Origin of the sequence: Enterovibrio qingdaonensis (genome assembly GCF_028683135.1) — a bacterium.
Classification (GTDB): Bacteria; Pseudomonadota; Gammaproteobacteria; order Enterobacterales; family Vibrionaceae; genus Enterovibrio; species Enterovibrio qingdaonensis.
This window is the reverse complement of record NZ_JAJUBB010000024.1, coordinates 1-57,671: the sequence shown is the minus strand read 5'-3', so window position 1 is coordinate 57,671 and position 57,671 is coordinate 1. Positions and strand designations below refer to the sequence as shown.

The following is a 57,671-nucleotide window of genomic DNA, read 5'->3' as shown; positions in this document are numbered from 1 at the left end:
TAACCCTGCAATGGAAGAAAGCCCGATGAGTGTTGGATCAGCAAAAGTGACAAACAGTTCGCGAAGGCTCTCTGGACGCCAGACTGCTCGGGCACCGATAAAACGTTCCTGAACGACAGCGACATCGACAAGCGCGATGTCAGGAGTGTCATTCACTCTCACTTCCAGCAATTTATTTGCTTCGAATGCCTGTGAAGGAGGAATTTTTCCAGAAACGGCAAGGCCTGTGGCGATGCCCGTAATGGTGGGTTCTGTCAGTGGTGGAAAGGCATTGTTGGTACCACTGGACACTCCTGAAATTGGAATGTTGCCGCAGGCTTTGACGACCAACCGGTGGGTGCCATCGCCGCCAAGCACAACAATTGCGGCAACACCTAACGCCTTCATGGCGCGGCTGGCTTCGAGTGTATCTTGCGCGGTGGAGGTTACAGACATGTCGAGCCAACTGACGCTGGGCATGTTAAAGCTATCCAGCGAAGCCTGATGTAATCCGCGTGCGATGTGCGTTCGAAGGCCTGCACGTTCTGGCATCATTACCACATGTTCAACACCCCCCTGCGCAAGCCCCGCAAGAATACGAAGCACCATGTTGGCCCGATCCGTGAGTTGAAGGTTGGCACCTTTGGCAATCACCCTGCGAATATCTCGGGCTGAAATGGGATTGGCAATGATCCCTACCGTCAATCCAGTCACTGTCACTCCTCATTCTTTGCTGGTGGGAGGAACAGAACAAGATGCGTGCCAAGCAGTGATTTGTTTAGATATATATAAATTTCAAGGTGTTATTGTTTTTGTTATTGCGGGGGAGTGTGGCACTGATGCTTCGGCGTGCAACAGGTGTGGCGTTATCCGGTGGACGGTGTCACAGGGAAATAAACTCTGTGTTGTGAGTGAGAAATCGGGGCAGGAAAGTGAGCTTTATTGTTGGACAGAGTTGTATGATCGTTTTGTTGTTGGTTAATAATTAATCAAATGACAGGAGCGGTAGCATATGGCAGTCACTATGCGAGTCAGTGAGCACATAAAGGAAGTGCAAAGCGTTATTGAAGGGAGTCAAACATCCCGTGATGATGTTATTGCCACGTCTTGGGCACGGTGTATCGACGATTATCACCTTGATCCTGTGGTGATGCAGGAAGCATATATTGTTCCCCATACCCAGCTCAAGGAGCACCGGGAGCGGCTCGATAAGCTTATTCGCACGGCAAAATACGGACTGGATGCCCTGTATCATCAGGTGGCGGATCACGGCTATGTGTTGATGCTGACCGATGCAGAGGGGGTAACGGTCGATTATCAGGGTGATGCCTCGCTAACTTGGGAGCTTAAAAAGGCTGGGCTTTACCTTGGGGCAGAATGGTCGGAAGCGCGTGCTGGCACCTGCGGCGTTGGTTCTTGCATTTACACCGGGGAAGCGTTGACTGTACACCAGAGCGATCATTTTGATGCCACCCACTCACCGCTTTCTTGCACCGCAGCCCCCATTTACGATGTCGATGGCACGCTGGCTGCTGTGCTCGATATCTCTGCTTTACAAAGCCCGCACCCCAAAGCCAGTCAGGCTTTGACACTGCAACTTGTCACCTCCTGCACGCGTCGTATCGAAATGGCGGCACTGATGAATAGCTTTCGAAAGGAATGGATTGTCAGGCTGAGCCAATCTCCGGCGTTTTTAGACGTCGATCCCGAGTGCGCTTTGGCGGTAGACGGCGAAGGGCGCATTATAGGTATGACACATAGTGCCCAGCGGTTGTTATCTGGAATTGGCAATAGCGACTGGCGCAATCCAGACCGCGTGCTTGGTGCGCGTTTCTCCGAATTCTTTAATATTGATATCAACGAGCTTCCAGCACTTAGTCGTGCCTTGCCTACCGAAGAGCGATTGCTCGCGACCATTCATGGAGATTTGTGGTTTGCCCATGCAATAGCCCCTCAACCTTCTTCGGTACAGCGGCGCAAGAAGGTGGTCAGCGGCAGTCTTTCTGCGATTTATGGTGATGATGCCAAAATGGCGAGTCTGGCCACTAAAGCAACCACGCTTTCCATCTCGGACTTGCCTTTGTTATTGAATGGGGAAACTGGCACCGGCAAGGAGTATCTGGCCAAGGCAATCCATGAGAGCTCTTCTCGAAAATCAGGGCCTTTTATTGCGATTAACTGCGCAGCCATTCCAGAAAGCCTGATAGAAAGTGAATTGTTTGGTTACGCTGACGGCGCGTTTACTGGGGCACGTAGCAAAGGCAAAAAAGGGCTGATTGAACAGGCCAACAACGGCACCCTGTTCTTGGATGAAATTGGGGATATGCCGCTGTCGCTGCAGGCGAGATTACTCAGGGTGCTGGCGGAAAGAGAGCTGCTTCCAGTGGGTGCAACCAAGGCAATCCCTGTTTCCTTCCGGGTGCTTGCTGCTACTCACAAATCACTGCCTGAGCTGGTAAAAAACGGCAGCTTCCGCGAAGACCTCTTTTATCGCATCAATGGTGCAACCCTCACGATTCCTGCGCTGCGTGAGCGCTCGGATATCTTGTGGCTGGCCGGGCAGATTTTGTCTGGGCTGACAGATAAACCTGTTTATGTTTCCAAGTTAGCAGGAGAGCTGCTCGAAAATTATCCGTGGCCAGGCAATATCAGGGAACTGGAGAATACGCTCCGTTTCGCGTTGGCATTTTGTATTGAGGGTGAAATCCAGCCTGAGCATTTGCCCGAAGAGATAAAAACAGGGTTTGGACGACCCCTGTGTGTTTCCTCGGCGACGCAGGAGTTGTTGGCAACCTTGGAAGCGTGTAACTGGAATATTTCAGAAACTGCCCGCGCTTTGGGGGTGGATCGTTCAACCATTCACCGCAGGATGAAAAAAGAGAGAATTGAACGTCATTACCAACCGCAAGGGAAACGCTAATCCAGCATTATTGGCCAGTAATGATGTTATATCGAGGTGACGTCCCGACAGGTTCCTGATATTGGCGGTCGAGGCTGGCATCGGGGTCTGAGAACCTTGAGCTTAGTGTCAGACCATACTCGCTCAAGATCTTGGTGAGTACGCCATTTTCTTCCAACGCCTTGAGTACCTCTCGAACATCTGATTCGTCCAGTGAGTCAGCGCGGCGGATACCTATTGTCATGGGATAGGAAATGGCCTGCTTAGCATCAGGGAATGGCGAAGCGCGTAACCGCTTCTTATTGTTGACGAATTGATGGATAAACCATGCAAAAGAGAGGTTTGAGACGATAGCCATATCCACGTCACCAGCCATCACTGCGCTTAGCATATCCTGCTCATTGCCAAATCCAACCCTGAGTTGACTGTTTGTTAGATGCTCCAGCATTTTCCTATGGGCCGCTGATCCTGAAGCGACAGCGACTTGCAGATTGTCTGGCAGGAAGCCGATTTCAAAAGAGTTCTGCACCGCCTGCACCCAAACAAGATTGTGCTCAAGCAAAGCCGGGGCATAGCGGGCATGGGTTTCTGGGCTTTTCGCCCGCGCAACGCCGAGTATCAATTGGCAGTCGGACTTTCGTATCTGATACCTTGCCCAGACCCATTCAACGGTCAGGGATACATGCCATGCTTCTGCCACCGCTTCGGCAATCTCAATGAATGCGCCTTTGGGACTGTCTTCACCTGAAAGGGGGAGAGCATCACGGGAAGCGCAGACGGTAAGGTGCCCTCTTTGTTGTACCGACTCCTGAAGGGAAAAAGGGCGGGCAGTGGGCGATATCGTCCATAGCCCGATCATTATCAGCCAAACAAGGCACTTTCTAGATTCAGGACTCACAGGCAGGTCTCAAGCGTGCCAAGTGACAGAATATAAGCCACCAATTCCAGTCTTTCCGATTCTGAAAAGGTATCGCCCCAAGGGGGCATAAATTGACTGCCCCTGCGTAGCCCATTTGAAATGGTGTCAAACAGGTACCCCCCCTCAAAGTCGCGGCATTGTAGCTTTTTAGATTTCCCGCCAATCCCCTTTGCACCGTGGCAGTAAGCGCAATTTTGGTAGAAGCGGATTTCTCCCTCCTTTATTTCGGCAGGAGAGGTAGGGATGTTTAGTGGTGCTTCCTGTGTGATTGGTACGGCGACAGCAATCGCTTCATTGGATAGAAGCAGCATCAAGACCAGAACGATCACTGCAAAGCATTGGCCTAGAGCGTTGGAAATGCATGGCCTAATCATCACAAATTCTCCTTATTTTTCTATGCTGAATGCGATGAGGGCCGCTCCGCCGGGTAGGCCGGAAACCTCAGGAAATGCACTTGCCATAAACCCTGGAGCATGGGAGCCAAAGCCACTGGGAACCAGCAAATATTGCTTGCTGTCTTTTCCATAGCTGATAAGCCCTGAGCGGATACCAGAGCCGGTATTAAACGACCAAAGTTCTTTGCCGGTATCCGCGTCATAAGCGAACACCTTGCCAAACACATCTCCGTTAAATACCAACCCGCCTGCGGTGGCTAAAACACTGCCTAAACCAGGAATGGGATAATCAACACTCCAACGGACTTCACCCGTGATGGGGTCGCGGGCATCCAGTCGGGCACTGGCTTTTTGATTTGGTGGAGCAACGGCTTCCAGCAGGGATACACCTAGGTAAAGACCTGAGATACCGATTTTTTCGGGATTTTGCTCTGCAGCGATGATCTTGTTACAGACTTCCATTGCATTGGTATACCAGAGCCCTGTTTTCGGACTATAGGCACCGTGGTTCCAACTGCGCGCACCGAGAAGGTAAGGGCAGAGGACTTTTTCCTCACCCAGTTTAGGCTCGTTGCGACCTATCAGCTCTCCGGTTTTTGGATTGACTGATTTCACCCAGTTGTAAGTTTGTGAAAGGGGCCAAATATTAATTGGCTTGCCAGTCTTTTTATCCAGAACGTATACGAATCCGCCTTTGTTCAGATGGAAAATGACATCACGGTTTTCGTGTTCAATCGTGACAATTTCATACGCCGAGTCATAGTCCCAGACATCATGGGGGACCTCCTGAAAGTACCATTTCAACTTTCCAGTCTTGGCTTCAATCGCCAGTAAGGAGGCCGTGTATTTGTTGTCGCCTTTTCGCACTTCACCAAAAAAATCCGGGGCAGCATTGGAGGTTCCGATGTGGATCAGGTCGGTTTTTTTGTCATATACACCCGGCATCCACGCTCCGCCACCTCCGACGTTACCCGTGTCGCCTGGCCAGCTTTCAGGATCATCACTGATGGTGTCAAATTCCCAAAGTGGTTGGCCGTTCAGGGCATTGACCGCATAAATTTTTCCCCGCTGAGGCTGGTCGCCGCCTGTTGTGCCGCCATACAGCACCTCACCCGCCAGTTGTGGTGGTGATGAAAACAGGCAACCGTAGCAGGATTTCAGGTCCGTAATTTTACGCTTCCAGACTGGCTTACCCGTTTTCTGGTTGAGGGCGATAAAGCGTCCATCCAGAGTGCCGAGATAAACCATGCCATGGCCTACCGTCACGCCGCGGCTTGCTGCTTGATAAAACACTCTGGTCACAATAGGGTCGAGCTCAGGTTGGTAGTGCCACAGTGTTTCGCCTGTTTCGCCATCCACGGCATAGACATTGTTGTTGGCTGCCACGTAATAAATCACACCATCAAGGACGATAGGGGTGGCCTGTAAGCCATGTTGAATGTCCCCGGGTTGGTGAATCCATGCCACTTTGAGTTTGTCCACATTGGCTTTATTTATGTCTGACAAAGGGCTGTATCGCCAGCCATTATCCAGTCGATGGTATTTGGGCCAGTCGCTGTCTGATGCTGTAGCGTGAGCTGGTGGAATGAAATAAATGGCAAGTAGGAAAAGTAGCGGGATAGCAAGCCAATATGAGTAAGTAGCATTCTTTGTCATCACGTCGCATCCTTTGCAATGGGTATGCTCGCCTATCGCAAGTTGAGTGCCAATGTTGGTTTTGTTTGAAATCAGACACTTAATTGGTTCGTTGGTAAGGATGCTGAAGCAGGATGCAACAGGTGTCGCGCTTCAGGTGTCGCAACAGGGGATGGAAAACAGGCAAAAAAAACCCGCCGTAGGGAGGCGGGGGTAAGATGCGATTATGGGTAGTGTCTAAATAGACATATTGTTATTTGTTTCATTTTTTAACATGTGATTAATCTATCAGCAATTTAAGGATGCATTACATACCCATATTTATGATCATCTCCACAAAGGACTGCTTTTGTTGCGTTCTGAGGGTGTTACAATAACGCCGAATAAATTTCAGGATGTAGACAATGACAGAACTAAAGAATGATCGCTATTTGCGTGCTTTGCTCAAAGAGCCTGTTGATTACACACCAGTATGGATGATGCGTCAGGCTGGCCGTTACTTACCAGAATATAAGGCGACCCGTGCGCAAGCTGGCGACTTTATGTCATTGTGCAAAAATGCCGAGCTCGCGTGTGAAGTGACCCTTCAACCGCTACGCCGCTATGATCTTGATGCCGCGATTCTCTTCTCTGATATTTTGACTATCCCGGATGCAATGGGTCTAGGTCTGTATTTTGAAACCGGAGAAGGGCCTAAATTCGAGCGTCCAATTACGTGTAAAGCGGATGTTGAGAAAATCGGTCTGCCGGATCCAGAAGGCGAACTGCAGTACGTAATGAACGCCGTTCGCACGATCCGTAAAGGTTTGGATGGTCAGGTTCCATTGATTGGCTTCTCAGGCAGTCCATGGACGCTTGCGACTTACATGGTTGAAGGCGGCAGTTCAAAGGCGTTCACCAAGATCAAAAAGATGATGTACGCAGAGCCACAAACCCTGCACCTGTTGTTGGATAAGCTTGCGGACAGTGTGATCGAATACTTGAACGCGCAAATCAAAGCGGGTGCTCAGTCTGTGATGGTGTTTGATACTTGGGGCGGTGTATTGACGCCACGTGATTACAACGACTTCTCTCTGCAATACATGCACAAGATTGTTGATGGCCTGATCCGTGAAAACGAAGGTCGTCGCGTACCTGTAACCCTGTTCACCAAAAACGGTGGTATGTGGCTAGAGAAAATCGCTGCCACTGGCTGTGATGGCGTCGGTCTGGATTGGACTATCGATATGGCGGAAGCGAAACGCCGTATTGGCGATAAAGTGGCACTGCAAGGCAACATGGACCCGTCTATGTTGTATGCATCGCCTGAGCGTATCCGTGAAGAAGTGGCAACCATTCTGGAAGGGTTCGGCCATGGCACTGGCCATGTATTCAATCTGGGTCATGGTATCCACTTGGACGTGCCACCAGAAAATGCAGGCGTGTTTGTAGAAGCGGTACACGAGCTGTCAAAGCCGTACCATAAGTAATCCAGCACAAGATTTCGAGGCCGACAAGTTGTCGGCCTTTTTTATTTCTGCGGTTTGTACAGGGTTAGGCGGGAAAATTCCTCGAAAAGCTGCACATTGCACTAAATCTATCTAAATACAGTGTGTTACGGTTTTTTCTTTGCTATATATAAACATGTGTTCAGGAAAAAGCTGTGTGACACAACAAAAGCTGAACGTTTTAGGAATGTGTGTGATTTTTGTGATTTCAAACCAAAATTGGGCTGATTAGGTTCACTGTGGAAAATGCAGAGAAAGCTGTACGTAAACATTAGTTGTTTATATTTCAGTTTCTTAAGTGTTGATGGTTTGGGTGTGAGAAATTGCGTTCAGGAAAAAGCTGAATGTCAGGAAAAAAGCTGATCAATACGGCATCGTAAAAAAGGAAGGGTTTTAGCTTCAAACCACGGATTCTTTCTCAGCCACAGGTTATTACGCGGTGATGGGTGAGGGAGCGCGATAAAACTGGGTGCCCATTGTGTGTTCGCTTTGACGGTGTCTGTGAGCGTTTTTGGCCTCCCTTCGAGGTAGTATCGCTGCGCATAATCGCCAATTAGCAACGTCAGTTGCACATCGGCTAGATGCGCGGAAATCAACTGATGCCATTTCGGTGCGCATTCAGGTCTTGGCGGAAGATCGCCAGACTTACCGCGACCCGGGTAGCAAAAGCCCATCGGCATTATGGCCACTTGCTCGGGATCGTAGAATCTTTCTTTGTCCATTTGTAGCCATTCGCGCAGGCGATCGCCACTTGGGTCATTCCACGGGATCCCCGTTTCATGCACGCGCGTACCGGGTGCCTGTCCGATGATCAGCAATTTTGCGGTACTGCTGGCTTGGACAACAGGTCGTGGCCCAAGCGGTAACTGCGCCTCGCAGTGATTACAGCGTCTAATGTCATCCAGCAGTGCGGTCAGTGTAATGTCGGCCATTAATACCCCAGCGAAAAGTCCATCACATAGTTTAGTGGCTCGCCGTTGCACCAGCGACGGTAGTTGTCAGCGAAAATCTCAAACACTTGCTCGGGAAAGCTTTCTGCTGAGATATGCGGCGTAACCGTAATTGACGGGTGTTGCCAGAACGGGTGTGAAGACGCTAATGGCTCGTGGCAAAAAACATCCAGTACTGCGTGCTGAATATACCCAGCATCAAGTGCGTCCAATAGTCCTTGCTCTTCCACTGCAGGGCCGCGTCCAACGTTAAACAAAATCGCGCCTTGGCATACAGATAGGGTTTCCAAGTTTATGATGCCTTTTGTTTCTGTCGTTGACGGCAAGATAGAAACAATCACATCCGCGTCAGACAGTGCCGTGGTGATGTGATGGGTGGGCAACACCTTGTCGAACGCCGTAACGGATTTTCCTGAGCGGCTGACGCCAATTGTCTTCATGCCAAAGTGGCGAGCTGTGGAAGCGACATGCGCGCCGATAGACCCTGTTCCCAATATCACCATCGTTTTTCCCGTCAGGCCCCGATAAGAGATAGGTGACCAGCGCGCGCCTTCCTGCATATCACGATAGTGAGGCAAGTGGCGGCTCAGTGTTAGAAGTTGTCCAAAGACATACTCAGACATTAAAGGACCAAAAATACCGCGCACATTCGTCAGTGTGTAGTCTGTTCGTGGCTTGCTTAGCAATGCATCAGCCCCTGCGAATGTTGATTGTAGCCACTGCAGTTGCGTCGCTTTTTCAATTCGTGGTGCAAGCTTGGGTGGGTCAGCTAGTATTATTGTCGCGTCTTGGACGGAATCAGTGAGCACCAGATCTGGCAACGCGGCCGCTTCTAGCAGTGCTCTGTATCGCGCTTCGTTGATAGAGCAAAGATAGAGTTGGTTCATATCTGTTCCTTTTGCTGACGCAGTATATAAAGTACACTTGCGCGGAAATCCTTTCCGGCATTATACGTCGGTAATCAGTGTAGACGGCAGACCATGTTAAAAAATCCGATCCAGCTGCGACTCGAAAAACTAGAGCAATGGCAGCACATCACCTTTATGGCGGCACTGGTGGAGCGTATGTATCCAAACTATGCCGCGTTCTGTCAGCAAACTGACTTCGCCGAGCCTCAAGCATATCGCCAATTGCTTGATTGCGTGTGGGAGATTCTGACAGTTAAAAGTGCCAAAATCGACTTCGAAAATCAGCTAGAAAAACTAGAAGATATCATCCCGACAACTGAGGAGTTCGATATCTATCTGGTTTACCCTGCGATTGATGCCTGTGTGGCGATGTCGACCCTTATCCACACCTTGTTGGACCGTGACCTAGTGATGGAATCTGTGCTGAAGATCAGCCAGCAGTCAGTGGCGAGCGTGGCGCAACTTGAAGAAGCGCAAACAGGTGTGGAAGTCACTGACGAGAATCAGAAAGAGATTGAGTCAGTGTGTGCGGAGTGGGATGTTCAGTGGGCGATTTTCCGTGCACTGAAAGAAGCAACTGAACGCGATGTCGAGATGATCCGTGGTATTCGCAATGAGCTTCGCGAAGACGGCGTAAGCAATCTGGGTTTATCAATCTAACGGTTGTTATCGCATGAAAAAAACGGGCCATTGGCCCGTTTTTTTGTTTTGTTATTTTGCGTTTTTCTCGGCAAGATCTTTGGTATCTGTCACCGGTTCTTGTGGTGTATTCCCGTTGTCGTCAGCGACCTTGTCCTCTCCGGCGATCTCTGCAGTGGTGTCAGGCTCTGCTTTTTGCGGACTTTCATCGTCGTCATCATCATTACTTTGAATCACGCCGTGAGTTTCTTTCCAGTCTTCCCAGCGTTCATGAGCCAAAGCTTGCATATTGGACGTCTTGTCAGCTTCGTCGACGATCTCTTTGCCCATTAAGTGCTCGAAGATGTCTTCGATGGTAATGATCCCTTGGACATCGCCGTATTCATCTACAATCAGTGCCAATTGAGAACGCTGCGCCATCAGGCGGTCAAACGCCTTTGGCACGTGTGTTGAGTCATGTACCACAGGGATTGGGCGCATGATGCTGCTCAGTGGTTGCTGGCCCTTGCCGTGTTGATTGGCTGAGAATAGCTCCAGACGGTGCACAAAGCCTAAGATGTTGTCACGTTGCTCAGCGTAAACCAGTGGGCGTGAAAACGGTGTATCGTGGTGCTCTTTCAAGAAGCCTTCAATGCTCATCGACGCATCCACACGGAACAATACCGGACGTGGCGTCATCAACTTCGTCACAGGGACATCACGCAAGCTCAGCAAGTTGGTCAGCATGGTCGATTCGTCGTCTGCTAGCTCGCCATTTTCTTTTGCCAGCAGGGCCATTGCAGAGATTTCATCGCGTAGCTTAGGTTGTTCTTTACCACGCGATAGGCGACGGGTGAGCTGCTCTGACGCCCAAACGATTGGGGTGAGTGCCCATACCATCCAACGCAGGATAGAAGCCGCACCTGGTGCCATTTGACGCCAGTAAGTTGCACCAATAGTTTTTGGTACGATTTCAGACAGTAGCAAAATGGCCAGCGTTAATACCGCGGAAAACACACCTAACCATGCATCACCAAACACTTTGGTGGCTTGTGCGCCAGAAGCTGCAGCACCCACAGTGTGTGCAATGGTATTCAGGGTTAAAATGGAAGCCAGCGGACGGTCAATATCATCTTTTAATTCTTGAAGACGGGCTGCCGCCGGGTGACCCTCCTGTCGCATCTGAGCTAAATAGCTTGGGGTAATACTCAGCAGAATGGCTTCAAGCACCGAGCAGATAAATGAGACACCGATAGACAGTGCCACAAACATGATTAGCAGGATCATCGTTTTCCAGCGTTTAAGTAATTAACAGTAATAATAGTAGCGGCAAGAATCGGGTCTCAGCGCAGTAAATACAAGTGTTGCAGCGGAAATATACCCAATATTTTGTGAGGATGCGCTCAGTTTATGGTTAAAGACTCTGCATACAGTCACTTGTAGTGCCACAAACCTTTGCCAGTCGGGCTTCTTTTGAATTAGAGTTGCCTTGTCTCAAGAAAACCTAAAGAAGGGAAGACCTAATGAACAAGACCAACTTGATCGACCTGATTGCAGAGAAAGCAGACCTGTCTAAAGCACAAGCGAAAGCAGCACTGGAAGCAACTCTGGCTGGTATCGAAGGTGCGCTGAAAGACGGTGATCAGGTTCAACTGATCGGTTTCGGTACGTTTAAAGTTAACCAACGTGCTGCGCGCACTGGCCGTAACCCACAAACTGGTCAGGAAATTCAAATTGCAGCTGCAAACGTTCCAGCGTTTGTTGCGGGCAAAGCGCTTAAAGACGCAGTGAAGTAAGTTATACTCCGCCAAAGCATCCTTATGTTTTGGCGGATTTTTATGCGCGTAATCGCAGCACCTCTCTTTTCACTTCTCGTACTCGCACTGGCGGGCTGTAGCTCGACAGAAGCAATCGTTCCTGTAAAAACCACGCAAACTGCCGCCGTACAAGGTGATGCAACCAGCATTTATTGGCTCGACGAAAAACAGACCTTTCCAGAAACCCTCTCCGAAATCGTGTTGATGGGTGACCATGGGCAATATCAATCAGAATATCGTTGGCGCAAAGGTGTAGTGCGCGAAATTCACCGTAAAGGTACAGTGCTTGATGGTGGAAAGCTTAAAGAGCAATCGATACTGATACGTTATGACTCTGAAGGTCAGGCTGTATACCAACAGTACCGTTTGGATGGCGATCTGCTACCAATCAGAAGTACTGAGTTGGTGAAGTACTACCGACAAGCCGAACAATCGTTGGCAAACGCGAAGACCCTTGGAAAGGAAAGTCAGGATTTTTTCCAAGGGTATTGGAAAGCGGGCACTTTTGAAGAATGTGGCTCCTCATCAGAGAAAACCCTGACGTTTGATACAGTGCTTCCTGATTACCTTTTGCAGCGTCTTAATCCGCAGCGTAACTTTCTTGCCGCTGTTGGTGAAGTGGGTAGAAGGTCTAACACAGTGAATGAAGTGATCATGCTGGGAGCAGGCGATACGCCTTGTCTTGTCAGGCCTGTCTTTAAAAGCTAAGGCTTAAAAGCGAAGACGCAAACATGAAAAAGCCCCTTATCTCTTCGAGGTAAGGGGCTTTTCTTTAGAAACCGTTGTTCTTATTGGTTGTTTTCGCGCTCAATCGCACGGTAGCCAATGTCATCACGGTGGAACATACCTTTCCAGCTAATTTTCGCTGCAAGCTCGTAGGCGCGTTTCTGGGCGTCAGAAACGCTATCGCCCATGGCTGTTGCACACAGGACTCGACCGCCAGCGGTGACAACACGGCCGTCTTTCTCTGCCGTACCTGCATGGAAGACTTTTGCAGCGTCCATTGCTGCGTTTTCCAGCCCAGAGATAACATCGCCTTTGTCGTATGATGCAGGGTAACCGCCTGCAGCCAGAACGACACCGATAGAGGCGCGCGGATCCCATTGAGACTCAACCGTATCCAGCTTGCCAGCGACCGCCGCTTCACACAGATCCACCAAGTCAGATTGAAGACGCAACATGATAGGTTGTGTCTCTGGATCACCAAATCGGCAGTTGTATTCGATAACTTTAGGCGTGCCGTCAGCCATCACCATCAAACCTGCGTACAGGAAGCCTGTGTATGGATGGCCTTCTGCCTCCATACCGCGCACGGTTGGGAAGATGACTTCGTTCATTACACGGTCGTGGATTTCAGGTGTAACAACCGGTGCCGGGCTATATGCGCCCATGCCACCCGTGTTTGGCCCTGTATCACCATTGCCTACGCGCTTGTGGTCTTGGCTGGTGGCCATCGGTAATACGTTTTTGCCATCGACCATCACGATGAAGCTGGCTTCTTCGCCATCGAGAAACTCTTCAACCACCACGCGGTGGCCGGCTTCACCAAAGGCATTGCCTGCCAGCATGTCTTGGATGGCATTCTCTGCTTCTTCCAGCGTCATGGCGACAATCACGCCTTTACCTGCCGCAAGACCGTCGGCTTTCACCACGATTGGTGCGCCTTTCTCACGCACATACGCCAAGGCTGGCTCAATCTCGGTGAAGTTTTGGTATTCAGCGGTTGGGATTTGATGGCGAGCCAAGAAGTCTTTGGTGAATGCTTTAGAGCCTTCCAGCTGCGCAGCCGCTTCTGTCGGACCAAAAATCGGTAGGTCCGCTTCTCGGAATGCGTCAACCACACCAATGACTAGCGGTGCTTCTGGGCCGACAATGGTCAGACCGATGTCTTTATCTTTTGCGAACGCAACCAATGCTGGAATGTCTTCCACGTCAATTGCTACGTTCTCGAGTTTTGGCTCAAGTGCGGTACCTGCGTTGCCTGGCGCGACATAGACTGTGTTCACTTTTGCAGATTGTGCCACTTTCCACGCGAGTGCGTGTTCACGACCGCCACCACCAATAACCAATACGTCCATATTCAATCCTTAAATCAAAGCAGCCTTATGCGGGAAATGGCATCAGGCTGAAAAAGCACTTAGTGGCGGAAGTGGCGCATACCGGTAAATACCATGGACATGCCGTGTTCATCTGCGGCAGCAATCACTTCGTCATCACGCATTGAACCGCCTGGCTGGATAACGCAGGTGATGCCAGCTTCTGCCGCGGCATCAATGCCATCACGGAATGGGAAGAACGCATCAGACGCCATCACGCTGCCTGCGACTTCTAGGTTTTCATCAGCGGCTTTGATACCCGCGATTTTCGCTGAATAGACGCGGCTCATTTGGCCTGCACCCACACCGATAGTCATGTTGCCTTTTGCATATACAATCGCGTTGGATTTCACGTATTTCGCCACTTTCCAGCAGAACAGTGCATCGCGCAGCTCGTCTTCAGATGGCTGACGCTTAGACACCACTTTCAGGTCGTCTATCGACACCATGCCTTGGTCGCGGTCTTGAACCAGCAGGCCGCCGTTAACGCGTTTCACGTCAAAGCCTGTGGTTTGGGTGCTCCACTCGCCGCAAACCAGCAAGCGAACGTTTTTCTTCGCGCTAACCACTTCAACCGCAGCATCAGACACGCTTGGCGCAATGATGACTTCTACGAACTGACGGTCAACGATAGCCTGCGCGGTTTCTGCATCCAGTTCACGGTTAAAGGCGATGATGCCGCCAAACGCTGACGTAGGGTCAGTCTTGTAAGCGCGGTCGTAAGCTTCAAGAAGGTTGTCACCCAGCGCAACACCACAAGGATTTGCGTGTTTAACGATGACACATGCTGGCTCGATGAACTCTTTCACACATTCAAGTGCCGCATCGGTGTCAGCGATGTTGTTGTAAGACAGTGCCTTACCTTGAAGCTGTGTGGCGGTTGATACAGATGCTTCTTCTGGCTTGGCTTCGGTGTAGAAAGCCGCAGCTTGATGGCTGTTTTCGCCGTAGCGCATGTCTTGCTTTTTGATGAACTGCTGATTGAAAGTGCGAGGGAATTTCGACTCGTCGTCACCTTCTTTATTATCACCGTAGGATGGCACCATGGTACCGAAGTAGTTGGCAATCATGCCGTCGTAAGCGGCAGTGTGCTCGAATGCAGAAATTGCTAAATCGAAGCGGGTTTTCAGCGTCAGTGAACCCTTGTTTGTGTCCAGCTCTGTCAATACGCGATCGTAATCTGAAGCATTTACCACAATAGCCACATCTTTGTGATTTTTCGCCGCTGAGCGAACCATGGTTGGGCCACCGATATCGATGTTTTCCACTGCATCTTCCAGCGTACAGCCTTCTTTCGCGACAGTTTCAGCGAAGGGATACAGGTTAACGACAACCATATCGATTGGGGAAATGTTGTGCTTATCCATCACTGCATCGTCCGTATCGCGACGACCAAGGATGCCACCGTGAACTTTCGGGTGCAGGGTCTTAACGCGTCCGTCCATCATTTCTGGGAAGCCCGTGTAGTCAGATACTTCCGTGACGTTCAGACCTTGCTCTGCGAGCAGGCGAGCCGTACCGCCAGTCGAAAGGATATCAACGCCTTTCTCTGCCAGTGCTTTCGCAAACTCAACAATACCGGTTTTATCAGATACGCTAATCAATGCGCGACGAATAGGACGAGCGTTTTCCATTGCTACCATCTCTTCAACTGTGGGGATAAGATATTTGGCAAAACCGCTGGCTGTCAGGGGAGCCGCTTTGCCAAATACCCGTTACGGCAGAGCCTTGATTGATTCGGCGCATATTCTAACCTAAATTACTGACGCAATCGATTGCTTTTATGGTTTTGTCACAATTCTGACCATGGTGTAGCCAACAAAGGTGAAGAAATGAAGATGTTGCAAATAGGGCAGCTTGCCAAGCTGGCTGGTGTGTCGGGGGATACGTTGCGTTTCTATGAGAAGGTAGGACTGATTACGCCGTCGTCCAGAAGTGAGAGTGGCTATCGTCTTTACCAAGAAGATGCGATTTCTCGCGTGCATTTTATTTTAAAAGCAAAGCGCATCGGACTGACGCTGGAAGACATTCAGGAGATGTTGGAAATTCGTCTTGAAGCTAGCCTGCATAGCTGCGCAGAAGTTAAAGGTATCACCCAGAAAAAACTCGATGAAATCGACCAGAAAATTACAGAGTTGACCGAGATCCGTAATGCATTAAAAAAGCTCAATGATGCCTGCTGTGGGCACGTTGAAGACAATGCGAGTCATTGTTCAATTCTCGAAGCTTTGGCATCTGAAGATTAAAATCAGAGGGAAGGTGTCAGCGTTCGTCTTGCACCTCCCTTGTGCTCCTTTTGGTCAACCCGTGGAATCTTACCTATTCTAGAAAGAAAGACATTGTCTCAATCTCGTGGAGGTAGATGTGATTCGAAGTGCTCAATGTACGTGGTCAAAAGATTCTGACTGGCACTCTCTCGAAACGCTGGGAGTGATGGACTCCCCCCAGACCCTCGTGCTTTTGTTTGGGGTCACTGACTCACCAGAATATACCGATGCCGTCCACCGCTTATTGGCATTTTTCCCCAATAGCCATGTGGCTGGCTGCTCGAGCTCTGGCGAAATCAATAACAGCGTCATCAGCGTGAGTGAAGCGCAGATTGTGGCGACAATTTATCAATTCGATCACACCCAAATACGTATTGAACACATTGATATAGAACCAGAGCGTTCCTTTGAAGCCGGAAAGGTGCTTGGAAAATCCTTGTATCAAGACAGCCTGACTTGGGTGTTTGTCTTGAGTGATGGCTTGATGGTCAATGGCAGTGAGTTAGCCAGTGGCTTCAACAGCATACTTCCCGCCTCGATCCCCGTGACGGGGGGCTTAGCCGGAGACCATGGCCGATTTGAGAAGACGTTGGTGTGGTACCAAAATCATGCCAAGTCAGGACGCATTGTTGCCATTGGCTTTTACGGACACAGGCTGCACGTTGGGTTTGGGTCTGGCGGTGGTTGGCGAGAGTTCGGTCCTGATAGAACGGTCACGCACTCTGAATCCAACGTGGTGTACGAAATCGATTATGAGCCAGCGCTTTCTCTCTATCGGACTTATTTGGGTGAACAAGCGAACGAACTGCCGGGGAGCGGTCTGCGCTATCCGCTGAACTTGTACGTGGAAGAAGCGGGCACGTCGGTGATTCGGACATTGCTTGCTATTGATGAAGAAGAGGAAAGCGTAACGTTTGCGGGTGACGTACCTGAAGGCGCGAAAGTCCAGCTAATGAGTGCTGATATTCCGTCATTGGTAAAAGGCGCGGAGGATGCGGCGAAGAACTGTGAGGGTAAGTCATCGCCGGATGCTGCCATCTTGATTAGCTGTGTGGGACGGCGACTTTTGTTTAATCAAATGGCGGATGATGAGGTCGACGCGGTGCGAGAGGTGCTCGGGAAAGACGCCTTATTATGTGGCTTCTACAGTTATGGCGAGTTGGCACCTTATGGTCAGGCGTTCAATTGTGGCTTGCATAACCAGACCATGACGATCACCACTTTGAAAGAGGATTGAGCCCGATGCATCGATTGCTGAAACGGCAATTGGAAAAAATCTACGCCAATGATCGCCCTGACGATGATAAATGGCGTGCGTTGGTGGCATTGATTGATGAGGCCTATGAGGGCTTTGAAATCAACGATCTGCAACTACAGCGAGCTCTGGACATCAGCTCTAACGAGCTGAATCAAAGAAATGGAGCCCTGTCAGGCCTTCTGGATGCTTTCCCGGATTCTACAGCGACGTTTAATCGGAAATTGCGACTGCTGGAGTTCAGGGTGGGGCAGGGATTGGAGCGTTACGAAAGTCTAGTCGCGCGGCGCGCAACCGTATCTGACTTGCCTTTTATTTCCAATCCAGCGTGTTTTGAGGAGAAACTGAAACAAGTCCAAGAAACCAAAGTGCCGTGTCACTATGAATATCAGCTAACTCAACATATTACTGATCCAAAGTTTATTGAGGCACGCATCTCTCCTTTTGATGAAAACAAGCTATTGGTGGTTTTTAGAGACATCACCGAACATCGGATGCTTGAGCGTCTGCGTCGAGAGGCGTTCGATCGTATTAATAAAACTGAAAAGCAACTACGGAAAATCATCGAAGGTGCGCCGGTTGGCATGGTCCTGAGTGATCACAAAGGGGATATCTTTCTGGTGAACGCGTTTGCTCAGCGTTACTTTGATTTTCAGTCTGATCAGTTGATCGGTCAAAACAGCCAGCAGTTGATCGCCTTGAGTCAGCGAGAGCGATACAAAGCGATGAGTGAGGGTGTTTTGAATGATCCGACACAGAAGTTTGTGCGTGGCGATTTTGAAGTGATCACCTCTAATGGCAGTAAGCTATTGGCGGACATTGGCATGTCTAGTCTTCAATATGATGATAAGCATTGGGTGGCGCATACCTTTTCTGATATCACAAAACGCAAGCGGTTGGAGGCCGAACTGCGTGTTCTCGCCTCCACGGATCCACTGACGGGAGCACTTAACCGCCGCCAATTTATGAACAATGCCAATCAAGCATTTGCTGCGGCCCAGCGCCACCATCGCCACGTTAGCATCCTTGCCTTGGATGTTGATCACTTCAAAGGCATAAATGATAACTATGGACACAGTGTGGGAGACACCGTACTGATTCGCTTGGTCGACAAGATTGAAAGCATGTTACGAAAGCAAGATTCATTGGGGCGTGTCGGGGGAGAGGAATTTGCCGTGCTCTTGCCAGACACCAGTAGCTTAGAGTCGATTGCCATTGCAGAGCGCATCCGAGAAGGACTGTCGCAAATGGATGTTGAGTGTGACGTGCGCAAAGTGCAATTTACAGTCAGTATTGGTGTGTGCGCCAATTCCCCGTCAGTAAAAAGCGTCGAGAACATGTTGGACTTGGCGGATATCGCGCTTTACGAGGCCAAACGGGGAGGTCGAAATCGCGTTGTTGAGTATCAACCTCCCATGGCAAAGCAATCAATGTCTGTTTAGCTGCTAAGTGCCGCCAATGCCGCATCGTAGTTAGGTTCATCACCCAGCTCTTTGACCAGCTCAACGTGTTTCACCACGCCACCTTCATTCAGTACAACGACTGCACGTGCTGATAGACCGACCATTGGCCCAGCCGCAATAGCGACACCGTAGTCTTTCATAAAGTCAGGGCTTCTCAGCGTCGACGCATGCTGAACGTTCTTAAGCCCTTCTAATTCACAGAAACGGCTAGCGGCAAACGGCAGGTCCGCAGAGATACACACTACCTTGGTATTGTTCATAGAGCCCGCTTTTTCATTGAACGCTCGAACACTCGATGCACAGGTTGGTGTATCGATACTGGGGAAAATATTGAGGACAACTTTGTTCCCTCTGAGGCTTGCGAGGGTGAGATCTGACAGGTCAGCAGCTGCTAACGTGAAGTCTGGCGCGGAAGAACCGACGCTTGGCAGCGTACCTGAAAGTGGAATGGCGTTTCCTTGGAAAAAGGTTTCTGACATGGGGCTATCTCCTTAGCTATTGAGTAAAAGCAGACAGTAAGTCTGGCACATATTGTTAGCATTCCGTTGTTGAAGTTTTGTACATGCATAGCCTAGTTGCTGTCAGATTCTTGCAATAACAGAGATGGAGCCATGACCTCAAAAATAGTAGTTGGGAACCTACAGAGAGTGTGATAGCGTCAGGGAAACCGAAAGGATCAAAAAATTCAGTAATTAAGGACAGTGATGTTAAAAGTTAACGAGTATTTCGACGGTAACGTAAAGTCGATTGGCTTTGAAAACAAAGGCCCAGTAAGCGTTGGTGTGATGGAAGCGGGAGAGTACACTTTCGGCACTGCAGCACCAGAGCGCATGAAAGTCATCAAAGGCGAACTGACGGTGAAGCTGCCAGGCAACATTGACTGGCAAACCTTTGGCGCGGGCGACGACTTTGAAGTTCCGGGCGAATCATCTTTCCAAGTGAAGGTTGAGCAAACGACGGCATACCTCTGCGAATACCTTTAATTTCGCCAGACATGAAAAAAGCGCCGATGGGCGCTTTTTTTGTTTTTACCGATTCGTTTAGGCGTTTTTCGCCGCTACACCACGCAGATAAATTTGCTCTAGATTGTCGGCATGACCCAGCATTGAGAAATGCGTCAGTGCGCGCTGATACGCGTTCTTGGCGTTTGTTGCTAGCAGGGTCGAGTCATCCAGATACTGCTTTAATGCTTCCGCGATGGATGCAGGATCTTGGGGTTTACAGTAGACCCCTGTGTCCTCAAGGATCTCTGGCAACGCGCCAGTGTCTGATACCACAATGGCACAATTTTGAGCCATGGCTTCGATGGCGGTCAAACCAAACGCTTCGTTCCAATACGGCAGGCAGACAATCTGCATCTCTTCCAACAACGTACTGACATTACTGCGATAACCGGCAAGATGGATACGACTTGCAAATGGGGAGGCATTAGCCTGCGTTTGTAATGCTTCTGAAAACGCTATATCAGCACCTTCATCGCCATTTAGACCGCCAATCAGTACCAAGTGAGTGTCTGGATATGCATCAGCAATAAGCTCAAAACCTGCCAGTAAATCCGCCTGCCCTTTACCGTCACAAATACGACCTACCGAGCCGATGAAACGGGTGTCATGGGCAAGGCCATATTCATCCGCCAGAATGTGAGGACGTGTCGCTTCGCTGAAGGTTTTATTTTCGATGTAAGTACCAAGCCATAGGCGTTCGATTTTATCCGTCGGTACAGGCAATGCTTTGATGTTGCGCTGATAAGTTTCGTTACTGATAGACAAAACTTGATCGACATGACGGTACACCCAGCGGTGATAGATATCTTTCTTTGGGCGTTTCACACCCATGTGCTCGGTGAATACGGTAAAGCGAGGTTGCAGCAAGTTCAGCAGTGCTGAAATCAGAATGTCGCCAGACTTATGGCAGTGAACTATCTGAACATTACGTGCTTTCAGCCAGCGATTGAGTGCTATCAGAGTAGTGCCAAAAAGCGCGGACTTCTTGGATACAGTGAATACTTCCATACCTGCATCAGTCATCGCATTCGCCACACGAGAGTTTTCTGTTGCTAGACCGAAAACACGATAACCGTGCGCGACAAACTCTTTGCCCATGCGAGAAGGGTACATTTCGAGCCCACCCCAGCCTGTTGAAAGGCAAATGTGTAAGATGGCAGGTTTGTCATCATTGCGCATCTTGACGGTGTCGCTGGTGGCGTTTTTGTGCCCCATTTTGTCTCTCCGGTGTATTGCAGTGTGGCGTAGCGAATTGAAGGAGAGAGTATAAGTTCAGTAGGTAGGGGGTGCAATTTGTCATTGTGTTCAAAGAGGGAAGGCGAGCGCAGATCGTCAGAAACAACAAAGGCCAAGCTGTGAAAAACTTGGCCTTTGTTTTGAAACACTAAATAAGACTGAACTTAGTTCATGCCGTATTTTTTCAGTTTCTTACGCAGAGTACCACGGTTGATACCCATCATGGTTGCAGCGCGAGTTTGGTTACCGCGAGTGTACTGCATGATGGTGTCCAGCAGTGGTTGCTCAACTTCTGCCAGTACCAGCTCGTACAGGTCGTTGACTTCCTGGCCATTCAACTGCGCTAGGTAGTTTTTCAGGGAGGCTTTTACTGAGTCACGCAGTGGCTTCTGGGTGATTTGATCTTGTGAAGTCACAGTAGTCACTGTCAATGCTTCTGAAGTCAGGTTTTGTTCGAACATACTCTGTCAGCTCTTCTCGTATTTATGCAACGTTTTCGAAGTAATCTTGCAGCGCATCGATTTGCTGGTGGGCATCTTCGATTGCGTTGAAAGCCTGGCGAAAATCGCCAATTTGATCATGTTCTTTCAGGTACCATCCCACGTGTTTACGTGCAATACGGAGACCTTTGAGCTCACCATAGAACTGATGAAGCTCTTGAACATGACCCAACAAAATTGTTTGGACCTCTTCCATCGACGGAGCCGCTAGTTCTTCGCCGGTGGCTAGGTAGTGTTGGATTTCGCGAAAAATCCAAGGTCGCCCCTGTGCTGGGCGGCCAATCATCAATGCATCCACACCGGTGTAGTCGAGCACATACTTGGCTTTCTGAGGTGAATCAATGTCCCCGTTAGCAATAACAGGAATAGATATCGCCTCTTTTACCGCTCTGATGCTGTCGTACTCGGCTTCTCCTTTATACATACAGGCACGTGTACGGCCATGAAGGGCCAATGCCTGAATGCCACAGTCTTCGGCCATTTTGGCGATCTGGACGCAATTTTTATTGTCCGTATCCCAACCTGTCCGTGTTTTCAGCGTGACGGGAACGTCGACAGCTGCAACAACTGTTTTTAGGATTTGCTCGATGATGTCTGGTCGGGTCAGCAATGCTGAACCAGCCAATTTCTTATTGACCTTTTTTACCGGGCAACCCATGTTGATATCGATGATTTGCGCACCGTTCTCAACACAATAACGCGCGGCATCTGCCATCAGTGCTGGTTCTGCACCAGCGATCTGTACAGAGCGTACTCCCTTCTCATCCAGATGTACCATCCGGTTTTTTGATTTGGCTGTGTGCCACATCGCCGGGTTGGAAGACATCATTTCGCTCACCGCCATACCTGCGCCATGACGCAAACAAAGTTCGCGAAATGGTCTATCGGTTACACCAGCCATGGGTGCAACGATAAGCGTGTTTTCCAGTTTATAAGGTCCGATCTGCAAGGGAATATCTTCTATGTCAGCAAGGGCGCGCATTTTACGCATTTTTTGCCAGTCTGAAAAGGCCAATATTTGAGCGTTTTATCTTGATTTTCTAAAAAGCCAAATAATTCAGTTTTTTAGTACAAAAAACGCTCAGTTATTATGTTCTTTACGCTCTGTGTGCAGTGATTCTGCACCATTCTTCCTTGATAACGATTTCATCAACCGTCAATTCATCGCGATAACAGTCAGCGACAGACTCTGCTTGCGAGTCAAGCACGCCAGACATAGCCAGTTTACCGTTAGTGGCGATTAGGCTTTTAATGATTGGAGACAGTTCACGCAGTGGGCCAGCCAGGATGTTTGCGACAACCACTTCAGCTTGCAGATCTTGTGGCTGATCTTTTGGCAAGTAAAGCTCAAGGCGGTCGGCAACGCCGTTACGTTCTGCGTTATCTTTAGATGCTTGCAGAGCTTGAGGGTCGATATCGATACCGATCACTTTTTCCGCACCTAACAGCAAAGCTGCGAGAGACAGGATGCCCGAGCCACAACCGAAGTCGATAACGGTTTTGCCGCTTAAATCTAAGCCGTCTAACCACTCAAGACAAAGTGATGTGGTTGGGTGCGTACCTGTGCCAAATGCGAGACCAGGGTCTAGCATGATGTTAACGGCATCTGGATCTGGCGCATCACACCAACTTGGACATACCCAAAGACGCTCACCAAAGCGCATTGGTTTGAAGTTGTCCATCCATGCACGTTCCCAGTCTTTGTCTTCCAGCTGTTCGATCTTGTGGGTGAACGCTTCGCCCAACAGTGGATTAGACTTCAGAATCGCAACAACGGCGTCCATATCAGTTTCAGCGTCATAAAGCGCAACAACATCGGTTTCACCCCATAGGCGGGTTTCACCAGGCATAGGCTCGAATACCGGGGTATCTTTGGCATCAAGGAAGGTTACTGACAATGCGCCAGCGTCATCCATTAGCACATCACCAATCGCTTCAGCTGTTGCTGCAGTCGCATTCAGTTTGATTTGAATCCAAGGCATGGTTTCTTCACTTATTCGTCTAACTACGTTTTTAGGGGGCGGAGTCTAGCATAAAAAGTAGTCAGGTCGCATAGGTATGCGTAACGTCATTGGTAAGAAAGCGTGAAAAAAAGGGCAGCTTTCGCTGCCCTTCGATAGTTCTGCCCTTCAGTGCATTACGCTTGAGCCGGCTTAGCGGTGTAATGTTGTACCGAACTTACTAGCAAAAACGCAATCAGACTTATCGCGAGTGAAGGCACAATCGCATGGATGCCGCCCATGTCAGGCTTGAACGTGGACAACGCTGCATAGAAACCTAAGCCCGTTATCATCGAAGTGAGTGCACCAGCTGCTGTGGCTTTTTCCCAGTAAAGACCAAGAATGAGTGGCCACAGGAAGACTGCCTGCATGCCGCCAAACGCTAACAGATTTAGCCAGATGATCATGTCAGGTGGATTGGTCGCAGCGACAAACACCAACAACGAGAAGATGCCTGTTACCCACAAAGATAAGGTCGGCAACTTGCTCTCTGTTTCTGGCGCATCTGCAGCCTTAGGGTTGATGTAGTTAAGGTACAAGTCTTTCAGCAAGGTTGCAGAAGCTTGAATCAACTGAGAATCAATCGTCGACATGATTGCGGCCATTGGGCCCGCTAGAAAGATACCCGCGACCACGGGGGGCAATACGGTCATCATCAAGGTTGGCATGATTTGGTCAGGGTTGTCGATTTCCGGCACGATAGCGCGACCTAGTGCACCTGCGAGGTGCATGCCCAGCATCAAAAAGGCGACCATGGCGGTACTGATCACCATGCCTTTATGCAGCGAACCGCTGGATTTGTAAGACATGCAACGAACGGCTGCGTGAGGTAGACCAATCACACCAAAACAGACCAATACCCAGAAACTCAGCATGAACGGTTCGGTGAGGAACTCATTCGGGCCGTATGGCGTGACGAGTGCAGGATCGATGTCATGAAGCTTGGTGATCATATCGCCCAAACTGCCACCTGCGTGAACGATACCAATCAAAAGCGCAATGGTACCGACGATCATCATGATGCCTTGAACCGTATCCGTCATCACAACGGCACGGAACCCGCCAATGGTGGTATAGATGCCAACGGTTAGCGCAAACAGCATCAATCCATGGGTGTATGAAAGTCCTGTGACAGTTTGTAGTAGGCGCGCGCCACCGACAAATTGCACGACCATGGTACCGAAGAAAGCCAAAAGCAACGCGAGAGAGGCGAAGATGACGACGCCACGGTTCTTGTAGCGGGCATAAAGCATGTCATTGAGCGTTAGCGCATTGTGACGACGAGATTCAATGGCAAACTTTTTGCCCAACACCCCCAGCGTCAGCCATGCCGCTGGAAGCTGGATCATTGCTAGCAATACCCAACCCAACCCCATTTGATAGGCAGCACCTGGGCCACCGATAAACGAACTGGCACTGGCGTAGGTTGCCGCTAAGGTCATCGCAAGAACAAAACCGCCCATGCTGCGACTACCGAGCAGATATTCATTCAGAAAACCACCGCTGCGGTCACCCTTGTTGCGCGAGTAGAATGCCACGGCAAACACGGCAACCAGATAGAGAGCCATTGGAATAAGAAGCTGACTATTCATTTTCTGTGTCCTGCTCGATATCTAGCGACATGTCTTTGAAAAGGAATTTCACCATCAGTGCACACAAAACAGTGAATAAAATCGGGCCGACAACACAGGCAAGCAAAAACCAAAGCGGCAAGCCAAAGTAAAGCTCTGGCATCGCTTGTTCAATGCCTTCTGGGGCCAAGCCGTAGGCAAATCCGTACCACCAAAGGAAATAGGCAAGCGCAAGGGCAATTGCCCACTTCGCTTCTTTATGAGCCTGGCGGTAACGGCTGCTAAGCGTTTTCATTAGAAGCCTCCAAACAGTGTGACGCGCATTGGCGTGACTGTTTCTTTCATACAGGAAAAATGGGTCGCCTATTTTCGCAAAAGTCAGGGAAATGTGACAGTGATGCTGAATGGGAAAAAGAAAAGGCTGCGCAAGCGCAGCCTTTTTGAACCAAGCGAAGGGCTTATTTTTGTAGACCCAGCTTCTTCTCTAGGTAGTGGATGTTCGCACCACCATGCTGGAAGTTTTCATCTTTCATGATTTCCAGCTGAAGAGGAATATTGGTTTTGATGCCGTCGATGATGGTCTCTTGCAGTGCGTTACGCATACGTGCAATCGCAACGTCACGGTTCTCACCGAAACAGATCAGCTTACCGATCATTGAATCGTAGTGTGGTGGCACGGTATAGCCAGAGTACACATGTGATTCCCAACGAACGCCCATACCACCTGGTGCATGGAAACGGTCAATCTTACCTGGGCTTGGCAGGAAGCGAACCGGATCTTCTGCGTTGATACGACATTCGATAGCATGGCCACGGATTTGGATGTCATCTTGAGTGAATGACAGTGGTTGACCAGCGGCAATGCGAAGCTGCTCTTTGATCAGGTCAACGCCGGTAACCATTTCAGTCACTGGGTGTTCAACCTGAATACGGGTGTTCATTTCAATGAAGTAGAACTCACCGTTTTCGTACAGGAATTCGAAGGTACCCGCGCCGCGGTAACCGATTTCGATACATGCACGGCAGCAACGCTCACCGATGTACTTACGCATTTCTGCGGTAATACCCGGTGCAGGTGCTTCTTCCACCACTTTCTGGTGACGACGTTGCATTGAACAGTCGCGCTCACCCAAGTGAATTGCGCCGCCTTGGCCATCAGCCAAAACCTGTACTTCAACGTGACGTGGGTTTTCTAGGAATTTCTCCATGTAAACCACGTCGTTGTTGAATGCAGCTTTGGCTTCGGCGCGGGTCATCGCGATAGCGTCTGTCAATTCTGCTTCAGAACGAACAACACGCATGCCACGGCCACCGCCACCACCTGACGCTTTGATGATTACTGGGTAACCGATACGTTTTGCAAAGGCTTTGTTCTTCGCTGCATCGTCATCCAGAGGGCCATCAGAACCAGGTACACAAGGCACGCCCGCCTTTTTCATGGCGTTGATTGCAGAGACTTTGTCACCCATCAGACGAATGGTGTCAGCGCGAGGGCCAACAAAAATGAAGCCTGATTGTTCAACTTGTTCTGCAAAATCCGCGTTTTCTGATAGGAAACCGTAGCCTGGGTGGATAGCTACCGCCCCAGTCACTTCCGCAGCACTGATGATGCGAGGGATATTCAGGTAGCTTTCTACGCTTGATGCAGGGCCAATACAGATTGACTCATCGGCAAGCAGTACGTGCTTCAGATCGCGGTCGGCAGTTGAGTGTACAGCAACGGTTTTGATGCCCAACTCTTTACATGCACGCAGGATACGAAGTGCGATTTCACCGCGGTTAGCGATGACAATTTTATCTAACATATCTGTCCTCGATTACTCGATGATGATCAGAGCTTCGTCAAACTCAACGGTCTGGCCGTCTTCACACAGGATTGCTTTAACAACGCCTGCTTTGTCTGATTGGATTTGGTTCATCATTTTCATCGCTTCAACGATACACAGGGTATCGCCAACGTTGACTGACTGACCGACTTCGATAAATGCTTTTGATTCTGGGCTCGGTGAGCGGTAGAAAGTACCTACCATTGGAGACAGTACTTTGTGACCCGCTACTTCCGCAGGTGCTGCTGGTGCCGCAGCTGGGGCTTCTACTGCTGCTACAGGCGCGGGTGCAGGAGCTACTGCTTGAGCGGGTGCAGCATAAACAGGTGCAGCGATAGGCGCAGTGGCACGACTGATGCGCACTGATTCTTCACCTTCAGAGATTTCTAGCTCAGCGATACCTGATTCTTCAACCAGTTCAATCAGTTTTTTGATCTTGCGAATATCCATGGTGTCTTATCTCTTTAATATGTTGTTCAGTTGGTCTTTGATTGCAGGCGACTTGCCGCTGCCCTCAAAGCAAATTCGTAGCCTTGTGCTCCCAACCCCACGATGACGCCTTCGGCTTTATCGGAGAAATAAGAGTGATGGCGGAAAGGTTCACGAGCGTGAACGTTGGACAAATGCACCTCAATGAAAGGGATGCCGACAGACAAAATCGCGTCTCTGAGTGCTACACTTGTATGCGTGAAGGCGGCGGGATTAATGATGATGTAGTCAACATTACCCATTGCTTGATGGATGGTTTCAATCAAGACATGTTCCGCGTTTGACTGTACATGCTCAAGGGTAATATTGAGCTGTGTAGCAAGGGCGGTCAGATCGGTAACAATCTGATCTAGCGTCTTCTGTCCGTAATGTCCTGGTTCTCTAACACCCAGCATGTTTAGGTTTGGGCCGTTGAGAAGTAAAACGTTGCGATTTTCTGTCATCTTGACCGCTTTGTTCCTGTTCTTGTTGCGAAAAGTCCCTAATTTCTGCTTTCTGGCACCAAATGGTTTGAGAACCTAAAAAATGGCACTCCAGCCATGTACTGAAACGCAATTATAGAGAAATCACGGCAAATGGCAGCAAAATACTGGTCTTATCAGACATATTTTGCCAAATCCGGATATACATTACCGTGTTATGACAAAGCGTTCGCGTGAAGAGTTCATAATTTAAGCAGCCTTGTCGATGAAAGTGTTAATTCAATCCCACATTTGGCGTTATCACCGAAATTACGCGCAGTATTTAAGAAATCGAGTGCATATTGACCAGTAATTAACACGAAAAACGGGCAATAAAAAAGGCCGCATAGCGGCCTTTTTTGTTGCGTCGAATAGGGTTAAACCACGCTAGATTTCTCTGCGATGAGTTTGTCTACCACGCTTGGATCTGCCAGTGTTGAGGTATCCCCCAAGCTACCAGTATCGCCAGTTGCAATCTTACGCAGGATACGGCGCATGATTTTACCTGAACGGGTCTTCGGCAAGGCATCTGTCCAGTGGATGAAGTCCGGCGTCGCGATAGGACCAATCTCCTTACGTACCCAATTCTTCACTTCTTTGGTTAGCTCTGCGCTTGGTACTTCACCAGCATTAAGCGTGATATACGCATAAATTGCTTGGCCTTTGATATCGTGGGGAACACCGACGATTGCTGCTTCCGCGATTTTGTCGAACGCGACCAGCGCAGATTCAATTTCCGCAGTACCCATACGGTGACCGGAAACGTTCAGTACGTCATCCACACGTCCTGTGATCCAGTAGTAACCGTCTTCGTCACGACGTGCACCGTCACCAGTGAAGTACATGCCTTTGAAGGTAGAGAAGTAGGTTTGCTCGAAGCGCTCATGGTCACCGTTAACGGTACGCATTTGGCCTGGCCAGGAGTCCAGCATTACCAAGTTACCTTCGGTTGCGCCGTCGATAATGTTGCCCATGTTATCAACCAAAGCAGGCTGCACACCGAAGAATGGACGGGTTGCGGAGCCTGGCTTCAGAGCGGTAGCGCCAGGTAGCGGAGTGATCAAAATGCCACCCGTTTCTGTTTGCCACCAAGTATCTACGATTGGGCACTTGCTGTCGCCAATCGTCTTGTAGTACCACTCCCATGCTTCTGGGTTAATTGGCTCACCCACAGAACCCATGATGCGCAAAGAGTCACGCTTGGTACCTTCAATCGCTTCGTTACCTTTTGCCATCAGAGCACGAATAGCTGTCGGTGCGGTGTAAAGGATATTGACTTGGTGTTTGTCGACCACTTCACTCATGCGCGCAGTGGATGGATAGTTTGGTACACCTTCGAACAAAATGGTTTTTGCACCGTTCGCCAGTGGCCCGTAAATCAGGTAACTGTGGCCAGTGATCCAACCTACATCCGCAGTACACCAGAAGACTTCACCTTCTTGATAGTCGAAGACGTACTTGAAGGTCATGGTTGCGTAAACAAGGTAACCGCCTGTGGTGTGCAGAACACCTTTTGGCGTGCCGGTAGAACCGGAGGTGTATAGGATGAACAGTGGGTCTTCCGCGTTCATCTCTTCAGGCTCACAGTTGTCCGATACAACGGCTGTCGCTTCGTGCCACCAGACATCTCGGCCTGATACCCACTCAATATTGTTGCCAGTGCGCTGGTATACAACCACTTTCTCTACGGAAGAAACAGCAGGGTTAGTCAGTGCTGCATCGACGTTTTGTTTCAGTGGAACGGCGCGGCCGCCACGTACACCTTCGTCTGCTGTCACAACCACTTTGGCATTTGAGTCGACAATACGACCTGCCAGTGCTTCTGGAGAAAAGCCACCAAATACGATGGTGTGAACTGCCCCGATGCGAGTACAAGCCAGCATTGCGATAGCGGCTTCCATAACCATTGGCATATAAAGACAAACGACATCACCTTTACGGACGCCTTGGCCTTTTAATGCGTTGGCAAACTTACATACTTCGATGTGCAGTTCGTTATAGGTCAGTGTCTTATCTTCGGCAGGGTTATCGCCTTCCCAAATCAGAGCAACCTGATCGCCTTTGGTATCAAGATGACGGTCAATACAGTTAGCTGACACGTTCAGTGTGCCATCTTCAAACCATCTGATGTCAACGTGACCAGTGTCAAAAGAGGTGTTCTTCACCTTGGTAAAAGGTTTGATCCAATCTACGATCTTGCCGTGTTCGCGCCAAAAACCCTCAGGGTTAACAACAGACTGTTGGTACATCTCGCGGTAGTTGTCGTTGTTGATATGGGCTTTTGCTTCAATTTCCGGCATGACCGGGTGCAGGTGAACCTCACTCATTCTCTTTCTCCTTGTGTTCCTGCGTTGTGCTTTTGAGCACATCCTTTTTTCTGACAGCAGTACTTTATACGGGGTACGGTATTCCGATCTTGTCTTACTAAGGTCGGTCAGTTGGGGTTTCTCGACAATTAGACTTTAGGATGACACTTACGATTTCTCTGGAATATGTGAACTTACACGACGTAAGTCGTGGTTTGGCTCGCAATTCAATGAAAGCTGTTGCGCATGATTTAGTAATAAGTGGGGATTGGCACATCCCCGTATTTCAAGCGGACGTAAATCAATGCCGCACTGATGGAGTCTTGCAGTGCATCATGACGTCCAGACAGTGGCAGTTCTAAGTGGTGTCCTATCGCCTCCATACTCAAATCATAGTAGGCATTTGGCAGGGCTTGCTCTAAACGTTTACGATACATGTCGCTGACTTCAATTTCGCGATTAGGCAGTTTGAATCCCAGTTCTCGCTTGGCATAGCGGTCGAGAATGGTTTTGTCGTAGTGAATGTAGTAGCCAACGATAGGGCGATTTCCAATGTAATCGATAAGGCGCAGCATGGCCTCTTTTGTGTCCATGCCATTTTCTAAATCTTGATGGCGAATGCCGTGCACTTTAATTGACTGCTCGTTTAGTGACGTCGGTGCGCGGAGTGATAATAACAATGGCTCGCTGGTGATCAGCGTGTTTCCGCGAATCTTGATTGCGGCAATACTGACAAGCTCAGCTTTGTTTGGGTCGAGGCTGGTGGTTTCGCAATCCAGAGCAATAAGCTCGTCATCTGATGGTTTGCTAAAAAGCGGCGCGTAAGGCGTCTGTCGATATTTGTAGCGATACCAGTAACGAGTCAATGTGTTCATATTAATCCCTCACCTGATAGTGAGCGGCGAGGCGTTCTTTGAACCGTTTGACCACCGATAGACAGTCTCGTAACAAATCACGTTCACTGCGCGGCAAGCGAGAGACATCTAACTGGTTACTGTCATGCGTTTCACTGTCCAGCTGCTGCTGAAGACGCGTTTTCACAAACAGTTTCAATGCCTCTGCTAAGTTGTTCGCGGTTTCTTCGTCTAACGCATTACAACGAGTGAGGGCAGACAGTCGGTCAAAGGTATTGGTCTCTTTTAGTCCGTTTTCTAACGCTAAAGTCCTTACGCCATGCACCAATGGAAAAATGCCCCCCTTTTTGACATCCAATCCCTCTTTATCCGTTTTTAGGCTGCCAAATAAGGTAAGTGGTACCCGAAATGCGAGACACGGACGGACGAAAGTGTTTAGCGCAAGCATGTTGCCACTGAGTATGTTCCTCAGGTTTTGCGTCACAGGATCGAGCAACCCTTTGTTTCCGGCTACAGCTTTGCTATCTGCAATGATGGCAAGATCCATCAGGCTGCGCTCGTCGGCAATCTGGCAAAGCGAATGGACTGTTGTTTTCCATTCTGACTGCGACTTTACCCAGCGAGGATTATTGACCATGACACCGCCTTTACAGGGCGGATAACCCAAGCGGTTTAGCACTTCACTGAAGCGGTTCATGTAGTGTTCGATATCTGGCCAGTGCACACCATCGGCGATCACCAAGCCGTTATCTTGGTCGGTCTTTAGTATTTGTTCGCCGCGGCCCTCAGAGCCCATTACAAATAAGCAGCATTTGGACTGAAACGTTTCTGGCATGGTCAGTTGGAATGCTTTCTCTATGATCTGTTCGTTAACGGCAGAAATGAGTTCCATGACGAACGGAGTGTGAATGCCATTGTTGGTGAGCGTTGCCACAAGTTGCTGTTGGTTATTGGCGGCAAGCGCAAGCTCTTCAATGGTATGGGCGCGATTGATCTGAAGCGTCAGTACGTGAGAGTGGGTAGAGAACAAGCTAAGTACCTGAGTCATGTCGAGCATGCCGACCGTTTCCCCGTCTTTCGTTACTCTCACGCGTTTTACCCGATCTCGTGTCATCAAAATCATAACATTGAAGAGGTATTCGCCAATTTCGACGCTAATAACAGGTGCCGTCGCGATATCGCCAACGGGATCAATCAGTGCCTTCCCATTTTCCACCAATGCGTGCAGAAGGTTGGTGCGAGTGATGATACCAACCCGATGATCGCCGCTTTCCAGATTGACCAAGGCGCAGTCTTGCCGCTGCTTTCTCAATAAATGCGTCGCATCGTGAATAGAGGTGTGATGAGGGAGCGTCTGAATAGGTTGAATATTCGTATCGTCGACTTCTGTCAGTATAAATTCAGCGAGATTTTGTTGCTGTTGCGCTTTTTCCATCAGCCGCTTTCGTTGACTGAAGCTGGTACTGAAGTAGTCAGAAAATGCAGGGTTCTCTTGATAGAGTGTCATGAAAACTCGCTTGGGGAGGACGTAACACAATGTGTCTTCGACCGCACGATAACGATGATGTGCAAGCCCTTTGATCAAGGCTCTGGCATCGAACAAGTCGTCCTTTATGTATTGCGCCTGTACCTCTTTGGTTTCAGGTTGGATCTCCTGCACTCGACCTTTAATAACCACATACAATGCATCATTGGTTTCGCCTTTTTCGATGATTGCATCACCTCGGCGAAAGTAAGCTACATCCAACGATGAAGTCAGCAACTTTGCTTGCTGCTGGCTCAGTCGGTCAAAAGGTGGCGATGAAAGATCAAACGGTTCAGGCATTGGTAATTCCTTTGCAGAAGCACGCAGTTAAACGTCAATGTCTCTACCCAGTTTGTCTTAGCACATCAAACTGCGCCAGCCGACTTTAGTCTATGAAAATAGACAGTGATAAGAGGCAGCCTCACGATATCTTGCTGTAAGTTTGCGCGTTTCGCTGTCAAAATAGCCGTCACTTTAAAAGCCTTCTCTAGGATGCAATTCGTTGAACATGTTTCGTCCCTCTCCCTTTTCGTGGTTATCGATCTATTTCGGGACATTTTTCTTTGCTTACGGCGTTTACTTACCCTTTTGGTCAGTTTGGCTCGCGTATATGGGACTGTCCGCAGATGACATAGGGCTTGTTATTGGAGCCGGTGTTATGACGCGCTTTGTGATGAATTTGACTGTCACTCCTCGCTTTCATTTGCCAACCCATTTGTTGCCCGCACTTCGTGCCATTTCTTTTATCGGTGCTATGTTCGGGTTCTTACACTTAGCGGCAACACCAAACCTCTTATGGTTAACCGTGTTGTCAGTGTTAATTAACTGTGCGATTGGCCCGTCTGTGCCGGTTTCTGATGCATTGGCGAATCACTACAATCAGCGGAATTTGCTCGATTATGGCAAAACACGTTTGTGGGGGTCGTTGGCGTTTGTTTTAGGCTCGACAGTGACGGGTCGAGTGGTGGAGCACTTTGGTCCTCAATCAATCATTGTACTTGCGGCAATCGGATTGCTGGCTACGGGCTTTTGGACATTGCTCTCACCAAGTGTGTTGCCGTTAAATGACTCGGCGAGCCCACCGATCCGGCCAAAACTCTCAACGGTCATTAAATCGAAAGAAGTGATGACGTTTGTGTTGCTGGTGTCATTGATTCAAGGAAGCCATGCGGCCTATTACGCGTTTAGTTCGGTGCATTGGATAGCATCAGGTATTTCTGATTCCACAGTCGGTTACCTATGGAGCATCGGTGTCGTGGTGGAAGTGACGATGTTTGCCGTTAGCCGTCGTTTGTTTGGTCACTGGGAGGTGCAGTCACTTTTTCGTCTTGCGGCTTTGGCCGTCATCGTTCGCTGGGGCCTGACAGGATGGTCGACGGACGTGAGTATATTGGTCTTCGCACAATCACTACATGGCGTGACGTTTGGTCTCGCGCATATTGCTGCGATGCGCTACATCCAGCATCAGCCCTCGGACAAGTTGATGGCTATGCAGGCACTTTACAATGCGATTCCTTTGGGGGCCGCAATGGCACTGCTGACCATGGTAAGTGGTGCTCTTTACGGCTGGATGCAAGGGGATGCCTTCTATGTAATGGCCGCATTGGGTGTGCCAGCGTTGTTCCTGACATTACCCAAAAATCAGGAGCAGAACTTAGGTGTGAGCGCGAAATCTGAGGAAACAGCGCAACGCGAGTAGAGAGGTTCATCACGACGCGAGGGCGTGGCGTTGTTGTCATTTGAGTGACGTGGTAAACAAGCACTTGAAGCGTCAACGTACCTCGCGTTAGGTGTATGTCAGGGAAGGATTTATGTCGGTAGGATGGATAGTGGTGCCGGTGGCATTGGCGTATCTGGGAATTCTGTTTCTCATTGCTTGGTATGGCGATAACCGCCCGCGATGGCTTCGAGGATGGCGCCCCTGGATCTACAGCTTATCGATTGCTGTTTACTGCACGTCCTGGACATTTTTCGGCACCGTCGGGCAGGCATCGAGCCAACCCTGGTCGTTTCTTCCCATCTACCTCGCTCCCATTCTTGTTTTCACTATTGGCTGGCGATTTCTCGCCCGCATCATTCTGATCGCCAAACGCGAGCACATTACCTCGATTGCTGACTTTATTGCTGCGCGATATGGAAAGTCGCAAGGGTTGGCGGTAATGGTCACCATCATTGCCGTGCTCGGCATTCTGCCGTACATCGCTCTGCAACTTCGTGGTATCACCATGGGGCTGGATGTGATCGCCCCGAACATCGGTAAAGAGGCAGGACTGAATCAGGGACAGATTGCTTGGTTAGTGTGTGTATCACTTGCCATGTTTACCGTCTTATTTGGGACACGCCACATCGATTCGACCGAACACCACCGAGGGATGATGATGGCGGTGGCCTTTGAGTCTATCGTCAAACTCGTGGCGTTTTTGGTGGTAGGCATCTTTGCTGTTACCTTGCTTTGGAATGCGCCCGTTCCGCTCCCGTCACTCAAGGAAACCAATGTGGTGGGGACGCCACAATGGGGGTCTTTGTTAGTGCATACCATCTTAACCATGGCGGCGATTATTTGCTTACCGCGTCAGTTTCATACCATGGTGGTAGAAAATGCCCGTGCGCAGGATTTGCATACGGCACGCTGGGTGTTTCCTCTGTATTTGCTATTAATGGGCATATTCGTGCTTCCTTTGGCGTATGCAGGACAGGTATTTTTGCCGAGTGCATCCGCAGATACCCACGTGATCCAGCTACCGCTTGCGATGGGGAGCGAAGGCATCGCGCTACTTGCGTTTTTGGGCGGCGCATCCGCGGCAAGTGGCATGGTTATCGTCTCTACCATCGCGTTGGCTATCATGGTGTCAAACGATTTGGTGCTGCCGCAACTTCTTCGCCGTATGCGCATTTCCAATCGCAATTTCACTCAGTTCTCCGGTTTACTGCTCAATGTGCGTCGTGCGCTCATTTTTCTCCTGTTGATTGCTGCATGGGGTTTCTACCAACTGATCCTCGAGGTGCCTTCGTTATCTGCAATTGGCTTTTTGTCTTTTGCGGCTATTGCACAGTTTGCCCCCCCGTTGGTGGCGGGAATTTACTGGCGCCAGGCAAATAAAAAAGGGGTATATGCTGGGCTGTTTTCAGGTTTCGTTGTCTGGCTGATGACACTGATGATGCAGACGGGGATGCTCGCAGGAGATGCGAGCAGCAACGTGGTGCTCTGGATGCTCACGCCGCCTGACTTGCCTTTCTTCCGTTCACTGAGTGCGGTTGACTGGGGGATGGCACTTAGCGTGATGGTGAATACTGCCTGCTTTGTGGTGGTGTCAATGGCAACGCGGCCTTCGTTGAGTGAACGTTTACAGGCGGCGAGTTTTGTTGGTACGCCGCTACCCGAAGGCGACGACTCAAGCCTCTACCAAAGCAGAGTAACGGTTGCAGAGCTCGAAATGCTGGCTGCACGCTTTGTGGGACGTACACGTATGCGCCAGACTTTTCGGATGTTTGCCGAGCAGCGTGGGGAAACCTTGCTACCGCAGCAGCAAGCAAGTGCTGCACTTATCCGCCATACAGAGCGTGTACTCGCTGGCGTGTTTGGTGCGTCTTCGGCCAAACTGGTACTTACCTCTGCCCTGCAAGGGCGAAATATGCAATTGGAAGAAATTGCCACCATCGTTGATGAAGCCTCCGAATTGTTCGATTTTAGCCGCGGCCTGCTGCAAGGCGCGATTGAGCATATCAGCCAAGGGATTTCCGTGGTCGATAAACAACTTCGGCTGGTGGCGTGGAACCAACGTTACGTCGAGCTTTTTAAATTCCCACCAGATTTAATTCAGGTTGGCAGACCGATTGCCGATGTGGTGCGTTACAACGCCGAACGTGGGCTTTGCGGACCTGGAAATATCGATGATCACGTAGAAAAACGTGTGTCTTTTTTACGGCAAGGGTCGTCCCACACATCGTCACGTGTTCATCCAGACGGGCGAGTGATTGAAGTGCAGGGGAACCCGATGCCAGGGGGCGGATTCGTCATGAGTTTTACGGATATTACCGCTTTCCGTGATGCAGAAGAGGCACTTAAACAATCCAATGAAACCTTGGAAGCGCGTGTTATTGAGCGTACCCAAGAGCTTGAAACACTGAACCGTCGCTTGTTTTCTGCGACAGCGAAAGCCGAGCAAGCATCGCAATCGAAAAGCCGACTGTTGGCTGCGGTGAGTCATGATCTAATGCAGCCTATGAATGCAGCGCGCTTATTTGCATCATCACTCAGTGAAATGGCGCAAGAAAAAGACGTGCAGAAGATGTCTTCGCACATTGAAAGTGCATTGGGTGCCGCGGAAGATTTGATCGGTGATTTACTGGATATTTCGCGCCTTGAGTCAGGGAAGATGAAGGCCAAAGTTGCAGACTTTTCGCTGGATGAGGTGTTTTCAACGCTGGCTGCAGAATTTGGCATGATTGCGAAAGAGCAAGGGGTCGATTTTCGCGTACAGCCAACAGGTATTCGCATTCGATCTGATAAGCGGCTTCTTCGCCGTGTGCTGCAAAACTTCCTCACTAATGCATTTCGCTACAACCCAAATGGACGCGTGTTATTAGGTGCGCGTCGCAAGGGCAATAAAGTACGCATCGAGGTATGGGACAATGGCCCTGGGATCCCAGAAGATCGTCAGCAGGATATCTTTAATGAATTCACCCGCATTGATCGTAAAGGGGCTGAATTAGGACTTGGCCTTGGACTTGCGATCGCACGAGGTATTAGCCGTATCCTTGCCCAACCTCTTGATCTTCGTTCGTGGCCGGATGAGGGGACGGTATTCTCCATCACTGCTCATCGTTCGACGATGATGCCTCTGCAGGGAGACACTCGCATTGAAGATGACGCACCAACAAAAAATGCCGAGCCTTTGGCTGGGGTGCGTGTACTTTGTGTGGATAATGAAAAAGACATTTTGACAGGAATGGAAAGCCTTTTGACCCGCTGGGGATGTAAGGTGAAAGTTGCGGAAGATTTGGAACAAGTCGTTAGTATTATTGATGAGGGGTGGCAGCCCAATGTCATTCTCAGTGACTATCATTTGGCCCCATCTCTCACGGGATTGGACATTTTGCAACGTTGCCGAGAATTACTCGGTGATGGATTTATCGGGACCATTATTACCGCCGACAGAACACCTGAAACGCGTTTGATGATCCGAGATAAAGGGTTTAGTTACATTGCGAAACCTGTCAAACCTATAAAACTCAGAGCACTGCTTCAGCAGGGAGAAAACTGACCATGGAAGCTTTTTCAATACCGCGATTAGATACCGAAGCTGGATTGATTCGAGCTGAAGGTATTTGGGATCCCCTAACGGCAGAGATTCAAATCACAGAGCTCGCGATGATGGGAACTGATGGTTGGATGGACGTCAGTTTTTGGTTAACTGAGCAAGAGCACGAAGCGAGAGTGGCAGCAGTACTCAAAGCTGCCAAACTCTATCTCGTGTGAAGACATAACCGCATTGGTTTTAGCTACTGACTTTTTTGCTCTTCCGTGAAAAACGTTTTGTATTCCACAAAGGTGGTTGGTGCTTCTCCGTAGTAGAGTGTTCCTTGAGATTTCACGACAAGATGCAGTTCGCTCTCTTCGTTTGCAGGGGCCGGAAGGTCCACCATCCACTCTTTGCCTGACTTGTTGTTCTTCTCCATATCTACCGGAGAGCCAGCTTGTTCTTTATGCTGAATCAGACCAATCTTTGCACCTTCAAGAGGGAAGTCTGAAGTCAGTTTGAGGATGACGGCATTTTCCGTCAGCGTTTCTGAACGAAGCTCAATTTTGAAATCACCATTCACCATCGAGCATAACCCGCTGGTGTAGCGACAGTTTGAGCGTGCAGCGAGCTTGTATGTTTCTCCTTCCTTGGCGGCTAAAGGCTTTTCACTGACCGCAAGGTCAATGCCAAAATAGGCGATGATGGCCAATATTGGCGCAACGATCATCGCTAAAATTACGTGCTTGTTTTTAAACATAATAATAGGCGTAGTACGCTTCCATCCTTGGGCTTACGGCTAAACAATACCCTAGCTGAGAGATAAAAAAAGCCCCGAGACGGGGCTTTTTAGCGGTTACGTGACGCTTAGCAAAGCCATTATCTGATTAGTGCGACTGAGCATCACCTGCGCCTGTTGGTACACGTACGTGCTCAACAAGGTCTTTCACTTCCTGCGGCGTTTCTTCCGTTACACGAGAAACCAGGTAAGCAACACCAAAGTTGAACAGTGCACCGATTGCGCCAAAGGCATTTGGCTCGATGCCAAAGAACCAGTTGCTGCCCCAGTCTTGCAAGAATTTCCAATCAGCAACAAACAGGATGCCTTTGTGTTGGAATACATAGAACAAGGTAACACTGATACCCGCAATCATACCGGCAATTGCACCTTCTTTGTTGATGGTCTTCGAGAAGATACCCATCATCAGTGCAGGGAAGATTGACGAGGCTGCCAAGCCGAAGGCGAGGGCCACTGTACCTGCCGCAAACCCAGGTGGATTGAGGCCGAGATAACCAGCAAGTCCGATTGCGACAGCCATTGCTATTCGGCTAGCAAGGAGCTCGTTTTTCTCAGAAATACTCGGTCGAAGTACCCCTTTGAGCAAGTCATGAGATACCGCCGAAGATATCGCCAATAGCAGACCTGCTGCGGTTGAAAGCGCGGCCGCTAAGCCACCTGCTGCAACCAATGCAATTACCCAGTTAGGCAGTTTCGCAATCTCAGGGTTCGCGAGAACCATGATGTCACGGTCAACTTTTAACTCATTGGTTGCTGAGTTTGAGGTGTACTGGATCTTGCCGTCATTGTTCTTGTCATCGAAGCCAAGCAGGCCGGTTTTTTCCCAGTTCTTAAACCAATCAGGACGCTCGTCATAGGCGAGGTTCTGACCTGACGCTGGATTTACTGTATCCATAAGGTTCAAGCGAGCCATTGCTGCAACAGCAGGTGCCGTGGTGTACAAGATTGCAATGAAGAACAGAGCCCAACCCGCAGATGTACGCGCATCACGCACTTTCGGCACGGTAAAGAAACGGATAATTACGTGTGGCAGACCTGCGGTACCGATCATCAGTGACATGGTGTAAACGAACATGTTGAGTGTGTCACCACGAACGGATGTCGTGTACTCGGTAAAGCCGAGCTCAGTGACCACCTGATCAAGTCTGTCTAGCAGGTATTGATCTGTACCAGTCATGGTTCCGCCAAGGCCTAGTTGCGGCAGTGGGTTACCTGTTAACTGCAGTGAGATAAATACGGCTGGAATGGTGTATGCCAAGATCAGTACACAGTACTGTGCGATCTGGGTATAGGTAATCCCTTTCATGCCGCCCATTACCGCGTAAAGGAATACGATCGTCATACCAATGTACAGACCCGTGTCGTAGTCCACTTCAAGGAAGCGACCGAAGGCAACGCCAACACCTTTCATCTGACCGATAACGTAGGTAATAGAAGCGATGATCAGACAAATTACAGCAACAACACGTGCGGTATTGGAGTAGAAACGTTCGCCGACGAACTCTGGCACTGTGAACTTACCAAATTTACGCAGGTAAGGCGCAAGCAGCAGTGCGAGCAGCACGTAGCCGCCGGTCCAGCCCATCAGGAATACGGAACCGCCGTAGCCCATGAACGCGATAAGACCAGCCATGGAGATGAACGATGCTGCAGACATCCAGTCCGCCGCGGTCGCCATGCCGTTTGCAATAGGGTTTACCCCACCGCCCGCAACATAGAATTCTTTTGTTGATCCTGCTCTCGCCCAGATAGCGATACCGATGTACAGGACAAATGTGGCACCTACAACGAGGTAGGTAATTGTTTTAAGATCCATCTTCCTTTTCCCCTTATTCGTCGTCTACGCCGAATTCGCGGTCAAGCTTTCGCATTTGACGCGCGTAAACGAAAATAATGCCGAGGAAGACATAGATTGAGCCTTGCTGGGCAAACCAAAAACCAAGTTTGTAGCCACCGATCTGAATCGTATTCAGAGCGTCAACAAACAAGATTCCACAACCGAACGACACCACAAACCAAATAGACATCAGGATGACCATCAGTTTGAGATTTTTGTTCCAGTAGGCCTGTGACTGTTCCTTTGTTTCGAACGCCATTGCCATCTCCTTATCAGACACGTTAACGGATTGTTACGTTCTGACAATAGCAGCCTTATTTATCGGAAACACTGCAACTTTAGTCGACTGGGTATTTGCCATAAAGTGTTCGAACTCAGGGTTTTATGTGACACCTAACCGTTATCGGGTAAGTTAACAACATGTTAACTTACCCAAAGGTCTAATAGCCTTTAGGCTAAGGTGTAAAAATCGAGAATACCCTGTAGCAAATTACTGGTTGCAACTGATGCAAGTATTAAACCCATAACGCGACTTATGATCGAAGCACCGACATGGCCGATAAATCGATGGATAACATTGGCACCAAGAAGAAGCAGTAAGGTGATGGCTAATACAAGGAGCATGATCCCTGCGGTAATCGCTTGTTCAGCAATGGCAAAGCGGTGGTTATCGGTGAGTAAAACAATCGCCATCATCGCACCTGGAGATGCGATGGACGGGACGGCAAGAGGGAACACTGCCGTTTGAGAAAGATCGGAATGAGTCAGCGATTCACTGCACATTCGCGTTTCTTGGTCGGGTTTGCTTTCCCCAAAAATCATCGTTAACGCAAACAGCAAGAGTACAAGTCCGCCAGCAGCTTGAAATGCGGGTAAAGGTATTTGCATTGCTTCAAGAAGAAGCTGCCCAGCAACAAGGAAAAACAACAAGATCAACGTGGCAATCATGACCGCTTTTAATGCCACAATACGTTGCTGCTTTTTGCTCATATGGTTGGTTTGAGACAGATAGACGGGAATAGAGCCAATCGGATCGATAACAGCCCAAAGTACGACAAATTGAGTGAATAACACGCTTAACAAGGTTGGCCTCCTGATACGTGATAAGAGAAGGTCAGTTGACTCGAAATGAGATCGAGCCTTGAGGCGAGATTATAGGTAAGAAAGTTGAATAGTGCCTGACTGAGTTAGGTGTCAGTATCAATTTGCTGCAATAAAATCACTGCTTGGGTACGGTTCTTTACACCCAGCTTTCTGAAAATAGCCGTCATGTGCGCTTTGATAGTGGCTTCAGATACATCCAACTCATAAGCAATTTGCTTATTAAGCAGACCATCAGACAGCATGTTGAGGACTTTGTTTTGTTGTGGTGTCAGTGAGGCAATTTTTTCCAATAAGGTTTCTTCTTCGCTTGCTTCACTGAAATCAATGCCGTCTGGAAAGCAAGGTTCGCCTTCAAGGACGGTATTGAGGGAGCTCACTAGCTCGCGCATGTCACTAGATTTTGGAATGAATCCAACGGCACCATTAGCTTTAACCTGACGAACGACAGAGGGTTCTTCACTCGCTGAAACGACCACGATGGGAAGCTCCGGGTAGCGAGCGCGCAATTGAATCAGACCAGACATACCGTTAGCACCAGGCATCTTTAGATCAAGTAACAGCAAATCGATGTCTGCTTCTTTCTCAAGCAAGGCAGTTAGGCTATCGAGAGAGTCTGCTTCTAATAAATTCGCACCACTGATCGCCATATGCACTGATTGAAACAGTGCATTACGAAACAGTGGATGATCGTCAGCGATTACGATGGTGTAGTGAGCGTCCATGGCGAATTCGTTAATACCTCTTTAACAAAAACGCTAACACTCAGCGATGAATTGATCAATTTGCATAAGCGGGAAGTAAGAACTTGATCCCCCGTCATTTGTGGGCAATGTCGGGGGGATCAAGTTTGTTTGCAATCAGCCTTCAGATTTAATCAGCTGATTTTGCTCAAGATGCGAGAGAAAAGGCGTTGCCTCCATAAAACCTGTCAATCTGGCTGCAGGCATTGGTTCACCGTTCGCATCCCAAAAGTCCAAGGTTGGTAGTCCCAAGACATTCAGAGACATCAGCAATTTGATGTCCTGTGGACGGTTGGCGGTGACATCTGCTTGCAGCAGCACAAAGTTTTGCAGCTCAGGCGCAACCTCGGCGTTGTGGAAGGTGTACTTTTCAAATTTCTTACATGCCACACACCAATCGGCATAGAAGTCCAACATCACAGGTTTGCCCGCCGCTTTGGCAGATGCCAGTTCGCGGTTCAGATCATCAATGGTCGAGATTTGGATGAACTCCACCGACGGCACTTCCGCCTTGGCACTGGGGGTGAACATGGTGTTGTAGGTATACACGGCTCCGCCGCTCAATCCTAAAATGGCAACAATGCCCAAGGCACTTGCCAGTTTGCCCGGCTGAAGTGTGCGACTGATATGATACAGCCAGCCGAGTGAGACCAGCATCCACACCGCCCACAACCACACGCTGACAGTTTCAGGCAACAAACGCTCGAGCAAGAAGATTGGCGCGGCAAGCAAGACCAGACCGAAGAAGGTCTTGACGCGATCCATCCATGCACCTGCTTTTGGCAGCAGCTTGTTGCCAAACATGGCTGCAAGGATAAGCGGAATGCCCATGCCTAAAGCCAGCGCATACAAAGTCACGGCACCTGTCAGTAAATCGCCGCTTTGGGCAACATACAAGAGCGCACCTGACAGTGGTGCGGTGGTGCACGGCGAGCAAATCAAACCGGAAATTGCGCCCATGGAGAACACACCCAGATTGCTGCCGCCTTGTTGTTGATTGCTCATCTCGCTGAGTTTGGTTTGCAGACTGGCAGGTAATTGCAGGTTAAACACGCCAAACATCGACAGTGCTAACAGGATAAACAGACTGCTCAAACCCATCAGTACATACGGGTGCTGGAATGCTGCCTGAAACTGCAATCCGGCAGACGCCACGACCAAGCCCAGCAGGGTGTAGGTCAGTGCCATGCCTTGTACGTAAAGCATGGAAAGACGGAAGGTCTGACCGTGTGATTTCTTGCCGCCACCCAGCACAATGCCTGTCAGAATGGGATACATCGGTAATACGCAAGGTGTGAAGGCTAGGCCAATACCCAATCCCAAAAATAGCAGCGGTTGCCACCAATTATCACTGAGGCTACCGACTTGGGTTTGCGAGTCATTTGTTGCAGGTGCTGCATTGCTAGCCGCAGCGGGTGCAACTTGGCTTGGCTTTTGACCTGCAGAAGCAGTGCTGCTTGGTGTATTGCTATATTCAGACGCAGCACCAGATACCGCATAAAGTGGGATGGTGATGGATTCGGGTGGATAACAAAAACCGGCTTCCGCACAGCCTTGATAGGTCACTTTTAGCGACGCATTGTCCGTCGATGATAGCAAAGGCACGGTGACCGTTAGAGGTTGCTTGTAAATCGATACTTCGCCAAAGAATTCATCGTGATACGGCTGGCCTTGGCGCATGTCCAATGGCCCGATTTTAGCATCGGTACTTGGTGTTACTTCGATTTTGTCTTGGTACAAGTAGTAACCTGGCAAGACTTGCCAATCGAGGTAAACCTGATCACCTTGTTGAGTGAAATTAAATGGAAACGCCTGATCAACAGGGACAAATGCGGGGGCATTGCCAGCCTGTGAAGTCGGGCTGTTAAACAGCGAAAATTCTGCTTTCGCTGGGAGGGCACTAAAGAGTGCCAGCGCAAAAATTGCGAATAATCGGGAGCCTATTGTCGACATGGCCTTCATCAAAATGGTTTAAGAATAAGCGTTAAAGGAACTATATCACTGAGACCGGATAAGCCCGAAATCGTTTCCAGAAGAATGCAAATTTGAGGAAAAAGAAAAGGGCTCCGAAGAGCCCTTTAAGAGAATATTGCCTGATTACAGGACGATGCCTCCAACCACAAAGCCTAGTGCCACCGACGTGGTGATAGTCACGACACCTGGTACAAAGAATGGGTGGTTGAACACCAGATTACCGATACGGGTCGACCCCGTGTCATCCATTTCTACGGCCGCCAATAGGGTTGGGTAAGTTGGCAGAACAAACAGTGCACTCACCGCCGCAAATGAGGCGATGGCGGTAACTGGAGCGACGCCAATTGCCAATGCAGCTGGCATCAACGCGACGGTGGTTGCGCCTTGTGAGTAAAGCAACATAGAGGCAAAGAACAGCACCAGTGCCAGCATCCAAGGGTAGTCTTGCAGCAAGGTGCCAGCGACTTCTTTGATACCATCAACGTGGCCGTTGACGAAAGTCGAACCAAGCCATGCCACACCCAGAACACACACACAGGCGGTCATGCCTGAACGGAAAGTCGGTGCTGAAGGGATTTTCGATGCATCTATACCTGTCATACCGACAATCAGGGTCGCTGCAGCCAACATAAAGGTCATGATGGCTTCGTTACGGCCAAGCGTTGGGTTTTCAATGAGGCCGATCGAGTCAGAAATTGCCGCAGCGTATGCGACAACCAGCACAATGGCTGCCAGAAAAATGTACGTTGCTTTTTTCGCGGTTGGCGCGATTTCACGTTTGGTTTCGCCTTGCAGCTTGATCAGGCCTTTTTCCAGACGCTCTTGATAGATAGGGTCATCTTTTAGCTCGCAACCCATGAAGTTCGCGACAAATGCCCCCGCCATACAAGCGATAAAGGTAGTGGGAATACAAATGGCCAGTAGGGTTAGGTAATCCACGCCTACAGGGTCAAGAATGCCGGAGAAGAACACAACCGCCGCCGAAATGGGTGATGCTGTGATTGCTATCTGCGAGGCTACAACGGCGATTGATAGCGGACGAGATGGGCGAATGCCTTGCTCTTTGGCGACTTCAGCAATAACAGGTAGTGTTGAAAATGCTGTGTGGCCGGTACCTGCCATCAAGGTCATCAAATAGGTAACAATAGGAGCGTAAAACGTAATGTGTTTTGGATTTTTGCGCAGGAAGTTTTCCGCTTTTTCAACCAACCAGTCAAGACCACCTGCGACTTGCATCGCTGCGATGGCGGTGATCACCGACATGATGATCAGGATAACGTCGATAGGGATAAAGGTTTGGCTGGTCGGCATGCCCAGCAATAACGAAAGGACAATGACACCTGCACCGCCGGCAAGCCCGATACCAATCCCGCCAATACGTGCGCCAAGATAGATAAAGGCGAGTACGACGAATAACTCCAATACAATCATGGAATACTCCTGTTAAAGCTATAAAAATCAAAAAAACAAACGGAGCCACTGTCTTCGAGGTCAAACGGCCATTATCACCATGGGGTTGGTGTGGATTTTAGAGCGCAAAAACGTCGAAAAAAGTCTCTTCGTTTGGACTTTCGTAATTAGGAATGCGTTGTCAAAAAAAAGCGCGCGTAATGTAACACGATTTGAGCGTTGCACAGAGGTGAAAAAATGGGTACTCGTTGAGTACCCATCTTGATTTGAATTAGTTGTAGCGTTTCGCTTTGTACTGCGGGTGCATCAGGTTATCTATCGAGAAGATGTCATCCAGTTGCTCTTCGGTGAGCAGACCGCGCTCTAGCACTACGTCACGTACGTTTTTGCCAGTTTCTGCGCAGATCTTACCAACGATATCGCCCTCGTGGTGACCGATGAACGGGTTTAGGTAAGTCACGATACCGATTGAGTTGAAAACAAAGGCTTCACAGATTTCTTTGTTCACAGTGATGCCGTTCACACACTTCTCACCTAGGTTCACACAGGCATTAGCCAGAATCTCAATAGACTCGAACAGAGCTTGGCCAATCACAGGCTCCATTACATTCAACTGAAGCTGACCCGCTTCTGCTGCGAAGGTCACTGTGGTGTCGTTGCCGATAACTTTAAAGCAAACTTGGTTAACCACTTCTGGGATAACAGGGTTTACTTTTGCTGGCATGATTGAAGAACCTGCCTGCATTTCTGGCAGGTTGATTTCGTTGAAGCCTGCGCGAGGGCCAGAAGATAGCAGACGAAGGTCGTTACAGATCTTAGACAGTTTCACTGCCAGACGCTTAAGCGCGCCATGAACCATTACGTACGCACCACAGTCAGAGGTCGCTTCAATCAGATCTTCAGCTGGCGTGCAGTTCAGGCCGGTCACTTCAGCCAGACGTTGAACGGCCAGTTGCTGGTAGCCTGCTGCAGCGTTCAGACCTGTACCGATTGCGGTCGCACCCAAGTTAACTTCCAGCAGCAGTTCAGCGGTGTATTTTAGGTTCTTCACTTCTTCTTTCAGAAGTACGGCGAATGCATTGAACTCTTGACCCACTGTCATAGGTACAGCGTCTTGAAGCTGAGTACGGCCCATTTTCAGGATGCCACCAAACTCTGTGCCTTTTGCTGCAAACTCACTTTGCAGGTAAGTAATAGAGTCAACCAGTTTCAAGATGCTGTTGTAAACGGCAACACGGAAACCTGTTGGGTATGCACAGTTGGTAGATTGGCTCTTGTTGACGTGATCGTTAGGGTTAACAACGTCGTAGTCACCTTTTTCTTTGCCCATTAGCTCAAGTGCAAGGTTGGCAATTACTTCGTTCGCGTTCATGTTTACGGAGGTGCCTGCACCGCCTTGGTAAACGTCAGATGGGAACTGATCCATGCATTTGCCTGTTTCCAGAATCAGGTCACATGCTTTGATGATGTAATCGCCCACATCCGTAGGAATGACACCCAGCTCTTTGTTCGCCATTGCCGCCGCTTTCTTCGTGAAGACCATACCGCGAACGAACTCTGGCACATCTGAAATGGTGGTGCTTGAAATATTGAAGTTTTCAACAGCGCGAAGAGTATGGATACCGTAATACGCATCAGCTGGTACATGGCGTTCGCCAAGTAGGTCTTCTTCAATGCGCGTTGCAATATGAGGGGTTGTCAGATTTTTTTCGAAATCAATCGTTTGTGACATGATATGGCCCTAAAATGAATCTTATATTGGTTATTTTGTTAGCCAACAAATTCGCTGTAGAGTCCATTCATCAGAGAGTTTGGCCTGGGTATCCAGTTTTTTGTACCCGACGTAATGAAGGCGATTTTACTCGTACGTTTCAGCAAAAACATGAGTGAGATCACCATTTGGGATTAATGAGCACGATTTGCAAGGATCTGTGATCACGATCTTTATCTTACTGATTCAGCTCACGCATTGTTAACTGTCTAATAATATTCATACACTTATCCTTTCACGCTCTGACACATATTCACACCAAAGAGCCCTCTATATTTTCAAATCCGATGATATGATGAAGGGGTATCTATAAAGAGGTTTTTTCTGTGTTTCCTATTTTGCTCTTGATGTTCATCACTGTCCCTGTCATCGAAATAGCGTTGTTCATTCAAGTCGGTGGTGTGCTGGGACTATGGCCTACTGTTGCGTTGATCTTGCTCACTGCGATTGTCGGGGCGTCGTTGGTTCGTAGCCAAGGCTTGCAAACGCTGTTGACCGTCCAACAACGCCTTCAGCAAGGCGAATTGCCAGCACAACAAATTGTGGAAGGGGTTATGCTGGCGGTAGCGGGTGTACTGCTATTAACACCTGGGTTTATGACTGATGCCATGGGTATGGCAGTACTGTTGCCTTGGCCTCGTGCGTGGTTGGCAAAGCAGTTGATGAGTAAAGTCAAAGTGGCAAACTTTCAGACTGGCTTTCAGCAGCAAGACCCGTTTGGTAATGACCCGTTTAACCAACAAGGTTCATTCCGTGACAATGACAAGAGCGGAAGCACGTTTGAAGGCGAGTTTGAACGTAAAAATGACGATGAAAACAATCGCTTGAAGTAACAAATGTGATCAAAAAAAGCCAACCGATAGGTTGGCTTTTTTTATTGTGGACCGGTTTTAAGTTTGAAGCTCTGGTCTGTGTTTGTATTGCTCCAGCGATTCAGGATTATCCAGCGCACTCAGTTGCGCCACTTCCCGTCCGTGTACCACATCTCGCACAGCGAGTTCTGCCAGTTTGCCTGATTTGGTTCTTGGGATATCAGTGACAGACACTATCTTTGCTGGCACATGTCTTGGCGTGCAGCTGATTTTGATGGTGGAGCGAATTTTTCTCTCCAACTCATCATCCAAAGTGACGCCTTCGCGCAGTTTCACAAACAGCACCACGCGCACATCATTGTTCCAGTCTTGCCCAATCACCACAGAGTCCATGATCTCGTCGAGTTGATTTACATGACGATAGATTTCTGCAGTACCTATGCGAACGCCGCCTGGATTCAAAATGGCGTCTGAGCGTCCAAAGAACACCATGCCACCTTCGTTAGTCAGCTCGACATAATCGCCGTGGAACCAGATGTCTTCCATCTTCGCCCAGTAAGCGTTGTGGTATCGCTCTCCGCTGTCATCGTTCCAAAAGCCGACGGGCTGGTTCGGAAAGCTGTTGCAACACACCAGTTCACCTTTTTCATCCACAACAGCTTGGCCTTCACCGTTAAAAACGTTTACTGCCAGACCAAGGCCGCGCACCTGACTTTGTCCACGATATACCGGAGAAATAGGACTACCTAATACGAAGCAGCCGCAAATGTCGGTGCCTCCGGCAATCGAGCTGAGCTGCAAATCTTGCTTGATGTTGATGTAAACATAATCAAACTGCTCGGGAGCCAGCACAGAGCCGGTTGAGCACAAGGTACGAAGTGTAGCAAGCGAGTGCTCTTTCTCTGGGGAATAGTGATGCTTTTCGAGGGCTTCAAGGTATTTGGCTGAGGTGCCAAACAAAGTGACTTTTTGGGTATCGGTCAGTCGCCACAGCACGCCCGCATCAGGATAAAACGGCGAGCCATCAAACAGTACCAAGGTTGCGCCACTTGCCAACGCACTCGCAAGCCAGTTCCACATCATCCAGCCGCAAGTAGTGAAATAGAAGACGCGGTCGCCCACTTTCACGTCTGAGTGAAGTTGGTGTTCTTTTAGGTGGTTGAGCAGCATTCCGCCGACACTGTGGATGATGCACTTGGGCTTGCCTGTGGTGCCTGATGAATAAAGCACATACAACGGCGCGTTAAATCCTACGCGAGTGTAACGAAGGGGCGGCGCGTCTTCTTCGAGGATCTCAAGCCAGTCGTCTTCATCATCGTTGAGTTCGATGGTATCGACATAAGGAATGACCACCATGTGGGTCAGATTCTCCACGCCTTGCCTGACTGAGCGCGCTTTGATGAGGTTGTCGTGAGACTTACCGTTATAGAGGTAGGCATCCGTGGTGAACAGTACTTTGGGTTGTGTTTGGCCAAAGCGGTCTAACACACTGTCGATGCCAAAGTCTGGAGAGGTTGACGTCCAGATAGCACCCAGAGATGCGGTTGCCAGCATGGCAACAACGGTTTCTGCGATATTTGGCAAATAACCTGCCACCACGTCGCCTTGTTCCACGCCACATGAGCGCAGGTAATGGGTGACGCAGCTAACTTGACGTGCCAATTCTTGCCAAGTAATAGAGGTGGCAATTTCATCTTCGCCAGAAAAAACAATGGCGTCTTTGTCCGGCATATCGGCTGCCCATTGCAGTAAGTTTTCTGCAAAGTTCAGTTCTGCATCGGGAAACCAGCGACTGTGCTGGTGAGGGGCTTTTTCTGGAATATCGACAATTCGCGCACCGCGCTCGCCGACCACGTTGCCGAACTCCCACAACTCGGTCCAAAAGAGATCGTTGTGTGTGATTGACCAATCGTACAACTGGGCGAAGTTAACGAGCTTTTCGTTATGTTGACGGTTTATTCCATCCATGAAGTCCGTGAGGTTTGCATTGGCGAGTCGTGTTGAGCTCGGTCGCCAAAGTGGCTCTTGTGACATGCTTTCTCCTAAACATTGTCTGGGTGCGCTTTTGCAAATTCCGGCAGATTTTGGCAGCGCTGCTCTATTTCTCTCAGGGTAGGGTAAGGAGTCAGATCGACAGAAAAACGACGTGCATTAAACAGTTGAGGGACGAGGCAAATATCAGCGAGCGTTGGGACAGAATCACAACAATAGGTGTTTTGGTTGCTTTCCAGTTTCTTTTCCAAAGCGTCTAAGCCGATAGATACCCAGTGCCGATACCACTGCAGTTTTTCTTCATCGCTGTGGTGCATTGCGCCGGTTAGGTGCTGAAGGACTCGAAGGTTGTTGAGCGGATGAATATCACATGCGATATCCAATGCAATGGCGCGGCATTTAGTTCGTGCGACACGATCGGCAGGCAAAATTGAAGGAGAAGGATAGGCCTCTTCCAGATACTCAATAATCGCCAGAGATTGCGTCAACACTTGTCCGTTGTCGACCAAGGTTGGCACCAATCCGGAAGGATTAAGCGCGCGGTAGTTGTCTTTACCTTGTTCGTTATCCAGCAATGAAATGGACTGGGCTTGATAGCTCAGTCCTTTCAGGTTTAGGGCGATACGAACACGATAGGACGCGGACGAGTTCTTATAGTCAAAGAGCTTCATATTGTCTCTCCATCATTACTCGAACGGGACAACTTCCTGCTCAATGCGTCCGAAAATCGAACGTCCTTGCGAGTCAAACATTTCGATGCTGACCCTATCACCGTAGTGTAAGAAGGGGGTGTTAGGCGAGCCGTCTTCCAGAATTTCCAACATTCGTCTCTCTGCTATGCAACAAGACCCTTTTGAGCGATCCAAATTGGAGACGGTGCCGGATCCAATAATGGTGCCTGCAGACAAGTGTCTAGTCTTTGCTGCATGCGCTACGAGCTCGGAAAAATCGAACGTCATATCAACGCCTGCATCGGGCGCACCAAACTGCTCATTGTTAAGATGCACGTTAAGGGGAAGGTGCACTTTGTGGGACTCCCACACATCGAAAAGCTCATCCGGTGTAATCGCAACAGGCGAGAATGCAGATGCGGGTTTAGATTGGAAAAAGCCAAACCCTTTTGCCAGCTCGCTGGGAATGAGGTTTCGAAGCGACACGTCGTTAACCAGCATCACCAGTTTGATGTGCTTGCCTGCATCTAGCGGTTTGGTAGCCATCGGGACATCGTCAGTGATCACAGCCACCTCGGCTTCAAAGTCACATCCCCACGCTTCATCGCAAAGTTCGATGTCATCATAAGGGGCAAGGAAACGGTCTGACATGCCTTGGTACATCAGTGGATCTGTCCAGAAGCTTTTTGGCATCTCTGCGCCACGGGCTTTTCGAACCAGTTCGACATGGTTAACGTACGCACTTCCGTCGGCCCATTGGAATGCGCGTGGCAAGGGGGAAGCACACTCTTTCGGGTTAAACGGAAATCGTCCGGCTACTTTGTTGTCATTCAATGCGTCATAACGCGCTTGCAGCAAAGGGGAGAGAGTGTCCCATTCGTCGAGCGCATCTTGCAGTGTATAGGCAATGTCGGAGGCATCGACGGCTTGGCTCAGATCGCGGGAGACCAGAATCAATTTTCCATCGCGGCGGTGTTTTAATGAGGCCAGTTTCATTGTTCTCTCCTTGTCTCGTTCAGGTCTGTCAGGCAGTTGGGGGTGTGCGCCAAGATTGGACGTAATCCGTTAACTCTGTGTGTTTCGCTGCCTCGCCCATGTCCAATGGCATGCGGGTATCGATCATCACTGCGACTTCATCGGTTTCTGTTTTGGTGGCTCGGGCACCAGCTGCGAAGGCTTTGGGATGTGGGCCGTGAGGGAAACCGCAGGGGTGGTGCGTCACCATGCCGGGATGAATGTTGTCGCGACTAAAGAACTCCCCTTTGTGGTAGAAGATGACTTCATCATAGTCGTCGTTGTTGTGATAGAAGGGCACCTTGAGTGCGCCGGGATCTGATTCGATTGGGCGAGGAACGAAGGTACAAATTACAAAGCCTTGCGCGACGAATGTCGTATGTGCGGAAGGTGGCAAATGGTATCGATGGCTCATGAGTGGGCGGATATCACGCCAGTTGAGTTTGAACACGGTGAGATTGCCTTTCCAACCAACCGCGTCAAGCGGGTTAAACGGATAGGTGATGCGGTTTAGGGCTTGTCGTGATTTTAGATAAACCTGCCACTCTTTGGGTTCTGCCCGTTGTGCCACGAATTCATCATCGATCCTTGGGTGTTCTAGTACGGCGGGGTCAAATACAGCATGATCGCCGACAATTCCTTTCTCAGCTGCCAGATACGATCCATGAGTGGCTTCAATCATCAATAGCGTGACTGGAGAGCTCGGCTCAATGCGCCAATTGGTTGAGCGAGGAATAATGAGGTAATCACCTTCGGAAAAGTGAAGGTGTCCATAGTCGCAGTACAGCGATCCTTCTCCTTGGTGCACAAACAGGCAGTCGTCACCGTCGCCGTTTCGCACCAGATAGTCCATTTCTGCTTCGCACCGCCATATCCTGACACGGACATTGGCGTTGGAAAGTAAAACTGGTGCCGTCATGGGATTATCCGTGGTGTCATCGACCCTGTTGGTGTCAAACGCATGAGGGCGCAAATCGCCCTCCCAATCCTTCCATCCTGTTGGTGCATGCAGGTGATACATGTGAGTGGCGGGGCCAAAGAATCCTTCCTTACCACACTCTCTTTCAAATGTGCCCTTTGGCAAGTCACAGTGGGCTTGTCGGGAGGCTTCTCCCTCAACGATTGGGAATGAAAACCACTTTCTCATGATGCTCTCCTGCACAGACCAAACGAAGAATTCAGCAAATAGTTTCAAATGAAACTATATTTTGAGTATTGGTCAGATTGGGCAGAATGCAAATTTGAAGGAAAGATAAGGAAAGCCATGAACGAACAACTACTGTCGCTAGATGATTTCCTACCATACAAACTGGTGCAAACCGCAGAGTTGGTGGCGGATAGTCTAGCCTCTCGCTATGAGTCGGAGTTTGGCATTTCGCGTCCGGAATGGCGCGTGATTGCATCGTTAGGTGCTCGTGACGGTGTTATATCTCGAGACTTAGCGAAGGAGACGCGACTAGATAAAGTGAAGGTGTCGAGAATATTGTCCCGATTAGAAGAAAAGGGGCTGGTAGAAAGAGTGGTGCATGAAGGAGACCAGCGTGCGGCGATCGTCCGGTTGTCAGATGCTGGAAGCACACTGTATCAACTGGTGGTTCCAAAAGTGTTGGAGTGGGAGCGCGCCATGCTGGACGGATTGTCCGATGCGCAATATCAAGTGCTGTATCAAGCTCTAGATGCGCTGCAAGTTCGCTCCCAAGAGTTAGCCTAGATCTCTTTTGCGATTGTTTTATCAATAAGTAGCTGACGTCTTAGTGATACGGCGACCGTATAAGCAACAATGCCGGCAATGGCATTAGCGATAGCGATACCAACAAACATACCTTCGGTGCCATCGACTAAACTGCCTAGCCACGCCATCGGCAAAAGCAGGATAAAAAGGCGCATCAGGTTTATGACAAAAGCGGTGACGGGTTTTTTCATTGCATTGAGTGCGCTGACTAACATCATCATGACACCCTGCATGCCGTAACTAGCGGGTACAACAATCAGGTAGTGCCAGAGTTTATTCTGTACAGCAGGCTCTTGGCTGAACATGGAGGCAATCGGCACACTAAGTGGCACCATCGCGATAAAGATAATGAACTGGAATACAATGGAAAAGCGCATTGCTCGAAAAAGAGCAGCAAACGCACGGGTTGGATTTCCTGCACCAAAGTTCTGCGCCATGATGGGGGTTAACGCCGAGGTCAGGGCCATCATCACAATCAACAGTAAAGACTCAACTCGCTGCGCCGCACCATAGGCCGCAACACTTGCTGTGCCTTGGCTCGCGAGGAGTGCCATTAAAATGGCACCAGATATTGGGTTCAGTGCATTCGACATCGCCGCGGGTGTACCAATCGACAATATATTTTTCCAATCCTGCAATAGAGTGCGAGGTGAAGGCCAAGCGAGTAACTTATCTCGCTTGATAAGCACATACAGTGAACCTACAAGTGCGCCGGCCCAACTGATTGCGCTGGCGATGGCTGCACCCTGAACACCCAACTCAGGAAATGGACCCAGTCCAAAAATGAGTAAAGGATCAAGAAGCCCATTGATCAAACCAGCGAGTACCATGATCTTTGCGGGGGTTTTGGTATCACCCGTTGCGCGAATGGCGGAGTTACCCGCCATAGGAATAACAAGAAGTGGAATCGTTAAGTACCACACGTTCATGTATTCGTGGATCAGTGGCAGTAACCGTTCGTGTGCGCCAAGGAGTGTGAAGAGAGGATCAATCGTGGCAAGCCCAATCATACTGGCGATAACAACAAGGATGATCGCCAATATGACACCATGACCTGATACGCGAGCCGCTTCTCGTTGTGCGTTTTGGCCGAGTAGCCGGGCCACGCCTGTCGACAGGCCAACACCGATCCCCATGGTGATGCAGTTAACCGCAAAGGTGATCGGGAAGGTAAAGCTGACCGCGGCCAGTGCGTCCGTACCCAATAGAGAAATAAAGAAGGTGTCGACCAGATTAAAGGCAAGAATAGCGACGAGCCCAAATACCATTGGGATCGTCATGTTTTTAAGCGTCTGATCTATTGAGCCTGACAGCAGGCCGTGCTTGTCTTTCATACCACTCTCAGCATTGGCTTCTATGAAAGGAAATGAATATAAACGGGTGGTTCAATATATTGCAGAGTAGATCCTTGAAAAACCAAGGCACGGCTACCCTAATCCATAGAATGTGATGGAGCAAAAGGTATTGGCCAAAAAAAAGGAAAAAATTTGCTTTATGCCCCTTGGGATTGAGATAACCCATCCCCACCTTATACCCAAATTGCTTTAAACCCATCGGCAAATGGCCGAGAGGGTTATACAGATTTCGGAACCTGCAAAGTGTGGCAGTTTCCTTTTCTATTTTTCACATGGATCACTACATTTATTCAGGAGACGACCAATGAACATTCGTCCACTACACGATCGAGTAATCGTTGAACGCCAAGAAGTTGAATCAAAATCTGCTGGTGGCATCGTTCTAACCGGTTCAGCTGCTGAGAAATCTACTCGCGGCGTTGTGCTAGCAGTTGGTAAAGGCCGTGTACTTGAAAACGGCAACGTGCTACCGCTGGACGTTAAAGTTGGCGACACCGTTATCTTCTCTGAAGGCTACGGCACCAAGACCGAGAAAATCGATGGTAAGGAAGTCCTGATCCTGTCTGAAAATGACATCATGGCTATCGTTGAGTAATTACTATTTCATCACTGAAGAACAGATTTAAAAAGGAAGAGAGAAATGGCAGCTAAAGACGTTAAGTTTGGCAATGATGCACGCACAAAAATGCTGGAAGGCGTAAACGTTCTGGCAAATGCAGTAAAAGTTACTCTGGGTCCTAAAGGCCGTAACGTTGTACTGGACAAATCTTTCGGTGCACCAACTATCACTAAAGATGGTGTATCTGTAGCGCGTGAAATTGAACTGGAAGACAAATTCCAGAACATGGGCGCACAAATGGTTAAAGAAGTTGCGTCTCAAGCGAACGACGCAGCGGGTGACGGTACCACTACCGCAACTGTACTAGCACAGGCAATCATTGCTGAAGGTCTGAAAGCTGTTGCTGCGGGCATGAACCCAATGGATCTGAAGCGCGGCATTGACAAAGCAGTTATTGCTGCTGTTGAAGAGCTGAAGGCACTTTCTGTTCCTTGTGCTGACACCAAAGCAATCGCACAGGTTGGTACTATCTCTGCAAACTCTGATGAGACTGTCGGTAATATCATTGCTGAAGCAATGGAAAAAGTTGGCCGTGACGGTGTTATCACTGTTGAAGAAGGTCAGTCTCTGCAAGATGAGCTGGATGTAGTAGAAGGTATGCAGTTTGATCGTGGCTACCTGTCTCCTTACTTCATCAACAACCAAGAGTCTGGTTCTGTTGATCTGGAAAGCCCGTTCATCCTGCTAGTTGACAAGAAAGTGTCAAACATCCGTGAACTGCTGCCTACTCTGGAAGCAGTAGCAAAATCTTCACGTCCACTGCTTATCATCGCAGAAGACGTAGAAGGTGAAGCACTGGCGACACTGGTTGTGAATAACATGCGTGGCATCGTGAAAGTGGCTGCTGTTAAAGCACCTGGTTTCGGCGACCGTCGTAAAGCAATGCTGCAAGACATCGCGACACTGACTGCAGGTACTGTTATCTCTGAAGAGATCGGTATGGAACTGGAGAAAGTGACGCTGGAAGATCTGGGTCAAGCGAAGCGCATCTCTATCACCAAAGAAAACACCACCATTATTGATGGCGCGGGTGATGAAGTGTCTATCCAAGGTCGCGTTGCTCAAATCCGTCAACAAATCGAAGATGCAACTTCAGACTACGACAAAGAGAAACTGCAAGAGCGCGTTGCTAAACTGGCAGGCGGTGTTGCGGTAATCAAAGTTGGTGCAGCGACTGAAGTAGAAATGAAAGAGAAAAAAGACCGCGTAGAAGACGCACTGCACGCAACACGCGCAGCAGTTGAAGAAGGCGTGGTTGCAGGTGGCGGTGTTGCACTTATCCGTGCAGCAAGCAAAGTTGTTGACCTGCAAGGTGACAACGAAGAGCAAAATGTAGGTATCCGTGTTGCACTGCGTGCGATGGAAGCACCTATCCGTCAAATCGCATTGAATGCGGGTGATGAAGACTCTGTTGTTGCGAACAACGTTAAAGCAGGCGAAGGTAACTACGGTTACAACGCAGCGACGAGTGAATACGGCGACATGATCGCAATGGGTATCTTGGATCCTACCAAAGTTACTCGTTCAGCACTTCAGTTCGCAGCATCAGTAGCGGGTCTAATGATCACGACTGAAGCGATGGTAACTGAAATGCCAAAACAAGATGGCCCAGCAATGCCTGATATGGGCGGCATGGGTGGCATGGGCGGCATGATGTAATCTACCGTTTCCCATCGGAAATAGAAAAAGCCCGCGAAAGCGGGCTTTTTTGTACCTTAAAGAAGCAGTTAGCAAAGATCCCCATTTTTATTGGCCTATAGAGCTGATTTCCATGATTGAGACTCGTTGAAAATAGCCGTGCGGAATCCTCAGATTGTGCTTTACTGAATAGTCTTGCGGTAAGACAGATGAAATGAAAGTGACATGTGACTGCAAAGAAGATCGATAGGCCGGATCTTGATCGGCCTTGATCCTTGTAATGTCCGTACGGTTTTTGTGCGAAAATGGGGTTTTCGTTCGATATTTGAGCGTTCAAACGTGAAAGTGTGACTTTTTTCAAAAAAGCACTTGCGACATTTTCTGAAGTTCCTATACTGCGCCACATCGACACGGGGCACGGCGAGTTAAGCCAGCAACGGAGTCAACGTTCTTTAACAATTTGACCAATGCAATCTGTGTGGGCACTCGTACTTGATAGACAA

General features: G+C 49.3%; 51 protein-coding genes (1 of these 51 running past the window's edge). 16 read left to right on the top strand and 35 right to left on the bottom strand.

The genetic code is table 11. The features are described 5' to 3' along the window. On the bottom strand, positions 1–693 hold the 5' portion of the coding sequence (locus LRP49_RS22010; protein WP_274145042.1) for an ATP-NAD kinase family protein. It extends 360 nt beyond the left edge of the window; only the first 693 of its 1,053 coding nucleotides appear in the window; its start codon is at positions 691–693; the stop codon falls past the left edge of the window. Positions 694–991: 298 nt separating this feature from the next. Here LRP49_RS22010 and LRP49_RS22005 point away from each other — a divergent pair, with 298 nt between their 5' ends. Continuing rightward, positions 992–2,899, top strand: coding sequence for a sigma-54-dependent Fis family transcriptional regulator (locus LRP49_RS22005; RefSeq protein WP_274145041.1), 1,908 nt, complete (start codon positions 992–994; stop codon positions 2,897–2,899). Between the two features lie 7 nt (positions 2,900–2,906). On the opposite strand, the gene LRP49_RS22000 is transcribed toward LRP49_RS22005, so the two are convergent. The 3 genes from LRP49_RS22000 to LRP49_RS21990 are packed head-to-tail and all read right to left on the bottom strand — an operon-like array spanning position 2,907 to position 5,848. Beyond that, positions 2,907–3,737 (bottom strand): substrate-binding periplasmic protein, encoded by an 831-nt coding sequence (locus LRP49_RS22000; protein ID WP_274145039.1) that lies wholly within the window; start codon positions 3,735–3,737, stop codon positions 2,907–2,909. A gap of 35 nt (positions 3,738–3,772) precedes the next feature. Beyond that, complete coding sequence (locus LRP49_RS21995) at positions 3,773–4,171, bottom strand: c-type cytochrome (RefSeq protein ID WP_274145037.1); 399 nt, start codon at positions 4,169–4,171, stop codon at positions 3,773–3,775. Positions 4,172–4,183: 12 nt separating this feature from the next. Continuing rightward, positions 4,184–5,848 (bottom strand): pyrroloquinoline quinone-dependent dehydrogenase, encoded by a 1,665-nt coding sequence (locus LRP49_RS21990; protein WP_274145036.1) that lies wholly within the window; start codon positions 5,846–5,848, stop codon positions 4,184–4,186. 383 nt (positions 5,849–6,231) lie between these two features. Between LRP49_RS21990 and hemE the strand changes: the two genes are divergently transcribed. Beyond that, entirely contained in the window at positions 6,232–7,296 is a 1,065-nt protein-coding gene (gene hemE / locus LRP49_RS21985; protein WP_274145034.1) for a uroporphyrinogen decarboxylase, read from the top strand. A gap of 365 nt (positions 7,297–7,661) precedes the next feature. Here hemE and LRP49_RS21980 read toward each other — a convergent pair whose 3' ends face one another. After that, positions 7,662–8,246 (bottom strand): uracil-DNA glycosylase family protein, encoded by a 585-nt coding sequence (locus LRP49_RS21980; protein ID WP_274145033.1) that lies wholly within the window; start codon positions 8,244–8,246, stop codon positions 7,662–7,664. Then, positions 8,246–9,151 (bottom strand): D-2-hydroxyacid dehydrogenase, encoded by a 906-nt coding sequence (locus LRP49_RS21975; RefSeq protein ID WP_274145031.1) that lies wholly within the window; start codon positions 9,149–9,151, stop codon positions 8,246–8,248. The genes LRP49_RS21980 and LRP49_RS21975 overlap by 1 nt, the downstream gene beginning before the upstream one ends. Positions 9,152–9,244: 93 nt before the next feature. Here LRP49_RS21975 and LRP49_RS21970 point away from each other — a divergent pair, with 93 nt between their 5' ends. Further along, positions 9,245–9,832: a YjaG family protein gene (locus tag LRP49_RS21970; protein WP_274145030.1), complete on the top strand. Its 588-nt coding sequence runs from the start codon at positions 9,245–9,247 to the stop codon at positions 9,830–9,832. Positions 9,833–9,883: 51 nt separating this feature from the next. Here LRP49_RS21970 and LRP49_RS21965 read toward each other — a convergent pair whose 3' ends face one another. Beyond that, positions 9,884–11,077 (bottom strand): hemolysin family protein, encoded by a 1,194-nt coding sequence (locus LRP49_RS21965; protein WP_274145028.1) that lies wholly within the window; start codon positions 11,075–11,077, stop codon positions 9,884–9,886. Between the two features lie 236 nt (positions 11,078–11,313). On the opposite strand from LRP49_RS21965, the gene hupA reads away from it, so the two are divergent. Next, on the top strand, positions 11,314–11,586 hold the full coding sequence (gene hupA, locus LRP49_RS21960) for a nucleoid-associated protein HU-alpha (protein WP_274145027.1): 273 nt from the start codon (positions 11,314–11,316) through the stop codon (positions 11,584–11,586). Positions 11,587–11,628: 42 nt separating this feature from the next. Next, a complete protein-coding gene (locus LRP49_RS21955) occupies positions 11,629–12,315 on the top strand; it encodes a DUF1481 domain-containing protein (RefSeq protein ID WP_274145025.1) in 687 nt (228 codons plus the stop codon). Positions 12,316–12,395: 80 nt separating this feature from the next. Here the strand turns inward: LRP49_RS21955 and purD are convergent, their stop codons facing one another. Further along, the gene (gene purD / locus LRP49_RS21950; protein ID WP_274145023.1) at positions 12,396–13,685 is read right to left on the bottom strand and encodes a phosphoribosylamine--glycine ligase; all 1,290 of its coding nucleotides are present in this window, start codon (positions 13,683–13,685) and stop codon (positions 12,396–12,398) included. A 59-nt stretch (positions 13,686–13,744) separates the two neighbouring features. Then, positions 13,745–15,337, bottom strand: a complete 1,593-nt coding sequence (gene purH, locus LRP49_RS21945) for a bifunctional phosphoribosylaminoimidazolecarboxamide formyltransferase/IMP cyclohydrolase (RefSeq protein WP_274145021.1) — start codon at positions 15,335–15,337, stop codon at positions 13,745–13,747. Between the two features lie 198 nt (positions 15,338–15,535). Here purH and zntR point away from each other — a divergent pair, with 198 nt between their 5' ends. The 3 genes from zntR to LRP49_RS21930 all read left to right on the top strand — a co-directional run bounded on the left by zntR (position 15,536) and on the right by LRP49_RS21930 (position 18,667). Further along, entirely contained in the window at positions 15,536–15,949 is a 414-nt protein-coding gene (zntR, locus tag LRP49_RS21940) for a Zn(2+)-responsive transcriptional regulator (RefSeq protein WP_274145019.1), read from the top strand. Between the two features lie 118 nt (positions 15,950–16,067). Beyond that, positions 16,068–17,207: an FIST signal transduction protein gene (locus LRP49_RS21935; protein ID WP_274145017.1), complete on the top strand. Its 1,140-nt coding sequence runs from the start codon at positions 16,068–16,070 to the stop codon at positions 17,205–17,207. A 5-nt stretch (positions 17,208–17,212) separates the two neighbouring features. Beyond that, positions 17,213–18,667 carry a sensor domain-containing diguanylate cyclase gene (locus LRP49_RS21930; RefSeq protein WP_274145016.1) on the top strand — a complete coding sequence of 485 codons (1,455 nt, stop codon included), beginning with the start codon at positions 17,213–17,215 and terminating at the stop codon, positions 18,665–18,667. Here LRP49_RS21930 and tpx read toward each other — a convergent pair. Further along, a complete protein-coding gene (gene tpx / locus LRP49_RS21925; RefSeq protein ID WP_274145014.1) occupies positions 18,664–19,167 on the bottom strand; it encodes a thiol peroxidase in 504 nt (167 codons plus the stop codon). The genes LRP49_RS21930 and tpx overlap by 4 nt on opposite strands. A 225-nt stretch (positions 19,168–19,392) precedes the next feature. Between tpx and ppnP the strand changes: the two genes are divergently transcribed. Next, positions 19,393–19,671: a pyrimidine/purine nucleoside phosphorylase gene (gene ppnP, locus LRP49_RS21920; RefSeq protein WP_274145012.1), complete on the top strand. Its 279-nt coding sequence runs from the start codon at positions 19,393–19,395 to the stop codon at positions 19,669–19,671. A 57-nt stretch (positions 19,672–19,728) separates the two neighbouring features. On the opposite strand, the gene LRP49_RS21915 is transcribed toward ppnP, so the two are convergent. From LRP49_RS21915 to LRP49_RS21860, 12 genes are all read right to left on the bottom strand, one after another. Beyond that, on the bottom strand, positions 19,729–20,907 hold the full coding sequence (locus LRP49_RS21915; RefSeq protein ID WP_274145011.1) for a glycosyltransferase family 4 protein: 1,179 nt from the start codon (positions 20,905–20,907) through the stop codon (positions 19,729–19,731). 185 nt (positions 20,908–21,092) lie between these two features. After that, positions 21,093–21,389 carry a DNA-binding transcriptional regulator Fis gene (gene fis / locus LRP49_RS21910; protein ID WP_002542007.1) on the bottom strand — a complete coding sequence of 99 codons (297 nt, stop codon included), beginning with the start codon at positions 21,387–21,389 and terminating at the stop codon, positions 21,093–21,095. Between the two features lie 22 nt (positions 21,390–21,411). Then, entirely contained in the window at positions 21,412–22,377 is a 966-nt protein-coding gene (dusB, locus tag LRP49_RS21905) for a tRNA dihydrouridine synthase DusB (RefSeq protein WP_274145065.1), read from the bottom strand. Positions 22,378–22,525: 148 nt separating this feature from the next. Next, positions 22,526–23,410, bottom strand: a complete 885-nt coding sequence (prmA, locus tag LRP49_RS21900) for a 50S ribosomal protein L11 methyltransferase (protein ID WP_274144984.1) — start codon at positions 23,408–23,410, stop codon at positions 22,526–22,528. Positions 23,411–23,565: 155 nt separating this feature from the next. Beyond that, entirely contained in the window at positions 23,566–25,020 is a 1,455-nt protein-coding gene (gene panF / locus LRP49_RS21895; protein WP_274144983.1) for a sodium/pantothenate symporter, read from the bottom strand. Beyond that, on the bottom strand, positions 25,013–25,294 hold the full coding sequence (locus LRP49_RS21890) for a YhdT family protein (protein WP_274144981.1): 282 nt from the start codon (positions 25,292–25,294) through the stop codon (positions 25,013–25,015). The genes panF and LRP49_RS21890 overlap by 8 nt, the downstream gene beginning before the upstream one ends. A 163-nt stretch (positions 25,295–25,457) precedes the next feature. After that, positions 25,458–26,804 carry an acetyl-CoA carboxylase biotin carboxylase subunit gene (accC, locus tag LRP49_RS21885; RefSeq protein ID WP_274144980.1) on the bottom strand — a complete coding sequence of 449 codons (1,347 nt, stop codon included), beginning with the start codon at positions 26,802–26,804 and terminating at the stop codon, positions 25,458–25,460. Positions 26,805–26,816: 12 nt separating this feature from the next. Beyond that, positions 26,817–27,275, bottom strand: a complete 459-nt coding sequence (gene accB, locus LRP49_RS21880) for an acetyl-CoA carboxylase biotin carboxyl carrier protein (RefSeq protein ID WP_274144978.1) — start codon at positions 27,273–27,275, stop codon at positions 26,817–26,819. A gap of 26 nt (positions 27,276–27,301) precedes the next feature. Next, on the bottom strand, positions 27,302–27,757 hold the full coding sequence (gene aroQ / locus LRP49_RS21875; RefSeq protein WP_274144976.1) for a type II 3-dehydroquinate dehydratase: 456 nt from the start codon (positions 27,755–27,757) through the stop codon (positions 27,302–27,304). A 395-nt stretch (positions 27,758–28,152) separates the two neighbouring features. Beyond that, a complete protein-coding gene (gene acs / locus LRP49_RS21870) occupies positions 28,153–30,102 on the bottom strand; it encodes an acetate--CoA ligase (protein ID WP_274144974.1) in 1,950 nt (649 codons plus the stop codon). Between the two features lie 230 nt (positions 30,103–30,332). After that, positions 30,333–30,956: a 3'-5' exonuclease gene (locus tag LRP49_RS21865; RefSeq protein ID WP_274144972.1), complete on the bottom strand. Its 624-nt coding sequence runs from the start codon at positions 30,954–30,956 to the stop codon at positions 30,333–30,335. Position 30,957: 1 nt separating this feature from the next. After that, positions 30,958–32,760, bottom strand: coding sequence for a DUF294 nucleotidyltransferase-like domain-containing protein (locus tag LRP49_RS21860; RefSeq protein ID WP_274144971.1), 1,803 nt, complete (start codon positions 32,758–32,760; stop codon positions 30,958–30,960). Between the two features lie 208 nt (positions 32,761–32,968). Here LRP49_RS21860 and LRP49_RS21855 point away from each other — a divergent pair, with 208 nt between their 5' ends. The 3 genes from LRP49_RS21855 to LRP49_RS21845 all read left to right on the top strand — a co-directional run bounded on the left by LRP49_RS21855 (position 32,969) and on the right by LRP49_RS21845 (position 37,939). Further along, positions 32,969–34,159, top strand: a complete 1,191-nt coding sequence (locus tag LRP49_RS21855; protein WP_420791657.1) for a 3-phenylpropionate MFS transporter — start codon at positions 32,969–32,971, stop codon at positions 34,157–34,159. 112 nt (positions 34,160–34,271) lie between these two features. After that, on the top strand, positions 34,272–37,724 hold the full coding sequence (locus LRP49_RS21850) for a hybrid sensor histidine kinase/response regulator (protein ID WP_274144968.1): 3,453 nt from the start codon (positions 34,272–34,274) through the stop codon (positions 37,722–37,724). A gap of 2 nt (positions 37,725–37,726) precedes the next feature. Beyond that, positions 37,727–37,939: a hypothetical protein gene (locus tag LRP49_RS21845; RefSeq protein ID WP_274144966.1), complete on the top strand. Its 213-nt coding sequence runs from the start codon at positions 37,727–37,729 to the stop codon at positions 37,937–37,939. Positions 37,940–37,962: 23 nt separating this feature from the next. On the opposite strand, the gene LRP49_RS21840 is transcribed toward LRP49_RS21845, so the two are convergent. From LRP49_RS21840 to aspA, 8 genes are all read right to left on the bottom strand, one after another. Then, complete coding sequence (locus LRP49_RS21840) at positions 37,963–38,460, bottom strand: hypothetical protein (protein WP_274144964.1); 498 nt, start codon at positions 38,458–38,460, stop codon at positions 37,963–37,965. A 127-nt stretch (positions 38,461–38,587) separates the two neighbouring features. Then, positions 38,588–40,315, bottom strand: a complete 1,728-nt coding sequence (locus LRP49_RS21835) for a sodium:solute symporter family protein (protein ID WP_274144962.1) — start codon at positions 40,313–40,315, stop codon at positions 38,588–38,590. A gap of 13 nt (positions 40,316–40,328) precedes the next feature. Then, positions 40,329–40,595 carry a DUF4212 domain-containing protein gene (locus LRP49_RS21830; RefSeq protein ID WP_078753692.1) on the bottom strand — a complete coding sequence of 89 codons (267 nt, stop codon included), beginning with the start codon at positions 40,593–40,595 and terminating at the stop codon, positions 40,329–40,331. A 191-nt stretch (positions 40,596–40,786) separates the two neighbouring features. Next, positions 40,787–41,419 carry a MarC family protein gene (locus tag LRP49_RS21825; RefSeq protein WP_274144960.1) on the bottom strand — a complete coding sequence of 211 codons (633 nt, stop codon included), beginning with the start codon at positions 41,417–41,419 and terminating at the stop codon, positions 40,787–40,789. Positions 41,420–41,523: 104 nt separating this feature from the next. Then, entirely contained in the window at positions 41,524–42,162 is a 639-nt protein-coding gene (locus LRP49_RS21820) for a response regulator transcription factor (RefSeq protein WP_274144958.1), read from the bottom strand. Between the two features lie 135 nt (positions 42,163–42,297). After that, a complete protein-coding gene (locus tag LRP49_RS21815; RefSeq protein WP_274144956.1) occupies positions 42,298–44,142 on the bottom strand; it encodes a protein-disulfide reductase DsbD in 1,845 nt (614 codons plus the stop codon). A 135-nt stretch (positions 44,143–44,277) separates the two neighbouring features. Then, positions 44,278–45,585, bottom strand: a complete 1,308-nt coding sequence (locus LRP49_RS21810) for an anaerobic C4-dicarboxylate transporter (RefSeq protein ID WP_274144954.1) — start codon at positions 45,583–45,585, stop codon at positions 44,278–44,280. Positions 45,586–45,835: 250 nt separating this feature from the next. Next, positions 45,836–47,296: an aspartate ammonia-lyase gene (gene aspA / locus LRP49_RS21805; RefSeq protein ID WP_274144952.1), complete on the bottom strand. Its 1,461-nt coding sequence runs from the start codon at positions 47,294–47,296 to the stop codon at positions 45,836–45,838. A gap of 365 nt (positions 47,297–47,661) precedes the next feature. On the opposite strand from aspA, the gene LRP49_RS21800 reads away from it, so the two are divergent. Continuing rightward, entirely contained in the window at positions 47,662–48,168 is a 507-nt protein-coding gene (locus LRP49_RS21800) for an FxsA family protein (protein WP_274144950.1), read from the top strand. 57 nt (positions 48,169–48,225) lie between these two features. Here the strand turns inward: LRP49_RS21800 and LRP49_RS21795 are convergent, their stop codons facing one another. The 4 genes from LRP49_RS21795 to LRP49_RS21780 are packed head-to-tail and all read right to left on the bottom strand — an operon-like array spanning position 48,226 to position 52,971. Further along, positions 48,226–50,181: an acetoacetate--CoA ligase gene (locus LRP49_RS21795; RefSeq protein ID WP_274144949.1), complete on the bottom strand. Its 1,956-nt coding sequence runs from the start codon at positions 50,179–50,181 to the stop codon at positions 48,226–48,228. A gap of 8 nt (positions 50,182–50,189) precedes the next feature. After that, the gene (gene maiA / locus LRP49_RS21790) at positions 50,190–50,810 is read right to left on the bottom strand and encodes a maleylacetoacetate isomerase (protein WP_274144947.1); all 621 of its coding nucleotides are present in this window, start codon (positions 50,808–50,810) and stop codon (positions 50,190–50,192) included. A gap of 15 nt (positions 50,811–50,825) precedes the next feature. After that, a complete protein-coding gene (locus LRP49_RS21785; RefSeq protein ID WP_274144945.1) occupies positions 50,826–51,806 on the bottom strand; it encodes a fumarylacetoacetate hydrolase family protein in 981 nt (326 codons plus the stop codon). Positions 51,807–51,834: 28 nt separating this feature from the next. Then, complete coding sequence (locus LRP49_RS21780) at positions 51,835–52,971, bottom strand: homogentisate 1,2-dioxygenase (RefSeq protein WP_274144943.1); 1,137 nt, start codon at positions 52,969–52,971, stop codon at positions 51,835–51,837. Positions 52,972–53,088: 117 nt separating this feature from the next. Between LRP49_RS21780 and LRP49_RS21775 the strand changes: the two genes are divergently transcribed. Then, a complete protein-coding gene (locus LRP49_RS21775; protein ID WP_274144941.1) occupies positions 53,089–53,535 on the top strand; it encodes a MarR family winged helix-turn-helix transcriptional regulator in 447 nt (148 codons plus the stop codon). On the opposite strand, the gene LRP49_RS21770 is transcribed toward LRP49_RS21775, so the two are convergent. Then, positions 53,532–54,890 (bottom strand): MATE family efflux transporter, encoded by a 1,359-nt coding sequence (locus LRP49_RS21770; protein WP_274144938.1) that lies wholly within the window; start codon positions 54,888–54,890, stop codon positions 53,532–53,534. The two genes, LRP49_RS21775 and LRP49_RS21770, sit on opposite strands and share 4 nt — an antisense overlap. 325 nt (positions 54,891–55,215) lie before the next feature. On the opposite strand from LRP49_RS21770, the gene LRP49_RS21765 reads away from it, so the two are divergent. Then, positions 55,216–55,506, top strand: a complete 291-nt coding sequence (locus tag LRP49_RS21765) for a co-chaperone GroES (protein WP_067419430.1) — start codon at positions 55,216–55,218, stop codon at positions 55,504–55,506. 45 nt (positions 55,507–55,551) lie between these two features. Further along, positions 55,552–57,189, top strand: a complete 1,638-nt coding sequence (groL, locus tag LRP49_RS21760; protein WP_274144937.1) for a chaperonin GroEL — start codon at positions 55,552–55,554, stop codon at positions 57,187–57,189. Positions 57,190–57,671 lie beyond the last annotated feature (482 nt).

Bases quoted from the DNA above. Each gene is read 5' to 3' on its own strand.
- LRP49_RS21915 (WP_274145011.1), bottom strand. From the start codon at position 20,907: ATGGGGCACAAAAACGCCACCAGCGACACCGTCAAGATGCGCAATGAT.
- maiA (WP_274144947.1), bottom strand. From the start codon at position 50,810: ATGAAGCTCTTTGACTATAAGAACTCGTCCGCGTCCTATCGTGTTCGT.
- LRP49_RS21835 (WP_274144962.1), bottom strand. From the start codon at position 40,315: ATGGATCTTAAAACAATTACCTACCTCGTTGTAGGTGCCACATTTGTC.
- zntR (WP_274145019.1), top strand. From the start codon at position 15,536: ATGAAGATGTTGCAAATAGGGCAGCTTGCCAAGCTGGCTGGTGTGTCG.
- LRP49_RS21850 (WP_274144968.1), top strand. From the start codon at position 34,272: ATGTCGGTAGGATGGATAGTGGTGCCGGTGGCATTGGCGTATCTGGGA.
- purD (WP_274145023.1), bottom strand. From the start codon at position 13,685: ATGGACGTATTGGTTATTGGTGGTGGCGGTCGTGAACACGCACTCGCG.
- LRP49_RS21815 (WP_274144956.1), bottom strand. From the start codon at position 44,142: ATGAAGGCCATGTCGACAATAGGCTCCCGATTATTCGCAATTTTTGCG.
- LRP49_RS21845 (WP_274144966.1), top strand. From the start codon at position 37,727: ATGGAAGCTTTTTCAATACCGCGATTAGATACCGAAGCTGGATTGATT.
- LRP49_RS21855 (WP_420791657.1), top strand. From the start codon at position 32,969: ATGTTTCGTCCCTCTCCCTTTTCGTGGTTATCGATCTATTTCGGGACA.
- LRP49_RS21780 (WP_274144943.1), bottom strand. From the start codon at position 52,971: ATGAGAAAGTGGTTTTCATTCCCAATCGTTGAGGGAGAAGCCTCCCGA.
- LRP49_RS21820 (WP_274144958.1), bottom strand. From the start codon at position 42,162: ATGGACGCTCACTACACCATCGTAATCGCTGACGATCATCCACTGTTT.
- LRP49_RS21765 (WP_067419430.1), top strand. From the start codon at position 55,216: ATGAACATTCGTCCACTACACGATCGAGTAATCGTTGAACGCCAAGAA.
- LRP49_RS21775 (WP_274144941.1), top strand. From the start codon at position 53,089: ATGAACGAACAACTACTGTCGCTAGATGATTTCCTACCATACAAACTG.
- LRP49_RS21810 (WP_274144954.1), bottom strand. From the start codon at position 45,585: ATGATTGTATTGGAGTTATTCGTCGTACTCGCCTTTATCTATCTTGGC.
- LRP49_RS21770 (WP_274144938.1), bottom strand. From the start codon at position 54,890: ATGAAAGACAAGCACGGCCTGCTGTCAGGCTCAATAGATCAGACGCTT.
- LRP49_RS21970 (WP_274145030.1), top strand. From the start codon at position 9,245: ATGTTAAAAAATCCGATCCAGCTGCGACTCGAAAAACTAGAGCAATGG.
- accB (WP_274144978.1), bottom strand. From the start codon at position 27,275: ATGGATATTCGCAAGATCAAAAAACTGATTGAACTGGTTGAAGAATCA.
- accC (WP_274144980.1), bottom strand. From the start codon at position 26,804: ATGTTAGATAAAATTGTCATCGCTAACCGCGGTGAAATCGCACTTCGT.
- hupA (WP_274145027.1), top strand. From the start codon at position 11,314: ATGAACAAGACCAACTTGATCGACCTGATTGCAGAGAAAGCAGACCTG.
- LRP49_RS21965 (WP_274145028.1), bottom strand. From the start codon at position 11,077: ATGATCCTGCTAATCATGTTTGTGGCACTGTCTATCGGTGTCTCATTT.
- hemE (WP_274145034.1), top strand. From the start codon at position 6,232: ATGACAGAACTAAAGAATGATCGCTATTTGCGTGCTTTGCTCAAAGAG.
- panF (WP_274144983.1), bottom strand. From the start codon at position 25,020: ATGAATAGTCAGCTTCTTATTCCAATGGCTCTCTATCTGGTTGCCGTG.
- LRP49_RS21795 (WP_274144949.1), bottom strand. From the start codon at position 50,181: ATGTCACAAGAGCCACTTTGGCGACCGAGCTCAACACGACTCGCCAAT.
- aspA (WP_274144952.1), bottom strand. From the start codon at position 47,296: ATGTCACAAACGATTGATTTCGAAAAAAATCTGACAACCCCTCATATT.
- prmA (WP_274144984.1), bottom strand. From the start codon at position 23,410: ATGCCTTGGATTCAAATCAAACTGAATGCGACTGCAGCAACAGCTGAA.
- groL (WP_274144937.1), top strand. From the start codon at position 55,552: ATGGCAGCTAAAGACGTTAAGTTTGGCAATGATGCACGCACAAAAATG.
- LRP49_RS22005 (WP_274145041.1), top strand. From the start codon at position 992: ATGGCAGTCACTATGCGAGTCAGTGAGCACATAAAGGAAGTGCAAAGC.
- LRP49_RS21975 (WP_274145031.1), bottom strand. From the start codon at position 9,151: ATGAACCAACTCTATCTTTGCTCTATCAACGAAGCGCGATACAGAGCA.
- tpx (WP_274145014.1), bottom strand. From the start codon at position 19,167: ATGTCAGAAACCTTTTTCCAAGGAAACGCCATTCCACTTTCAGGTACG.
- acs (WP_274144974.1), bottom strand. From the start codon at position 30,102: ATGAGTGAGGTTCACCTGCACCCGGTCATGCCGGAAATTGAAGCAAAA.
- LRP49_RS21955 (WP_274145025.1), top strand. From the start codon at position 11,629: ATGCGCGTAATCGCAGCACCTCTCTTTTCACTTCTCGTACTCGCACTG.
- LRP49_RS21860 (WP_274144971.1), bottom strand. From the start codon at position 32,760: ATGCCTGAACCGTTTGATCTTTCATCGCCACCTTTTGACCGACTGAGC.
- LRP49_RS21995 (WP_274145037.1), bottom strand. From the start codon at position 4,171: ATGATTAGGCCATGCATTTCCAACGCTCTAGGCCAATGCTTTGCAGTG.
- LRP49_RS21865 (WP_274144972.1), bottom strand. From the start codon at position 30,956: ATGAACACATTGACTCGTTACTGGTATCGCTACAAATATCGACAGACG.
- LRP49_RS21980 (WP_274145033.1), bottom strand. From the start codon at position 8,246: ATGGCCGACATTACACTGACCGCACTGCTGGATGACATTAGACGCTGT.
- LRP49_RS21990 (WP_274145036.1), bottom strand. From the start codon at position 5,848: ATGACAAAGAATGCTACTTACTCATATTGGCTTGCTATCCCGCTACTT.
- LRP49_RS22000 (WP_274145039.1), bottom strand. From the start codon at position 3,737: ATGATCGGGCTATGGACGATATCGCCCACTGCCCGCCCTTTTTCCCTT.
- purH (WP_274145021.1), bottom strand. From the start codon at position 15,337: ATGGAAAACGCTCGTCCTATTCGTCGCGCATTGATTAGCGTATCTGAT.
- ppnP (WP_274145012.1), top strand. From the start codon at position 19,393: ATGTTAAAAGTTAACGAGTATTTCGACGGTAACGTAAAGTCGATTGGC.
- LRP49_RS21890 (WP_274144981.1), bottom strand. From the start codon at position 25,294: ATGAAAACGCTTAGCAGCCGTTACCGCCAGGCTCATAAAGAAGCGAAG.
- aroQ (WP_274144976.1), bottom strand. From the start codon at position 27,757: ATGACAGAAAATCGCAACGTTTTACTTCTCAACGGCCCAAACCTAAAC.
- LRP49_RS21830 (WP_078753692.1), bottom strand. From the start codon at position 40,595: ATGGCGTTCGAAACAAAGGAACAGTCACAGGCCTACTGGAACAAAAAT.
- LRP49_RS21930 (WP_274145016.1), top strand. From the start codon at position 17,213: ATGCATCGATTGCTGAAACGGCAATTGGAAAAAATCTACGCCAATGAT.
- LRP49_RS21840 (WP_274144964.1), bottom strand. From the start codon at position 38,460: ATGTTTAAAAACAAGCACGTAATTTTAGCGATGATCGTTGCGCCAATA.
- fis (WP_002542007.1), bottom strand. From the start codon at position 21,389: ATGTTCGAACAAAACCTGACTTCAGAAGCATTGACAGTGACTACTGTG.
- LRP49_RS21785 (WP_274144945.1), bottom strand. From the start codon at position 51,806: ATGAAACTGGCCTCATTAAAACACCGCCGCGATGGAAAATTGATTCTG.